This window comes from Brevibacillus sp. AY1 (assembly GCF_029870785.1).
Lineage (GTDB): Bacteria > Bacillota > Bacilli > Brevibacillales > Brevibacillaceae > Brevibacillus > Brevibacillus invocatus.
Genome location: NZ_JAFLPN010000003.1, coordinates 1 through 57,671 on the forward strand (window position 1 = coordinate 1; position 57,671 = coordinate 57,671).

At 50.2% G+C, this 57,671-nt stretch carries 54 protein-coding genes, 2 pseudogenes and 1 riboswitch (1 of these 57 running past the window's edge); of the genes and pseudogenes, 22 read left to right on the forward strand and 34 right to left on the reverse strand.

What is annotated here, in order from left to right; translation table 11 throughout:
* Window positions 1-295: 295 nt before the first annotated feature.
* Window positions 296-1,165, reverse strand: coding sequence for a hypothetical protein (locus JZI27_RS04690; RefSeq protein WP_280206929.1), 870 nt, complete (start codon window positions 1,163-1,165; stop codon window positions 296-298).
* A 122-nt stretch (window positions 1,166-1,287) separates the two neighbouring features.
* On the opposite strand from JZI27_RS04690, the gene JZI27_RS04695 reads away from it, so the two are divergent.
* Window positions 1,288-1,659, forward strand: coding sequence for a YgzB family protein (locus JZI27_RS04695; protein ID WP_122911240.1), 372 nt, complete (start codon window positions 1,288-1,290; stop codon window positions 1,657-1,659).
* Between the two features lie 77 nt (window positions 1,660-1,736).
* Here JZI27_RS04695 and JZI27_RS04700 read toward each other — a convergent pair whose 3' ends face one another.
* From JZI27_RS04700 to nth, 3 genes are all read right to left on the reverse strand, one after another.
* Entirely contained in the window at window positions 1,737-3,473 is a 1,737-nt protein-coding gene (locus JZI27_RS04700) for a glycosyl hydrolase family 18 protein (protein WP_280206930.1), read from the reverse strand.
* 252 nt (window positions 3,474-3,725) lie between these two features.
* Window positions 3,726-4,160, reverse strand: a complete 435-nt coding sequence (gene perR / locus JZI27_RS04705; RefSeq protein ID WP_122911242.1) for a peroxide-responsive transcriptional repressor PerR — start codon at window positions 4,158-4,160, stop codon at window positions 3,726-3,728.
* Between the two features lie 148 nt (window positions 4,161-4,308).
* The gene (gene nth / locus JZI27_RS04710; RefSeq protein ID WP_280206931.1) at window positions 4,309-4,995 is read right to left on the reverse strand and encodes an endonuclease III; all 687 of its coding nucleotides are present in this window, start codon (window positions 4,993-4,995) and stop codon (window positions 4,309-4,311) included.
* Between the two features lie 138 nt (window positions 4,996-5,133).
* On the opposite strand from nth, the gene JZI27_RS04715 reads away from it, so the two are divergent.
* Window positions 5,134-6,039, forward strand: coding sequence for a complex I NDUFA9 subunit family protein (locus JZI27_RS04715; protein ID WP_280207021.1), 906 nt, complete (start codon window positions 5,134-5,136; stop codon window positions 6,037-6,039).
* A 66-nt stretch (window positions 6,040-6,105) separates the two neighbouring features.
* Here JZI27_RS04715 and JZI27_RS04720 read toward each other — a convergent pair whose 3' ends face one another.
* The 5 genes from JZI27_RS04720 to bcp are packed head-to-tail and all read right to left on the reverse strand — an operon-like array spanning window position 6,106 to window position 9,844.
* Window positions 6,106-6,927 (reverse strand): GNAT family N-acetyltransferase, encoded by an 822-nt coding sequence (locus JZI27_RS04720; protein ID WP_280206932.1) that lies wholly within the window; start codon window positions 6,925-6,927, stop codon window positions 6,106-6,108.
* Window positions 6,920-7,468 (reverse strand): cob(I)yrinic acid a,c-diamide adenosyltransferase, encoded by a 549-nt coding sequence (locus tag JZI27_RS04725; RefSeq protein WP_280206933.1) that lies wholly within the window; start codon window positions 7,466-7,468, stop codon window positions 6,920-6,922. Before JZI27_RS04725 ends, JZI27_RS04720 begins: the two co-directional genes overlap by 8 nt.
* A gap of 44 nt (window positions 7,469-7,512) precedes the next feature.
* Window positions 7,513-8,274 (reverse strand): class I SAM-dependent methyltransferase, encoded by a 762-nt coding sequence (locus JZI27_RS04730; RefSeq protein WP_280206934.1) that lies wholly within the window; start codon window positions 8,272-8,274, stop codon window positions 7,513-7,515.
* 22 nt (window positions 8,275-8,296) lie between these two features.
* Window positions 8,297-9,346 carry a M42 family metallopeptidase gene (locus JZI27_RS04735; protein ID WP_280206935.1) on the reverse strand — a complete coding sequence of 350 codons (1,050 nt, stop codon included), beginning with the start codon at window positions 9,344-9,346 and terminating at the stop codon, window positions 8,297-8,299.
* Between the two features lie 33 nt (window positions 9,347-9,379).
* Complete coding sequence (gene bcp / locus JZI27_RS04740) at window positions 9,380-9,844, reverse strand: thioredoxin-dependent thiol peroxidase (RefSeq protein ID WP_122911248.1); 465 nt, start codon at window positions 9,842-9,844, stop codon at window positions 9,380-9,382.
* Window positions 9,845-10,026: 182 nt separating this feature from the next.
* On the opposite strand from bcp, the gene JZI27_RS04745 reads away from it, so the two are divergent.
* The 5 genes and pseudogenes from JZI27_RS04745 to JZI27_RS04765 all read left to right on the forward strand — a co-directional run bounded on the left by JZI27_RS04745 (window position 10,027) and on the right by JZI27_RS04765 (window position 13,794).
* Complete coding sequence (locus JZI27_RS04745) at window positions 10,027-10,644, forward strand: winged helix-turn-helix domain-containing protein (protein WP_122911271.1); 618 nt, start codon at window positions 10,027-10,029, stop codon at window positions 10,642-10,644.
* A 104-nt stretch (window positions 10,645-10,748) separates the two neighbouring features.
* Window positions 10,749-11,039, forward strand: a pseudogene (locus JZI27_RS04750) (HAD-IA family hydrolase); the annotation flags it as partial.
* Between the two features lie 12 nt (window positions 11,040-11,051).
* Entirely contained in the window at window positions 11,052-12,053 is a 1,002-nt protein-coding gene (locus JZI27_RS04755; RefSeq protein ID WP_280206937.1) for a cation diffusion facilitator family transporter, read from the forward strand.
* 107 nt (window positions 12,054-12,160) lie between these two features.
* A complete protein-coding gene (locus JZI27_RS04760) occupies window positions 12,161-12,724 on the forward strand; it encodes an RNA polymerase sigma factor (RefSeq protein WP_245997335.1) in 564 nt (187 codons plus the stop codon).
* On the forward strand, window positions 12,715-13,794 hold the full coding sequence (locus JZI27_RS04765) for a hypothetical protein (RefSeq protein ID WP_280206938.1): 1,080 nt from the start codon (window positions 12,715-12,717) through the stop codon (window positions 13,792-13,794). The genes JZI27_RS04760 and JZI27_RS04765 overlap by 10 nt, the downstream gene beginning before the upstream one ends.
* Window positions 13,795-13,852: 58 nt before the next feature.
* On the opposite strand, the gene proS is transcribed toward JZI27_RS04765, so the two are convergent.
* The 7 genes from proS to JZI27_RS04800 form a co-directional block, all read right to left on the reverse strand.
* Window positions 13,853-15,319, reverse strand: a complete 1,467-nt coding sequence (gene proS, locus JZI27_RS04770) for a proline--tRNA ligase (protein WP_251244343.1) — start codon at window positions 15,317-15,319, stop codon at window positions 13,853-13,855.
* Between the two features lie 311 nt (window positions 15,320-15,630).
* A complete protein-coding gene (locus JZI27_RS04775) occupies window positions 15,631-16,239 on the reverse strand; it encodes an ECF transporter S component (RefSeq protein WP_122911253.1) in 609 nt (202 codons plus the stop codon).
* A 252-nt stretch (window positions 16,240-16,491) separates the two neighbouring features.
* Window positions 16,492-16,646: riboswitch (FMN riboswitch) on the reverse strand.
* An 89-nt stretch (window positions 16,647-16,735) separates the two neighbouring features.
* Entirely contained in the window at window positions 16,736-18,778 is a 2,043-nt protein-coding gene (locus JZI27_RS04780) for a molybdopterin-containing oxidoreductase family protein (RefSeq protein WP_251244341.1), read from the reverse strand.
* A 138-nt stretch (window positions 18,779-18,916) separates the two neighbouring features.
* Window positions 18,917-19,723: an ABC transporter permease gene (locus JZI27_RS04785; protein WP_183185319.1), complete on the reverse strand. Its 807-nt coding sequence runs from the start codon at window positions 19,721-19,723 to the stop codon at window positions 18,917-18,919.
* 3 nt (window positions 19,724-19,726) lie between these two features.
* Window positions 19,727-20,521: an ABC transporter permease gene (locus JZI27_RS04790; RefSeq protein WP_122911255.1), complete on the reverse strand. Its 795-nt coding sequence runs from the start codon at window positions 20,519-20,521 to the stop codon at window positions 19,727-19,729.
* Entirely contained in the window at window positions 20,514-21,524 is a 1,011-nt protein-coding gene (locus JZI27_RS04795; RefSeq protein WP_280206939.1) for an ABC transporter ATP-binding protein, read from the reverse strand. The genes JZI27_RS04790 and JZI27_RS04795 overlap by 8 nt, the downstream gene beginning before the upstream one ends.
* Before the next feature lie 152 nt (window positions 21,525-21,676).
* Window positions 21,677-22,381, reverse strand: coding sequence for a protein phosphatase 2C domain-containing protein (locus tag JZI27_RS04800; protein WP_348521356.1), 705 nt, complete (start codon window positions 22,379-22,381; stop codon window positions 21,677-21,679).
* Window positions 22,382-22,447: 66 nt separating this feature from the next.
* Between JZI27_RS04800 and JZI27_RS04805 the strand changes: the two genes are divergently transcribed.
* From JZI27_RS04805 to JZI27_RS04830, 6 genes are all read left to right on the forward strand, one after another.
* Complete coding sequence (locus JZI27_RS04805; RefSeq protein WP_280206940.1) at window positions 22,448-23,737, forward strand: glutamate-1-semialdehyde 2,1-aminomutase; 1,290 nt, start codon at window positions 22,448-22,450, stop codon at window positions 23,735-23,737.
* Window positions 23,738-23,820: 83 nt separating this feature from the next.
* On the forward strand, window positions 23,821-23,961 hold the full coding sequence (locus tag JZI27_RS04810; RefSeq protein ID WP_280206941.1) for a hypothetical protein: 141 nt from the start codon (window positions 23,821-23,823) through the stop codon (window positions 23,959-23,961).
* Window positions 23,962-24,208: 247 nt separating this feature from the next.
* Window positions 24,209-28,744 carry a glutamate synthase-related protein gene (locus JZI27_RS04815; RefSeq protein WP_251244338.1) on the forward strand — a complete coding sequence of 1,512 codons (4,536 nt, stop codon included), beginning with the start codon at window positions 24,209-24,211 and terminating at the stop codon, window positions 28,742-28,744.
* 225 nt (window positions 28,745-28,969) lie between these two features.
* Complete coding sequence (locus JZI27_RS04820; protein ID WP_122911258.1) at window positions 28,970-29,650, forward strand: zinc metallopeptidase; 681 nt, start codon at window positions 28,970-28,972, stop codon at window positions 29,648-29,650.
* Between the two features lie 97 nt (window positions 29,651-29,747).
* Window positions 29,748-30,557: a pyrroline-5-carboxylate reductase dimerization domain-containing protein gene (locus tag JZI27_RS04825; protein WP_280206942.1), complete on the forward strand. Its 810-nt coding sequence runs from the start codon at window positions 29,748-29,750 to the stop codon at window positions 30,555-30,557.
* Window positions 30,558-30,586: 29 nt separating this feature from the next.
* Entirely contained in the window at window positions 30,587-31,444 is an 858-nt protein-coding gene (locus tag JZI27_RS04830; protein WP_280206943.1) for an NAD(P)-dependent oxidoreductase, read from the forward strand.
* A gap of 54 nt (window positions 31,445-31,498) precedes the next feature.
* Here JZI27_RS04830 and JZI27_RS04835 read toward each other — a convergent pair whose 3' ends face one another.
* Window positions 31,499-32,056, reverse strand: coding sequence for a helix-turn-helix domain-containing protein (locus JZI27_RS04835; protein WP_251244334.1), 558 nt, complete (start codon window positions 32,054-32,056; stop codon window positions 31,499-31,501).
* 124 nt (window positions 32,057-32,180) lie between these two features.
* Between JZI27_RS04835 and JZI27_RS04840 the strand changes: the two genes are divergently transcribed.
* The gene (locus JZI27_RS04840) at window positions 32,181-33,398 is read left to right on the forward strand and encodes an MFS transporter (RefSeq protein ID WP_280206944.1); all 1,218 of its coding nucleotides are present in this window, start codon (window positions 32,181-32,183) and stop codon (window positions 33,396-33,398) included.
* A gap of 163 nt (window positions 33,399-33,561) precedes the next feature.
* On the opposite strand, the gene JZI27_RS04845 is transcribed toward JZI27_RS04840, so the two are convergent.
* From JZI27_RS04845 to fabL, 7 genes are all read right to left on the reverse strand, one after another.
* The gene (locus tag JZI27_RS04845; protein ID WP_122911263.1) at window positions 33,562-34,104 is read right to left on the reverse strand and encodes a flavodoxin family protein; all 543 of its coding nucleotides are present in this window, start codon (window positions 34,102-34,104) and stop codon (window positions 33,562-33,564) included.
* A gap of 77 nt (window positions 34,105-34,181) precedes the next feature.
* Window positions 34,182-35,375, reverse strand: a complete 1,194-nt coding sequence (locus JZI27_RS04850; RefSeq protein WP_280206945.1) for an MFS transporter — start codon at window positions 35,373-35,375, stop codon at window positions 34,182-34,184.
* Between the two features lie 124 nt (window positions 35,376-35,499).
* Complete coding sequence (locus JZI27_RS04855) at window positions 35,500-36,717, reverse strand: MFS transporter (protein ID WP_122911265.1); 1,218 nt, start codon at window positions 36,715-36,717, stop codon at window positions 35,500-35,502.
* 85 nt (window positions 36,718-36,802) lie between these two features.
* Window positions 36,803-38,560 (reverse strand): ABC transporter ATP-binding protein, encoded by a 1,758-nt coding sequence (locus tag JZI27_RS04860; protein ID WP_280207022.1) that lies wholly within the window; start codon window positions 38,558-38,560, stop codon window positions 36,803-36,805.
* Window positions 38,561-38,636: 76 nt separating this feature from the next.
* Window positions 38,637-39,173 (reverse strand): DUF402 domain-containing protein, encoded by a 537-nt coding sequence (locus tag JZI27_RS04865; RefSeq protein ID WP_122911266.1) that lies wholly within the window; start codon window positions 39,171-39,173, stop codon window positions 38,637-38,639.
* Window positions 39,174-39,220: 47 nt separating this feature from the next.
* Window positions 39,221-39,634, reverse strand: a complete 414-nt coding sequence (locus JZI27_RS04870) for a GNAT family N-acetyltransferase (RefSeq protein WP_122911267.1) — start codon at window positions 39,632-39,634, stop codon at window positions 39,221-39,223.
* A 110-nt stretch (window positions 39,635-39,744) separates the two neighbouring features.
* Entirely contained in the window at window positions 39,745-40,503 is a 759-nt protein-coding gene (fabL, locus tag JZI27_RS04875) for an enoyl-[acyl-carrier-protein] reductase FabL (RefSeq protein ID WP_280206946.1), read from the reverse strand.
* Between the two features lie 199 nt (window positions 40,504-40,702).
* Between fabL and JZI27_RS04880 the strand changes: the two genes are divergently transcribed.
* The 3 genes from JZI27_RS04880 (at window position 40,703) to JZI27_RS04890 (ending at window position 41,938) form a co-directional block, all read left to right on the forward strand.
* Entirely contained in the window at window positions 40,703-40,927 is a 225-nt protein-coding gene (locus JZI27_RS04880) for a hypothetical protein (RefSeq protein WP_122911269.1), read from the forward strand.
* Window positions 40,928-41,486: 559 nt separating this feature from the next.
* Complete coding sequence (locus JZI27_RS04885; protein ID WP_183185021.1) at window positions 41,487-41,639, forward strand: hypothetical protein; 153 nt, start codon at window positions 41,487-41,489, stop codon at window positions 41,637-41,639.
* A 140-nt stretch (window positions 41,640-41,779) separates the two neighbouring features.
* Window positions 41,780-41,938, forward strand: a complete 159-nt coding sequence (locus JZI27_RS04890) for a YrzI family small protein (protein WP_122909253.1) — start codon at window positions 41,780-41,782, stop codon at window positions 41,936-41,938.
* Between the two features lie 63 nt (window positions 41,939-42,001).
* On the opposite strand, the gene mutY is transcribed toward JZI27_RS04890, so the two are convergent.
* Together mutY and JZI27_RS04900 are read right to left on the reverse strand one after the other, a co-directional pair.
* The gene (mutY, locus tag JZI27_RS04895; protein ID WP_251244328.1) at window positions 42,002-43,087 is read right to left on the reverse strand and encodes an A/G-specific adenine glycosylase; all 1,086 of its coding nucleotides are present in this window, start codon (window positions 43,085-43,087) and stop codon (window positions 42,002-42,004) included.
* A 16-nt stretch (window positions 43,088-43,103) separates the two neighbouring features.
* Complete coding sequence (locus JZI27_RS04900; RefSeq protein WP_122909280.1) at window positions 43,104-43,391, reverse strand: hypothetical protein; 288 nt, start codon at window positions 43,389-43,391, stop codon at window positions 43,104-43,106.
* A gap of 160 nt (window positions 43,392-43,551) precedes the next feature.
* Between JZI27_RS04900 and JZI27_RS04905 the strand changes: the two genes are divergently transcribed.
* Window positions 43,552-44,547 carry a metal-dependent hydrolase gene (locus JZI27_RS04905; RefSeq protein ID WP_251244327.1) on the forward strand — a complete coding sequence of 332 codons (996 nt, stop codon included), beginning with the start codon at window positions 43,552-43,554 and terminating at the stop codon, window positions 44,545-44,547.
* A 150-nt stretch (window positions 44,548-44,697) separates the two neighbouring features.
* Window positions 44,698-45,243 carry a pyridoxamine 5'-phosphate oxidase family protein gene (locus JZI27_RS04910; protein ID WP_122909250.1) on the forward strand — a complete coding sequence of 182 codons (546 nt, stop codon included), beginning with the start codon at window positions 44,698-44,700 and terminating at the stop codon, window positions 45,241-45,243.
* A gap of 81 nt (window positions 45,244-45,324) precedes the next feature.
* On the opposite strand, the gene JZI27_RS04915 is transcribed toward JZI27_RS04910, so the two are convergent.
* Both JZI27_RS04915 and JZI27_RS04920 read right to left on the reverse strand, forming a co-directional pair.
* Window positions 45,325-45,762, reverse strand: a complete 438-nt coding sequence (locus tag JZI27_RS04915) for a carboxymuconolactone decarboxylase family protein (protein ID WP_280207023.1) — start codon at window positions 45,760-45,762, stop codon at window positions 45,325-45,327.
* Window positions 45,763-45,790: 28 nt separating this feature from the next.
* Window positions 45,791-46,588, reverse strand: coding sequence for a dioxygenase family protein (locus tag JZI27_RS04920; RefSeq protein ID WP_251244324.1), 798 nt, complete (start codon window positions 46,586-46,588; stop codon window positions 45,791-45,793).
* Window positions 46,589-46,838: 250 nt separating this feature from the next.
* Between JZI27_RS04920 and JZI27_RS04925 the strand changes: the two are divergent.
* Together JZI27_RS04925 and JZI27_RS04930 are read left to right on the forward strand one after the other, a co-directional pair.
* Window positions 46,839-47,171 (forward strand): annotated as a pseudogene (locus JZI27_RS04925) (nucleotide disphospho-sugar-binding domain-containing protein); the annotation flags it as partial.
* On the forward strand, window positions 47,143-47,580 hold the full coding sequence (locus tag JZI27_RS04930) for a GNAT family N-acetyltransferase (protein ID WP_280206947.1): 438 nt from the start codon (window positions 47,143-47,145) through the stop codon (window positions 47,578-47,580). The pseudogene JZI27_RS04925 and the gene JZI27_RS04930, both read left to right, overlap by 29 nt.
* 32 nt (window positions 47,581-47,612) lie before the next feature.
* On the opposite strand, the gene JZI27_RS04935 is transcribed toward JZI27_RS04930, so the two are convergent.
* Complete coding sequence (locus JZI27_RS04935; protein WP_122909245.1) at window positions 47,613-48,221, reverse strand: superoxide dismutase; 609 nt, start codon at window positions 48,219-48,221, stop codon at window positions 47,613-47,615.
* Between the two features lie 195 nt (window positions 48,222-48,416).
* On the opposite strand from JZI27_RS04935, the gene JZI27_RS04940 reads away from it, so the two are divergent.
* The gene (locus JZI27_RS04940; protein WP_122909244.1) at window positions 48,417-49,184 is read left to right on the forward strand and encodes a TSUP family transporter; all 768 of its coding nucleotides are present in this window, start codon (window positions 48,417-48,419) and stop codon (window positions 49,182-49,184) included.
* 169 nt (window positions 49,185-49,353) lie between these two features.
* Here JZI27_RS04940 and JZI27_RS04945 read toward each other — a convergent pair whose 3' ends face one another.
* The 5 genes from JZI27_RS04945 to JZI27_RS04965 all read right to left on the reverse strand — a co-directional run.
* Window positions 49,354-51,375, reverse strand: a complete 2,022-nt coding sequence (locus tag JZI27_RS04945; RefSeq protein ID WP_280206948.1) for an ABC transporter ATP-binding protein — start codon at window positions 51,373-51,375, stop codon at window positions 49,354-49,356.
* On the reverse strand, window positions 51,372-53,129 hold the full coding sequence (locus JZI27_RS04950) for an ABC transporter ATP-binding protein (RefSeq protein WP_280206949.1): 1,758 nt from the start codon (window positions 53,127-53,129) through the stop codon (window positions 51,372-51,374). The genes JZI27_RS04945 and JZI27_RS04950 overlap by 4 nt, the downstream gene beginning before the upstream one ends.
* Before the next feature lie 461 nt (window positions 53,130-53,590).
* Window positions 53,591-55,486 carry a response regulator gene (locus JZI27_RS04955; RefSeq protein WP_348521355.1) on the reverse strand — a complete coding sequence of 632 codons (1,896 nt, stop codon included), beginning with the start codon at window positions 55,484-55,486 and terminating at the stop codon, window positions 53,591-53,593.
* Window positions 55,487-55,547: 61 nt separating this feature from the next.
* Window positions 55,548-56,390, reverse strand: coding sequence for a CheR family methyltransferase (locus JZI27_RS04960; RefSeq protein ID WP_280206951.1), 843 nt, complete (start codon window positions 56,388-56,390; stop codon window positions 55,548-55,550).
* Window positions 56,391-56,424: 34 nt separating this feature from the next.
* A protein-coding gene (locus JZI27_RS04965; protein ID WP_280206952.1) for an ATP-binding protein crosses the window boundary here: on the reverse strand, window positions 56,425-57,671 show its 3' portion. The gene runs 913 nt beyond the window's last position; 1,247 of the gene's 2,160 nt are visible here — the last part of the coding sequence; its start codon lies beyond the right edge, outside the window; its stop codon occupies window positions 56,425-56,427.

The following is a 57,671-nucleotide window of genomic DNA, read 5'->3' on the forward strand; positions in this document are numbered from 1 at the left end:
CACGCCGCCAGCGTTCGTCCTGAGCCAGGATCAAACTCTCCAATAAAGTTTGTATCTGGTTCAAAGCTGGCAAAACATTTCATGATAGACTCATCAACGCTTTCGCTGTTCAGTTTTCAAAGAGCATTTTGTTCTTCAATCGCCCAGAGGCGACTTTCTTAATTTATCATACATCCACTTGTGAAATCAAGTGTTTTTTTCATTTTCCTTGTTGCCATTTGTTTCAGGTGTTTAGCAGCAACGTTTGTAACTATAGCATGTTTCCTCAACAGAAGTCAACGGTATTTAAAAAAATTTACTCCGACAATATAAATCCGATCTCTTCGTTCCCATCTCCATCTAATGAAAGGGAAACTTCACGGAGCAAGGATCGCTGCACCATTTTCTCCAGTAACAAAGGAAGCTCGATATCAGCCCGCTTGATTTCATCATGCATCATCAACTCAGAAAAGCGCCACGGTCCAGTCTTCGTCTCCATAATCTCCATAACATAGCGCACAGATTCCTTCATTGAAGAAGATAGCCAGAATTCAATGGCAAGCTCCAAAAGTTCTATGCGCTTATCCAGAGCCTCTGCATTGATCGACAGCTCTTCGTACAGCTTGTATACAGAGGGATCAATCAGCTTTACCTGCGACCAAAGCCCACAGACTGGCTGCTCCCCCGCTTCATAGATAATACACCTGGCCCAAGCATGAAGGGACTGGATCACCGCATGATAAGCATCCAGATTCATCCCACGATTCAAACATTCCTTGGTTTGACAAAAAAAGCGGAGCAATCGGGAATACTCTCTGCAGATGTACATTTTTTGGAGTGGTTTCGGCATTTGATAAAGGCGTTGCTTCATCAGACTCATGTAGCCGTCTTTCTCCCAAACGACAACTGCTGTCTTCAAAATGGCCGAGAGCTGTTCATCCAGACCACGTACCGCAGCTTGCTCCAGCTGCCAAGTGCTCACTTGCTGCTCTACGATTGATTTTCCCTGAATCAGTATTCGCCTGGTCATACTCTCTGTCTGTGGCTGATTCACCACAATCAAATAGAAAGTCCCATCACGAAACGGAACAAGCATGTAAGGATCAGGCAACATCAAAACTGCTTCTACATCCAAACGCTTTCTCAAGGTTTGCAGGTACATTTCATTGCAGTCATCTGGTCCCATGCCATGCCCTCCTTTCAACTGATCCCAAGGTTGAATGTATGGATTCTACAAGCAGCTCAGGTTTCCTGCTTGTAAACAGATGAATCCTTTGTGTGCTATACTAGTGTGCAGGAGGAATGATGATGAAAAAAACTGAACGCCTGAGTAAAATAAAACGCATGCGCACATGGGGCAACTGGAGCATGGTTATTGGCCTTCTTCTTATGTATACAGGCTATGCGTTCTTTGCTGGATACTTGGACTTTATACCTTTGCTCGGACCTTTGCTCAAAGGCTCTCATATCTTTATGACGCTCCTGTTAATCATCGGCTTTTTGCTCACAATGGCGAGTACGGTACTCTTTATGATTTCCGGAATGGTATCGACTTCTGCCCCCCAGGTATCGTGCCCGTCTTGTCAGAAAGTGACCAAGATGCTCGGCAAGGACGACGCCTGTATGTTTTGTGGACAGCCTTTGCGACTAGAAGACGAGCAACCCCAAAACCAGACATAATCCTTAAACACATACAAGCCACCTGACTTGCCGATGTAACTCGACTAGCAGGTGGCTTTCTTCTATCTACTTGCGCATTATTTGTTTAAGCCTTCTTGAATCGCATCCCAAATCTCCGGCTCTTCAAAACCACGGCGCCACGCAGCTATGCCCGCCAGGTTGTACTTCTCCACCAGTTCGACCCGTTTTTTCATAGAGACAGTGTCCTCAATCCACATCTTGTACGTATTGCCATCCTTCGGGTCTTTGTACTCTACATAATTTTGTCCAGAAGCCTCGTCCAGCTTAGGCGTCAGCTTACGTTCCTCGATCCATTTCTTCGCGCCAGACATATACAGTGCCCTGGAGCTTACCTTTACTTTTCCGTCAGCCTGCTTTGCTTCTGTCCACAAGCGCGTGTAAAAAGGGACACCAAGCAGCAGCTTTTCGGCCGGTACTTCCTCCAGCACGCCTTTCAGACCGTTCTCTGTCCAAGGCAGAGAAGCAACAGACCCTGCTTTCGGACTCGCAGCCCAATGCTCGTCGTAAGTCATGACTGCTACATAGTCCACGATTTTTGCGAGTGCTGGCCGATCCAAAAACATTGACCACGTCTCAGCCGTTGATTTGATCGTCACATCGATGCTGACCGTAAGCCCTTGCTCATGCAGATACGGAGTCAATTCCCGCATGAATTGAACCAGTCGTTCCTTGTCCGCCAGATATACATTCTCAAAGTCAATGTTAATCCCGTCAAGATCGTATAAATGCGCATAATGGAGGAGCTGGGCAATCACTTTTTCACGCTTGTCAAAGCTGCTCAGCACGGAAGCGGTCCAATCCGGGTTGAATCCGTTCGTTACGAGTCCCCAGACCTTATAGCCCCGCTGATGCGCCCATTTTACATAGGCAGGGTCGGCTTTATTCGTCAAGTTCCCCTCTGAATCCTTCATTTCAAACCAGGTCGGGGATACGACATTGACGCCAGGCAAGGCGCCGATCTCAGCTGTATTGGGATTACGGTTCACGACATGCTCCCATACCAGATTAATCTTTTGTCCGAGTGGCTTCCAGGCAGCCTTTTTCTCAGTGGAAGCCGGACGTTCCAGCTGTACCTTGCGCACTTCAGTCAGCGTGACAGCCCCTTTGGGAAGAAAACCGCTTGTACCTTTTGGCGTCAATACCCGGTACCAGCCTTCCTTTTCACCCAATATATCGACTTTGTCTCCTGAAGAAAGCTCTGCAACGATCGGCTCGCGATGGGAAGCTCCGGTCCTCACCAGGCCCGCTTTTTCTTCGGCTACAATCTCAGCCTGCTGTACGGCATAGCCTTCCTTTTCTACCTGCAGCACACCGGGATCTTCAAGCTGCCGGAACGAGAACGAATACAGCTTTTCTACCGGTTCGAGCGGCACATAGCGTACTCCCTCCACGTCCTGAACAGGCACCTGCAGATTGAGAGGCTTTTTGTTCAGATAGGCCACCACCTGATCGCTCTGCATCCGGAGAACCTTGTCCTTGGTCGTGACAATCACGGATTTGGTCGGTTCATCCCAGAATAGATCCGGGTCGATGTGTTCTTTTATAAAATCAAAAGGGAGCAGCACCTGCTGCGCATCCAGCAGGTAAGGCGTGTCGATCTGCTCGCCCTGGAATACGATGACTTGCTTCTCTCCATTGTATGGTTCAACATGCTCCGTAGACGGACGCAGAAAAAAGTACCAATACATAGCGCTGAATATTGCGACGATACATAGCATGAGCATGAGAAAAAAGCTGGCCAGACGGCTTCGTTTACGTCTTGGGCGAGTAGTCACTCCTCTTTCCGCTCTCATGGTCTCGACCCCCTTGTTGACGAACCATCACCACGACATAATAGGATGATATTCCGCTAGACTTATTTCTACGATCATATAGTGAAATCAATTCGTTCACAACCTTTTGTCTATTGGCAAATCTTGAACAAACTCCTCCCAACCAAAGACGTTTCAACTGATAAAACGTTACACGAAACGACAGAAAAACACCTTCCTCATCAACAAAGAGCTCATTCGTTGAATCAGAAGGTGTTTGCAGACAAAGCTGTTTTAGTGAGTAGTCTTTTGACAGGCCGTACAGATGCCGTAGACTTCCATTCGATGACCAGTGACCTGAAATCCGACGTCTTTTGCGGCAGAAGTTTCAGCATCCTTCAGGTAAGGGAAGTGAAAATCACTGATGGAGCCGCAGTTCATACAGATTGCGTGGTAGTGATCTTCTTCTACATTGGCATCAAAACGGCTGGAAGCATCACCGTAAGTCAGCTCCCGCACCAGGCCCGCATCCTTGAATACCCGCAGATTGTTGTAGATCGTGGCCACACTCATATTCGGGAATTTTCCCTCAAGCGCCTTGTATATTTCATCAGCAGTTGGGTGGGTCATCGTATCAAGCAGATAAGTCAAGATGGCATGACGCTGAGGTGTCATTCGGACTCCGGTGTTTTTAAGGATCTCGACAGCTTTTTCTACTCGCTGTGTCATTTTGATACACCTCTCAGTCTTTCGCAAGACAACAGAACTTGTTTCTAGTGTCATTGATTAGAATTACTTTAAATAAGTGTACGTCTAGTCAACGAATACTGTCAATATGCATTACACTCATTTGGAGAAACTGGCAACAAAAAATTCTCTAGGAACTCTTCGTTGTGGTCTTCGGCTTCTTTTTCGATGCCGCTTTTTTGGCTTCCGTCTGAGCGAAACGGCACATCGACTGCAATGGACAAACCCCGCACTGCGGATTGCGAGCCGAACAGATTCTTCGACCGTGCCAGATCAGCCAGTGATGGGCATCCGACCACTTTTCCCGGGGAATTCTTTTCATCAGCTGGCGTTCCACTTCGTCTACGTTGTCGCTTTTGGCCAAGCCCAGCCGGTTGGCTACACGAAACACATGTGTATCGACTGCGATTGCGGGTATGCCATAGGCGTTGGACAAAACGACATTGGCCGTCTTTCTGCCTACACCCGGCAATTCCTCCAGCTGCGCGTGAGTCTGCGGAACTTCACCGTTGTACTTCTCAAACAGGATTCTACAGGTCTCCAGGATGTTCTTACTTTTATTCTTATACAGCCCAAGCCCCTTTATATGCTCTTCCATTTCCTCTTGTGTCAAATGAAGATAATGCTCGGGTTCGTTCAAGCTTTCAAACATAGGGGCGGTAATTTCATTCACTCGTTTATCTGTACACTGAGCTGACAGAATCGTCGCGATCAACAGCTCGAATGGAGATCTGTAGTTCAATTCACAATGCGCGTCTGGATAAAGCTGCTGCAGGGTATCCAGGATTTCGGTTACAGGTACTTTCCGCTGTGCCATTGGTATAACCCCCTTCTCCCTCCATTATACAGGGAGATGCCAACTCGACAATCATCTATCGCCGATTCGAATAGCATCCGGCAATGGAAGTAAGGTAGAATGGAGGATAAATGGATCAGATTGACAGGGGGGATCGAGATGAAAGTCTTCCTGACTGGCTCAACGGGTTTTGTGGGAAAAGGAATGATGGCCCGCTTGCAAAAAGAGGGGCATGAGATCGTCTGTCTCATCCGGCCGGGATCGCAGGGCAAGATCGGACAAAACGATGGTAGTGCCGCAAATATCTCGTGGGCGACAGGCGATTTAATGGATACACAGTCACTTGCATCTGCCATGCGGGATTGTGATGCGGTTATCCATCTTGTCGGCATTATACGGGAGAAGCCTGGCAAAGGTATCACGTTTTCCCGCATTCATGTAGAAGGCACCAAAAACGTGCTTTCCGCAGCCAAACAGGTCGGAATTAAACGCTTTGTCCACATGAGTGCATTGGGTGCCCGGGAAAATGCGACAAGCGCCTATCATCGAAGCAAATACGAAGCAGAACAGTTGGTGCAGAATAGCGGGATCCCGTATGTAATCTTCCGTCCATCCGTGATATTTGGCCCTGGTGATGAATTCGTCAACATGCTGGCCGATTTGGTCCGTCTGCCTGTCACACCTGTCATCGGCGATGGCTCCTATCCGTTGCAGCCCGTAGCTCGGGAAACCGTAGCAGATGTTTTTGTCCAAGCGCTCTCGCTGGAAGCATCCACCCAGCAAATCTATGAAACAGGTGGCCCATCATCCATCACGTATGGTCAAATCCTGGATGATATCGGAGCTGCTATTGGAAAGCATCGCGTGCGCAAATTCCATATCCCGCTCGGACTGATGAAGCCTGTCATTAACACGATGGAGGGTTTCTCCTTTTTTCCGATCACCAACACACAGCTGACGATGCTGCTGGAAGGAAACGACTGTAAAGACGCTCAGCGATTGTACGACACGTTTTCAACTGCCAAGATCCCTTTCCGTGAAGGGATTTCCACCTATTTGTCCTAACAGCGAAAAGCCCTGCTCGCGACCATGCAAGCAGGGCTTTATTTGCTTTCATACCATCGTATCAACTCAGCGAAGCTCCAAAATGCCTTTTCCACCTCGATAAGCATGCTGAAAATGGATTTTGTCCATCGTCACAAACCCGTAGCGGCTGTATACCTTTTCGACCTGCTCGTTGATCGGGCAGACCAAAAGCTGCGTTCCTCCCGACAAGAGAAACTGCTCCTGTGCATGTCGGATCAGATGACCGATCAAGCCTTGGCCGCGAAAAGCAGGAAGGGTAGCCACATTTTCTACTCGTATGATCGGTCCTGCGAGCAACAAGCACAAGGTCGAAGCTGGTTCCCCATTGACGCGAAGCAAAAAATGCTGGAAAGCCGGATGGGCGAACTCCTGTGCGAAAGCTTTTTCCCGGATCTCTCTTCCGCCAAGCTCCGGTACGGATTCGACCAGGAGACAATCCTCGTAGTTCTCTGTGGTTACAGGCTCAATTTCAATATCAGCCCGTGGCTTTGTCTCTGCCAATTGTCCCTGCCAGAGCTGAATCGGTGAAGGCAAGGACTCCGTCTTGAAGCCCTGCTTCTCCAATTCATCCAAAAGAGCCTGTTGCTTGGCTGGCTGATACAAATAAACACGTGGAAAGATTCCTTTGGGATCAAAGAAGTCGACCACTTCTGCTACAATGTGCTCTGCTTCCGACTGATCGCTAACCGCTTGGCTCAGATGTGCATGGTTGGCATCGTAATGAAGCGGATTTTCTTCATTTACAAACAGATATCCCCACGGTCGCTGCTCCATGCGGGAAAACACACGCTTGTACGCAATGTCTGATTCTTCCACGACAGATCGAATCGGTATATATCTGGTCCATCCGACCTTGGCTTTATTCATGCAAATTCAGCTCCAACGTCCCAGTCTGCAAATTGACATGACGAGCTACTACAAACAGGTAATCAGACAAACGATTCAAATATTTGACAACAGCAGGGTTCACCTTCTCCTGCTGCGCCACGTGCACCGCTTTTCGCTCTGCACGCCTGACGACCGTGCGCGCCACGTGGAAGGTCGAGGATGCCGGATGCCCGCCAGGCAAGATAAAGTTGGTCAAAGGCGGTTGATCCGCTGCCAGGTTGTCGATCTGCTCTTCCAGGTAGGTGACGTCTTCCTCCACGATCGGCCAGCCTACATTTTTTCCTTCTGGTGTAGCCAGCTCAGCACCGACGTGAAACAGCTTGGTCTGGATCACATGAAACACTGCACGCAGTTCTGCCCACTCATCTGTCTGGGGCAATAGCGACAAAGCGAGTCCGATCTGTGAATTGGCTTCATCACAAGTGCCGTAAGCCTCGACCCGATCTGCAAATTTGGGCACGCGCATGCCATGAACCAATGAGGTTTCCCCTTTATCCCCTGTCTTCGTGTAAATTCTCATCCCGATCCCTCCTACATAGCTATTATCAAACTAAAAAACAACCCCTACAGTGCTTCTGCTACCAGGATACATTCATTGCTACTGGCATCAAATGGCGTTTTCGCAAAGGTTCCATAGCGCTCCACGACTTTCAAGCCGTTGAGACGCAGCAGATGATGCAGCTCCGCCGGAAAAATGTAGCGCAACGTAAACGTTCCCTTCACGCGCTCTGTCACGACACCTGCCGGATTGCTGCGCTCGTAGATGCGTGTCACTTCCGACCATTGCTGGAAGTGATCATAACGGGTGTAATCCCACATCGCGAGCTCATCCCCGTCATCCATTCGATACGTTCCGCGCAGTGACATTTTCTCACTTTCTTCAGCAAAATGACTGATCTTGGGGACGAAGACGTTCATCACGAACTTGCCGCCCGGCGCCAGATGCTTTCGTATGCAAGTCAATGCTTTCATCTGCTCGTGAATGTGCATCAGGTGAAGAAAAGAGCGAAACGGAATCATGATCAGTGAAAACGACTGTTCGAGCTGAAATTTTCGCATATCCCCCTGCAGCAGCTTCAGGTTGTCGGCTACACCAGCTTCCAATGCTTTGGCTCGTGCCTTCTCCAACATGTCTGATGACAGATCGATCCCTGTCACCTTTACCCCTGCTTGAGCAATCGGAATACTGATTCGACCGGTTCCGCAGGCCAGATCTAAGACCGGGCCGCCTGCTTTTTTGGCCATTTCCAGATAAAACTCTACATCTCCTGCCACTCCGCGCTGCGTCAAATCATAATAATCCGCCCAGCGGTACATGTCACTCATGCTTGTCGTCTCTCCCTCTTCATTACGCTTGCAAGGCTTCAGACATCAAATAAGCCATGACCAGCTTGGCCGTGTTGTCCAGCGCTTCCTTGTGAGTCCGTTCATGTGAATGCGACGCATCAACCCCTGGTCCAATCAATCCATGTACGATGTCGTAGCCTGCTCGCAGGGCTGCACTAGCGTCAGAGCCGTAGTAAGGGTAGATGTCGACTTGATAATGGAGGCCATTTTTCTCTGCCAGCTCAGTCAAATGACGGCGTAATCCGTAGTGATATGGACCGGAGGAATCCTTGGCGCAGATCGAGACACAGTACTCGTCGGTCGTCTGCCCATCCCCGATCGCCCCCATATCCACAGCCAAATATTCGATGACTTTGGAGGGCACACTGGAGTTGCCGCCGTAGCCAATCTCTTCGTTATTGCTTACGAAAAAGTGAGTCGTATACGGAAGAATCTCGTTGGACTCTTTCAAATGCTTGATGACTCCCAGCAAAATCGCGACACTCGCCTTGTCATCGATGTGGCGGGACTTGATGAAGCCGCTCTCTGTGACGGTTACGCGGGGATCAAAGGATACGAAGTCTCCCACGCTTATTCCTAAGTCGATTACGTCCTGCTTGCTCTTTACTTTTTCGTCCAGACGAACTTCCATGTTCTCTTCGCTTCGCTCCATTTTTCCGGATTCCCGGTAAACGTGAACAGACGCCTTGGTAGAAAGAATCGTCCCTGTTACGATTCGGCCGCTGGAGGTTTCTATCGAGCAATGCTCTCCTTCCACAGCGTTAAACGTAAACCCGCCAATCAAGGTCAGCTTCAGACGCCCGCTTGCCTTGATTTCCTTTACCATTGCTCCCAACGTGTCGACGTGTGCGGTCAAGAGACGCTCCTTTTCCTGATTGCGTCCAGGCAAGGTGGCGATAATGGCCCCTTTGTTCGTGCGTTTGTGTTCGACGCCCAAAGAAGTCAGCTCTTGAGCGACCCACTCCATCACTTTGGCGGTATTACCTGATGGACTTGGAATATTGGCCAATTGGCAAAAAGAATCTACCATATAAGGGACAGAAACAGTCATGATCACATGCCTCCTCAACCGTATGTATTCGTTTTACAATTCTTCCTTGATAAATTGAAGGACTTCTTGCACGTGTCCTTTCACCTTCACTTTTTTCCATTCCTTCGCGATCTTCCCTTCCGGATCAATCACAAACGTCGACCGCTCAATGCCCATATACTCCCGGCCATACATTTTTTTCAATACCCATACGCCATACGCTTCTGCAACCTGATGATCGGGGTCTGCCAAAAGCGGGAATGGCAATTCATGTTTGGCGATAAACTTGTCATGGGATTTGACATCATCCGGACTGATTCCGAGGACCACCGTGTTCAATTCGGAAAACATCGGATGATAGTCGCGAAAATCGCAGGCTTCCGTCGTGCATCCGGGGGTCATGTCCTTCGGATAAAAATAAAGTACCACATGTTTTCCGTGATACTGGGATAGCGAGATGGTCTGGTTGTTGTTGGCTTGCAAGGTAAAATCAGGCGCTGCTTGACCGACAGTCGTCATGGATATCCCTTCTTTCTACTCAGTTCCATTCCTTGATAAATTCCATTTTATCACAAGCTGCCAGTCACTTCATCCAGTATACGCATTGCGCTTTTTGTCAGAAAACGCTAGAATTGATTGATAGTATTGAGAAAGAGGAATTATTAAAAATTGGCTTAGTCAGTTGGATGGTGAATGATGGCATGAAAGAGTTTTTTGAAGTAACCGACCCAGAAGCGCTAAAATCCCTTGCCATACCGGAACGCGTAAAGATTTTGGAACTCTTCGAAGACCTGGAGCCCCGAACTGCCAAACAAATCGCTACAGAACTGGGCGAAAACGCTGCCCGTCTTCACTACCACGTGAAAGAGCTGGTACGAGTTGGTTTGTTGGAACAGGTAGATACGCGAGTAAAAGGTTCTATCGTAGAAAAATACTACGAGCCTGTTGCCAAGGTGATTCAAGTAAAACTTCAGCTTATGATCGAGGAAAACGCACAGCAATTGAGTGACATCATGTTTACTCCTTTCCGTACGACAGAACAGGATTTACTGCGTACACTGAACCGTTTGGTTGCCAGCGATACAGATGTTCGCAAGGAGTACAAGAACACATTTGCTTTCAACTTGTCTGAATTTTACTTGAGTCAGGAAGAACGAAATCAGATGGTTGAAGAAATCAATGAGCTGATTCAGAAGTACAAAGCTTTCAAAAACGAGCCCGGCAGACGAAAATTGAAGTATTTTAACATTCTCTTTCCGCACACTCCTGCTGATCCTACGGATGATGTTGACGATGGATTCGAGGATACGCTGGATTAGAGATGTTCGTCGCTGCATAAGAATTGAAGATCAACACGAAAACCATCGGGCGAGGATGGTTTTCTTTTTTTATCCCTATTTAAGGATGGGAATCGTCACAGGAAAATGCGGATATTTCGTTGCGGGAATGGGGACTGGAACGCTTTTTCGAAGTGGTGATCACTGGTGTCGAGGTTTCCAATCCCAAGCCGCATCCTGAAGGGATTCTACTTGCAATGGAGCAGATGAAAGCTATTCCTGCCGAAACCATCTATGTAGGCGATAGCCATGCAGATGTCATCGCCGGAGGATCTGCCGGGTTAACCACTGCGAAACAAACATTCAAACATTTACTTGAATGTTTGTTTATAAGCCACTATAATCAGAGTAACATTAGGAAATATTATCCGATTTAAGGAGGGCTTACTATGGGGCTCCATCACGGACATTCCCATGATCATGGATACGCGCACGGAAAAGGTGCAAACAAAAAAGCACTGCTGATATCCCTATGTATTACGACTACTTTTCTCATCATTGAAGTCATCGGAGGGTTTCTCACCAACAGCCTTGCCCTACTGTCAGACGCAGGGCACATGCTGAGTGATTCCTCCGCGCTCTTTCTCAGCTTGATCGCGATGTATTTTGCCTCCAAACCACCTTCGCCTGCCAAAACCTATGGATTTTATCGTTTTGAAATTCTGGCAGCTCTTATAAACGGTGTGACTCTGGTACTGATCTCCCTCTACATCTTCTGGGAGGCAATCGAGAGACTGGCCGCTCCCCCTGAGGTATCCAGCCTGTCCATGATGGGGATCGCTTTCGTCGGTCTGCTCGCCAATATTGCCGCTGCTTTTGTGCTGATGCGCGGCGACTATAAAAACAATCTCAACATGCGAAGTGCTTTCCTACACGTACTCGGGGATATGTTGGGCTCTGTCGGTGCGATCGCGGCCGGATTCCTGATGTGGATGTTCGGCTGGTATATTGCCGATCCCATCATCAGTATCGTCGTCGGGGTCCTCATCATGATTAGTGCTTGGCGGGTAACCAAGGAGTCCGTGAATGTTTTGATGGAAGGAACACCATCTCGTATCGATACCAAAAAAGTATCCGAAACGTTAGAAATGATAGAGGGTGTTACACATGTACATGATCTACACATATGGACTGTTACTTCAGGCTTCGACTCACTCACCGTCCATTTGGAGGTGAAGGACGATCTTCCGAGCTATCCAGTCCTGCAGGAAGCTTTGCAAGTCCTTCGGGATCAATTCGGGATCACCCACGCTACCGTACAAATTGAAAACTCTGCCGTCCGGCATGATGAAATGATGTGCCAAATAGGACCAGGACTTGACGCTCATGATCATAGCCATGACCATGCGCACGACCATTCACATCCCGCACACAAACATGAGCACGATTAACACATCACGAAACCATCCTGGCTGTAGAAACTTCCCTATCTTTTTTTAAGAGCATCTGTAAGGTTTTCCCTCCAGATGTATCTAATAAGGGAAGGGAGGAACGAAGGTTGGAAGAAAAATCGATGTTGTCGCCACCGGTCACCCTGCTTGCACAAACAGACACCTACGCTTTTGAAGAATTGATGAATACGCATATGCCTGACGTATACCGACTTTGCTGTTGGCTGGTCAAGGACCCGGTGGCTGCCGAGGATCTGACTCAGGAGGTTTTTCTACAGGCGTATAAGCATATCGGTTCCTTTCGCGGAGAAAGCCAGTTGGGAACGTGGCTCTATCGGATTGCTGTAAACGAGTCGAAACGGTATCTGCGTTCCTGGAGCTTTCGCAAGCTGCTGTATTTCTCCCCATCCCACAATGCCTTTGAGTCTGTCACTGCCAGGCATGTGCCAGACAGAGAAGACGAGAGCATCCTGGTTCAACTGGAACAGCTCGTCCACGCCCTTCCCTTTCGCCACAAGCAGATCATCGTCCTGTACTACTATGAGGACTTGCCTGCTGAGTGCATTGCCGAAATTTTAAACATGAAGGTCGGGGCGGTGTACACCCGTCTGCATCGGGCGAGGGAAGCATTGAAGAAAAAGGCTGTGGAGGTGGGCAAGGAATGGATTTGAATCAACGATTGCATGATCTCGGAGCCGAAAGACGACACGAGGCTTTATCTGATCGTGAACAGCTGGAGCGAATGAAAAAGGCGGTCCAGAGTAAAATTCCGCCCCGCATGAATGTCAGGCGATGGATGCCGATGCCGGTGGTAATCAGTATGATGCTGGTTTGTTTTGGATCTTGGGTTCATTTTTCTGGCGAACCCGGGGAGCAGGAATCCCCCCCCTCAGCGTCCCATGTTCCTTCTCTCACGCCTGTTCCTCCTCCCACAGAACCTCTGCCTGGAGAAGCAATGAACACGACGGAAGCAAACACTCCCTATGTACGGGATGAACGCCTCTCATTTGCTTCTGATTTCCTTGATTTGGTAGAGCGGTATACTTCTTACGAGATCAAGCAGGTGACGGCTTCACCTTTTGCAGAGGTTTTTCAGGCGACAGATCAGGCGATCATGCTGGAGACGAACAAGGGCAAGGTACATATCGTCTTTTTCCCCAACCCCGGCGAAGCAGAGAAGGTGGAAATTGACGAGGATTTTACGGTACGCGGGCAAGTTACCTATACCTTTACAGGTGCGGAGCTAAATGAAGGTGCTGTCCCCATCCATGCGAATGGCCCTACGTTTCAGTACAGCTACGACAATCTGTTATTCCTGTCGAACAACAGTGAGTTTGTCTTAACATTCCGAAATGCATTTACGACCTTTGAAACGTATAAAAGCATCTTTGCCAATTTTGACCTTAACCTGGACGAATACGTGCACCTGAATGAGTTCAAGCAACAGAAAATTAAGGCTTCCCCTCAAGATATCGATCAAAATTCGGCGTTGGCCATTCACAGGCTCAACTCCTTGTGGTGGGCACATCCAAAGTTAAGAGGGGAAACGTACGTTCCAAAGGTAGGGGACCGCAAGCCCGGTGTGTTTGTCAAAAAGGGCACTACCGACGACGTCCTCAGCATATACGCCTCAGCAGACGGTACTCACCATTTGTTCCGCCTGAAATGGGACAGCGAAAACAAGCTCTGGACACCTGTCGATCATCAGCAAAAGCCTTGGAAATCCAAGCAAAGCTCCTGATAGCTGCAAAAAGACCACCTCATCCATGCATGAACAGGTGGTCTTGCTCGTTTTTCGATCAATAAGCCCTTCCAAACCAAGCCGTATGCTTCGCGTCCGTACCGCACGTGATGCACGTTTTCTTCTCCACAGGCGGCTCAAACGGAATATTGCGGGAGGTAAACTTCGTCTCTTCCTTCACCTTCGCCTCGCAAGCATCCTCACCGCACCAGCCTGCCAGTACCCATCCGCTCGGCTTGTTTTCGCTCTCACAATTGGCGATATGGGCGTGCAGCTGCTCCAGCGTTTCGATCTCCAGGTGGGAGTGCTCATCGCGGAAGGCGACGGCCTTCTCATACATGTTCTGCTGAATCTCCGCCAGCAGCTTGGTCACGGCTTCTGCAGCACCCTCAAGCGGCACCGTTACCTTTTCTCCCGTATCACGCCGTGCTAAAATCACCTGTCCGTTCTCCACATCGCGTGGACCAATCTCCAGTCGAATCGGCACGCCACGCATCTCCCACTCATTGAATTTCCAGCCTGGCGTTTCTTCGCGCAGGTCAGCTCGCACACGGATTCCCGCTGCTTTCAATGTATCAAAGAGCGGATCAAAGGCCGTCATCACCTGTTCACGCAGCTTCATCGGACCTACTGGGATCATCACTACCTGAGTCGGCGCCATGCGCGGCGGGAAGGCCAGTCCTCTGTCGTCTCCATGCACCATGATCATCGCCCCGATCAGACGGGTAGAACTGCCCCAGGACGTCGTGTGCACGTACTTGAATTGATTGTCGCGATCGAGGAACTTGATCTCGAAGCCTCGTGCGAAGTTTTCCCCCAAATAGTGCGAGGTTCCCGCCTGCACAGCCTTGCCGTCCTTCATCATCGCCTCGATGGAATACGTATCGACAGCACCTGCGAATCGCTCGCTCGGTGTTTTTTGCCCCTTCCAGACCGGGATCGCCAGCTCCTGCTCCACAACCTCGCGATAAATCTCCAGCATCTGCATGGTTTCTTCCCGCGCTTCCTCCTCCGTGGCGTGAGCGGTGTGTCCCTCCTGCCAGAGGAACTCGGAGGTGCGCAGGAATGGCATCGTCCGCTTTTCCCAGCGAAACACGTTGGCCCACTGGTTGATCAGCACTGGCAGATCGCGATAGCTCTGTATCCACTGGCTGTACATGTGCCCGATAATGGTTTCCGAAGTCGGACGCAGCGCCAGCTTTTCTTCCAGCGGCTCTCCACCCGCCTCTGTCACCCAAGGCAGCTCTGGATTGAAGCCTTCGATATGCTCCTTCTCTTTTTGGAAAAAAGACTCGGGGATCAGCATCGGGAAATAGGCGTTGCGATGGCCCGTCTCTTTAAATCGTTTATCCATCGCCGCCTGAATTCGCTCCCACAGCTCAAATCCATCAGGCTTGAACACGATACAGCCGCGAACCGGTGTGTAGTCCATCAGCTCCGCTTTTTTGATCGCATCAATATACCATCTGGAAAAATCCTCGGACTGCGGCGTAATTTCCTTCACAAACGCTTTTTCCTGCTTCATTCCATGTCACTCCTTTTCAGAATAAAAAGCAAAAATCCCCCATCCCAAAAGGGACGGAGGATTAACTTCCGCGGTACCACCCTGATTAACGATTGGCCATAAGCCCCTCGCTCACTCAACGAACCCGATAACGGCGGGTATCCGGCACAGTTCTTCACCAGCGGCTTCAGGATGGGGTGCAGGTATGCCTGTGTATCAGCCTTCCAGACGTGGGCCGACTCTCTGGGACATGGCGAATAGCTGCGAGTCCTTTCATTGCCTTTTCAATCAGTGTATTTAAGTAAACATCTTAGCAAGCTGATGACGCGTTGTCAATTAATGGTTCTCACTTGCAAGCGCAGCGCCAGCTTGACGTACACCGGATAAGCGACCAACGCAAGCATGGCTCCCTTAAAGATATTGAACGGAACGATACCGTACAGGATCAGCGACCAGACACTGTCAGCTCCAAAGCTGGCGAGCAGCTGCTCCATCGGCATTTGATAGAGTGCTGCATAGGCAGGCAGCAGGAACCAGGCGTTCATGAATGCCATCACGACTGTCATCAGCAAAGCTCCGAGTGCCAGACCGGTGAGGAAGCCTTGCTTCCCTTTTCCGATTCGCTGCATCAGCACAGCTGACACAACGAAAATCGATCCAGCCAGCACATTGGCGATTTCACCAATGATCAGACCGTCTGTATTTTTAAACAGCATGTGCAGTGTGTTTTTCATAACCTCAATAATAATTCCCGCGACCGGACCGTACATCAGCCCGCCGATCAGAGCTGGCAAGGTGCTGAAATCCAGCTTCAAAAACGAAGGCATCAGCGGAATCGGAAACTCCAGGTATTGCAGAATGAACGCAACTGCAGCCAGCATGGGGATTGTCACCAGCCGTTGGGTTGACGTTCGCGATGAGTGCATCGCTGTTTCTTTCATGTGTACCATCTCCTCATTTTTCCTACTCCTTCTTGAGGAATGGCAACAGCTGCCGTACTTCACGCCTTGATCACCAAGCAAACGAACGAAAAAGCCCTGAGGAACAAAAGTCCCCAGGGCGGTTTTGCAGGCGTCTGACAAAGCATGTACAAAAAAGGGTACAAGAAACCAAGAGGGCTATCCAAGACGAAGCTCCCCCTGTTGCTTCTCCCGTTTGCACAGGCAAACAAGCACGTGTCATACCGTACTGTCGTCATCCTTCTCCCATCCAGACTGTACTGTCGGCTCTGGAATCACACCAGATCCTGCACTCCGTCGCTTTTGACAGCTCGGGAGGCTCGCGGGCTTAACATGCACAAGGCACGATTACCGCCGGTCGGGAATTTCACCCTGCCCCGAAGGAATGTGTAGTTGTTTTACAAGGTTTATTATATAGCGATTGTTTTTCATTTGACAATAGCTGAATGTTACCTATTTCCGATCAAAGTGCATGGAATTAATCCCACTTCGCTACAGCCACGCGTCCTGAGAAGAAGGTCGCCCCGCCTCCCATATCTGCGACACGCCCCGGCGTGAGCGCGTTGACGAAGTGCTTTCCTCCCGGCACGTCCGCCCACAAGCCTTGGCTGACCACGACACCCGGCAGTACACTTTCCCCGACAGAGACCGTAAGCTCGCACTCCCCACGATCGTTCCAGACTCGCACCAGATCCCCGTCATGGATACCAGCAGACTGTGCATCCTCCTGGTTCATGTACAGGCGCGGAATCTTCTCCATGCGGACATGCTTTTCGTTATTGGAAAACGTGGAATTGAGGAAGTTGTGGTTCGGCCCTGGAACAAACAGGTATGGATAGTCGTTATCTTCTGGCAATGGAATATACGTCGGCAGCGGCGGATAGCCTGCTGCTTCCATCCGGCTCGAATACAGCTCGATTCGACCGCTCGGTGTCGGCAAATTTTCGATAAAGCCGCGCTCTACCCGTGCCTTCGCGAATTTCTTCTCGCTCAGCACTTCAAGGTCAATTCCGTGCAAATAAGGATTTTGCGGTACGTCGAGCGCCTGCCGGATCATGTCTTCCTCTGTATCGTCGAACATAGCATCCTCAAAGCCCATTCCTTTGGCGAGCAAGCGAAATACTTCCACGTTTGACTTACTCTCCCCGTACGGAGCAATAACCGGCTGTTGAAGCTGAATGTAGTGATGCCAGTACGACGTGTAAAAATCCGTATTTTCATAGGATGAGGTCGCTGGCAATACGATGTCTGCATACCGTGCGGTTTCCGTCAGAAATAGATCATGCACGACCGTGAACAAATCCTCACGTTCCAGCCCCTGCCTCACTTTATTGCCCTCAGGTGCTACGAGCGCCGGGTTGCAGCTGTAGACGTACAGGGAGCGTACCGGGGGATCCAGCTCCAATAGCGCTTGGCCGAGCAAATTCATGTTGATGCTGCGTGTCTGTTTGTTCAGCAGTACATCCGGTCGCTGCATAGCGGTCTTGTTGTGCTCCAGAAATCCTTTGTTTCCCTTGATTGCTCCGCCGCCTTTGACCAGCCATTGGCCCGTGAGCGCAGGGAGACAGGCAATCGTCCGAACACACATGCCACCATTATCGTGATGCTGCAAGCCATTGCCGATGCGGATGAATGCTGGCGACGTCTCCCCGTAGAGTCTTGCCAGCTTGTAAATATCGTCGACAGGAACCCCTGTAATCGCGGAAACGGTAACTGGATCGTAAGCACGAACATGCTCTCGCAATTCCTCGTGACCTACCGTGTGCTTGTCTAGAAAGCCCAGGTCCACCATGTTCTCTGCAAATAAAACGTGCATCATGCCGAGAGCCAAAGCGCTGTCAGTCCCGGGTAGAATCGGAATAAACCAGTCCGCCCACTGCCCTGTCCGATTTTTGTGTACGTCAATGACCACGATTTTTGCACCATTCTTGCGTGCCTTTTCCGCCAAAACCACCTGATGCATATTCGTGCTGATCGTGTTGATTCCCCACATGATGAACAGCTTTGCATGCACTGTATCTTCTGGATCCGTCCCGAAGGCATTCCCCATCGTATAGCTGTAGCCTACCCCACCAGCTGAATTGCAAATCGTACGCTCCAAGCGACTGGCGCCTAGCCGATGGAAAAAACGCAGGTCCATGGACTCGGCATTCAATCTGCCCATATTTCCATAGAAGCTGTACGGCAGTATACTTTCAGGCCCGAAATCGGAAATCAGTGCCTTCCACTTGGAGGTGATCGTCGCAATCGCTTCTCCCCAGCTGATCGGCTCAAACTGGCCGCTGCCTTTGGGTCCTGTGCGCTTGAGAGGCTGCTTAAGCCTTTTCGGGTCATAGATTCGTTCCGTCATATTGCGCACTTTGTTGCAAATATTTCCTTGTGTCACCGGATGATCCGGGTCTCCTTCTACCTTGACGACCTTTCCATCCTTCTTGTGCAGGAGTAGTCCGCATTGATCCGGGCAGTCCAGTGAACATACGGCCGGAAACACTCCATCAGGTTGATCTACGTACGATTTCATGACCGATCTCCCTCTCCTTTTTCGATGGCCACACCGCGTCATCGTATCTCGTATGGGCATCATGGGCCTCATCTTCGGAGGCTTTTTTTATACCAGTATATACCTCGCTATGTGTTTTTCCTACCAAAAAGAGCGGGATTAAGATCCCGCTCCTCGATACTTGCTGACTCCCCAGTTCCACACCACCACGCCAATCGTGAAAAAGATCACGCCCATGACAGGTGTCATCGCCGCGTAGGTATACCAGGTCTCCTTGCGCAAAAAGTATGCGGCAGGATAGACCCCCACGAAGGCAAACGGCAAAATGTAGGTCAAGACAAAACGAATTACTTTGTTGTAGACATCAACGGGATAGCGGCCGTACTGCTGAATGTTGTAAATCATCGGTGTAATCCCAGTGCGTGAGTCGGAGAAAAAGCTGATCGCCGAAATCGCCGTATACACTCCCCCGTAAATGAGAGCGCCGCTGATCGCCAAACCAACGAACAGAAACGGATCGTACCAGGTAAACGACAAATCCAGCTGGATCGCGGCATAGCCCATGATGATCAACCCGGAGATTACGCCAAAGATGCGATCAGGCGCAATGGACTCCAGGCAAACCTGTGCCAGATTGTGTATCGGCCGAGTCAGGATACGATCCATTTCTCCGCGAATGATGTATCGTTCATTAAAGTCCCAAAAGCCGAAAAACATCGAGAACAGTGCGTACGGAACCAGGAAAAAGCCGTAGATGAAAATGATCTCATCGCGCGTCCAGTCCTTCATCAGCGGCACATGCGTAAAGACGACTACAATGAAGACCAGATTGATCAGCTCGGAGACGAGATTGGAGATCAGATCACCGAGAAAGTCAGCCCGGTAGGCCAACCTGGTCTTGAAGTACTGACTCAGGTAGTCAGCAAAGATCTGGAAGATGTGTTTGGCGTTTTGTATGCTTTGCATGTTCTACCCTCCCTGCACGACCAGTCTGTGCCTAGCCTTTCTCCACAGAAACAAGATCGGAATCATAATAATCAGTACCCACGCGACCTGCAGCCCGATGAGCTCCCAAGCGCGTCCCGTGGAAATAGCTCCGGTAAAAATCAAGCTGGGGTAGTAGTTGACCGCCTGAAAGGGCAAAAAGCCCATCGCGGTCTGCGCCCAGCCCGGGAAAAAGCTGATCGGCAGCACCAGACCGGACAACAGATCGACAACCACACGCTTCGCCCGCATCATGCCGTCATTGCGTAACAGGAAGAAGGTGAGCAAGCCCGTCACCAGATTGATCTGGGTATTAATCAGGAAGGCAAACATGAGACTGATCAGGTACAGTCCCCAGTCCTCTCCGCTGGCAGGAAAACGAAACGGGATGACGAGACTGATCAAGAAAATACCCGGCCCTGCGAAAAAGAGAAAGCGGAAGATCCCTTCCCCAAAAGCCTGCGCCGTTTTGACGGAGAGGTAGTTGTAGGGGCGAATCATCTCGATCGCTACCTTGCCCTCCCGCACGTCCTGCGCGATTTCCATGTCGATGTTGTTGAAGTAAAAAGCGCGCGACATCCAGGCGATAGCCACGTACGAGGTCATCTGCTCGACCGTCAGCCCACCCAGCTGCTGCTGTCCGCCGTAAATCGCCGACCATAAAAAGAAATACGCCCCGATATTGATCCCGTAGATGATAATGCCGCTGTAGTAGTTGACCCGATAAGCCAGCATGGTCAGAAACCGCATGCGGATCAGTTCCATGTACAACTTACGCATGGCTGGCTACCTCGCTGTCCGTCGAGTAGATATTGCGTACGATATCCTCGGTGCTTGCCTCCAAAATTTTCACATCGCTTACTTCAAACGTGGACATGACCGTGGAGAGAACAAAGGGCAGCATTTCCTCGCTCCGTGCCACCTTCACACGCAGCGCATAGTCATTGATCTGATCGATCTCACAGGGAAGCTCGCCCAATGCCTGACGCAGCTCACCTGCTTGCGTGCGCTTTTTCATCTGGAACGAAATCTCCGTGCCATTGCCCCATCTTTCTTTCAGATCCGTCAACAGACCATCGAAGATCAGCTTTCCTTTGTCCATGACGAGCACGCGCTTGCACAATGCCTCAATATCTGTCACGTCGTGCGTGGTCAAGAGGATCGTCGTGTTCTCGGTCTCGTTGAGATTGAGCAAGAACTCCCGAATTTTTTGCTTCACCAGAACATCCAGACCCACCGTCGGTTCATCGAGGAACAAGAGTCTCGGCTTATGGATCAGGGACGCCGCAATCTCACAGCGCATCCGCTGCCCCAGACTCAGCTTGCGTACCGGCTGACTGACGAAGGAGGTGATGTCCAGCTCTTCGATCAACCGCTGCAGCCACTTCTCCCCCTCGACTTCATCCACCTTGTAGACACTCTTCAGCAGCCGAAATGATTCCATCGGGGACAAGTCCCACCACAGCTGCGAACGTTGACCAAAGACGACTCCGATCGAGCGAACATATTCCTCACGTTGTTTGAAAGGCACGAATCCGTTAATGCGGATATCTCCCTCACTCGGTGTCAGAATTCCGGTAAGCATCTTGATCGTCGTCGATTTACCTGCCCCATTTTCCCCGATCAGGGCGAACATCTCGCCTTCCTCAACGTGAAAGGAGAGGTCATCGACTGCCTTCACTACTTTGTATTCGCGACTGAACAGGTCACGAAAAGCACCACCAAGACCGGCTCTGGCCTGATGGATGCGAAATTCCTTTTGCAAATGTTTAACTTCAATCATGGAAAACCGTCCTTTTTGCTCTTCGTTGAATTCCATTTGTAAGTGTATATGAGGCCATCCATTTGTGCAAAAAGCAATGTGCTGGAAACTGCATTATGCCAGTTGGATGTAGATGCCTGTTTTGTCATCCGACTTTTTGAATCGCACGTATTTCATACATTCGGGATCACTGTTTTCCAATGCCATAAGCTCATCTGTATAATGTATGCACGAGGCATGAACAAGCCGTCTGTCAATAACACCATCGCTTTCAGATCGGTACGATTGATTTTTCCATACTCTATATACTGGCTACAGGCTGAATCGCCGTTGATCACGCCGTACCCTCCCTGAATATTCGCCTGATAGCGATTTTCTGCCAAAATGCTCCTGCAGCTCGCAATCAACGCTTCTCGCGTCGAGAGTCCCTGGCTGATCCCTTCTTCCCACTTGGCGAACGCGATTCTCTCCAGATGATGGACTTGCGGGTAGGTGAGCGGGCGCACAGCATCGTCTGCATACACGGCAAAAATCATGCAATCACCTGTCTGGGCGTAATCAATATGCTCATCCTGCACGCGAACGACAGCGGCAGCTGCTCCCCAAAGGTATTCTTTTTTCTGCAGATCCACTTCAGCCAAAAGCATTTCCTCACGCAGCGCATCATTGGCTTCCACTAGACAGGCTGTCAGCAACTCTTTGCCATCCACGGCTTCCAATTTGCGTTTCACCAGCTCGGCAGCACGTGCTCCGGAGGTTCGTGCTGCTTCTGACTCCTGCACGCCCGTACTCAGCGAAGAGACCCCGTCGATTACCGCAAACACACGCTGTTCCTGGTTGATCACATACGCATTCATCAACCAGATGCCAGCGTTCATATCCACGCTTCTTCCCCTTGTGGTAAGATAGGGATTGACTTTTGGGAACAGAAAAGAGGGAAAACGATGAAAAATCGTGAACGATCTGCACAACTTCACGAACAAGCGATGGATGTCATTCTCGGGGGTGTCAACAGCCCATCCCGCTCCTTCAAGGCTGTGGGCGGGGGCGCACCTGTCTCGATGGAACGCGCACAGGGTGCTTACTTCTGGGACGTAGACGGAAATCAATACATAGACTACCTGGCCGCGTATGGTCCGATCATCACGGGACATGCTCACCCGCATGTGACCAAGGCGATTACGGAGGCAGCAGCGAATGGAACTCTCTACGGTACACCTACGCCATGGGAAATTACCTTTGCAAACATGATTCGCAAGGCCATCCCTTCGATGGAGCGAATCCGCTTTAACAACTCCGGTACGGAAGCCGTCATGACGTGCATCCGTGTCGCTCGGGCGTACACCAATCGGATCAAGGTCATCAAATTCGCCGGCTGCTACCATGGACACTCGGATCTGGTGCTGGTGGCTGCTGGTTCAGGGCCATCCACCCTGGGCATTCCAGATAGCGCTGGCATCCCGCAAAGCATCGCCAACGAAGTCATCACTGTTCCGTTCAATGACAAGCAAGCCTTCGCGGATGCGATCGAAAAATGGGGCAGCGAAACAGCTTGCGTTCTCGTCGAACCGATCGTCGGCAACTTCGGAATCGTGGAGCCAGAGCCTGGCTTTCTCGAAGAGGTCAACCGCTTGACGCATGCTGCAGGCGCTTTGGTCGTCTACGATGAAGTCATCACCGCATTCCGCTTCTGCTATGGTGGTGCACAAAATCTGCTGGGCGTGGAACCGGATTTGACAGCTCTGGGCAAGATCATCGGTGGCGGATTGCCAATCGGTGCCTACGGTGGACGCAGAGAAATCATGGAGCAGGTAGCACCACTCGGGCCCGCCTACCAAGCCGGAACGATGGCTGGCAACCCAGCCTCCATTCGTGCCGGAATCGCCTGCCTGGAGGTCCTGTCACAGCCTGGTGTTTATGAGGAATTTGAGCGCCTGGGCGAGATGCTTGCAGCAGGTATTCGCGAAGCTGCACAAAAGCACGGCGTGAAGATTCAGCTCAACCGTGTCAAAGGCGCGATGGCCGTCTACTTTATAGATGAGCCCGTGTACGATTACGATACCGCTCAAAAGGCAGACAGTGAGGTATTCGCCCGATTCTTCCGCCTGCTTTTGGAAGAGGGCATTTGCATCGCTCCGTCCAAGTATGAGGCTTGGTTCATCACCACAGCCCACACGGAGCAAGATATTGTGAAGACCATCGCGGCTGTGGATCGCTGCTTTGCCGCGCTGTAGGTCAATTGGAAAAGATTACGTCTCCCTGTGCTGGATGACACGGGCATACTATCCATGTTCGTATCCAGCAAAGGGGGATCTTTATGTCTAAAGGCGGAAATATTTACCCGAAAGCACCTGAGAAAACCCTGGACTCTAAAATGAGTTCGAAAATGTTGGAGGTCGTTGGTTTCCAGAATCCACGAAAAACCGAACATCACAAAACACAAAATCACGATCGCTAGACCCCAAAAACGGACGTATCTGCCATTGGTAAATGGTGGTATACGTCCGTCTTTTTATCATAAAAAATGTGAGTTCTTATCAATAAACAAAATTTTATTAGAATTAAAACGCTTACATTCTCAGAAATGCTTTTCACCTTTATTGTGCTGATTCCCTGTTCGTGTTATTCTAAATTCCTACATTATTTTTAGAAGTTTCAGAATTGTTTAAAGGAGGTGGGTGGTCAGCCTAGACTGACCGGAAATCATGCTAAACAGAGACAAAAAAGAAACCATCGAAAGCTTTCAAAATTACCACCATATCGAACACGACAGCTGTGGGATCATCTGCATCGTCGAAAAATCAGGAACACCTACTCGCAAAAATCTCGAGGAGACCATCCGCTCTTTGATCCAAATGGAGCATCGCTCTGGCTTTATTGACGGCGAAGGGGACGGTTGTGGGGTCTTGACAGATATTCCGCGCGCCCTGTGGTCCAGCTATTTGGCAGAAGCTGGCCTGGACGGCAGTCTTTCCTCTGACTCCCGCTTTGCCGTAGCCCACTTGTTCGTGCCACGTACCGGACACGATGCCAAGGACGTTCAGCAACAGATTCGCACCCTGTTTACCGATGACGGACTCACCATTCTCTTGGAGCGTGAAAATTCCGTAAATTCCCAGGTACTTGGCAAAAACGGCAAGCGCGATGAGCCGATCTTCTGGCAGCTGGCTATTCTCGCTCCAGAAGGCTTGACTGATGCTGCTTATGCCAGTCGCCTGTTTGACATTCATGCCGCGATCGAAGCGGCACACCATGTACACGTCGCGTCACTCAGCCCGGTCACCAGTGCTTACAAGGTGATGGGGGCCGCCAATATTTTGCCTCTTTACTTCCATGACTTGGCAGATGAGCGCTTCCTCTCTTCTGTAACGATTGGTCACAACCGTTACTCCACCAATACGCTGTCCAATTTCTTCCGCGTTCAGCCGTTTTCTTTGCTCGGCCACAATGGTGAGATCAATACGATCAGCAAGCTGGAAGAAGAAGCCCACATGCTTGGAGTGCCTCTGGTAAATGGCGGCAGCGACTCGCAAAACGTCAACCGCACCATCGAAACGTTCATTCACCGCTACGGTTTGAGTCTTTTCGAGGCGATGGAAGTGGTTTTCCCGCCGATTCATCATGAAATGAAAAACCTCCCTGCCCATCTGCAGGATCTGTACGTTTACTTGCGTCAGGCATGGGGGCATTTTGCCCAAGGACCTGCCGGTATCGTCTCTCGCTATGCCAATGAATGTGTCTTCAGTGTCGATGCGCTCGGCCTGCGACCGCTCTGGATGGTAGAAAGTGCGACTTCCCTATACTTCTCGTCTGAACAGGGCGTCATCCTCGCGCAAGATATGGCAAGCGAGCCAAAATCACTGGCACCAGGAGAAAAAGTGGGTGTCGTGCTGCACAAGGACAAAGATGTCGAAATCATCGCACATCATCAGCTCCAGCAAGCCATTTTTGAGCGTTTTTCGCAAAAAATCAAACCGGAAGGCTCTAGCCAGCATCTACATTACGCCTATCAGTTGGAAACCTTGTCAGCTGAACCGGATGCGACAGCTCCTACTGCTCCTATCTACAGCGCATTCGGCTGGGATCGCGAGCAGGTGCAGCTGGTGGAGCAGATGGCTTCCAACGGCGCTGAACCGATTCGTTCCCTGGGGCACGACGGACCGCTTGGTGCTCTCTCCAAAGAGCGGCAAAATCTGGCTGACTACGTGAAAGAAAGCGTTGCGGTCGTAACCAACCCTGCGATTGACCGAGATCGTGAAATGGAGCATTTCTCCACCCGCGTGGTGCTTGGCTCCCGCGTGCCGCTCGCAGGCAAAGAAGGCAGCTATCCGCGCATGGAGCTTCCTTCTCCGATACTCATGGAGGGCAAATCCCTGCAGGATGAAGCGAAAAAACAGGGCACACATTCGCTTGAGCAGGTGATCCACTACTTCAACAATACACCGCATAGCATCGCGATCCTGTCGACGCATTTTACTGAACAGGACGGCCTCCAGGCTGGACTTGCACACTTGCAGGAATCCGCTCTGAAAGCAGTGAAAAACGGCGCTATTCTGCTCATTCTGGACGATACTGAAACGCATCAGCAGGAAAAATACTGGTTTGATCCTTTGCTCGCTGTCACCGCTGTGGACCAGGGCTTGAAAGCAGCCTTCGACGAACAAGGCATCAGCTTGCGCCGCAAAGCGAGCATCATCCTGCGCTCTGGCGCGATCCGTTCCTTGCACGATCTGGCACTCTCCATCGGCTCTGGCGCAGATGCCATCTCGCCATATCTGATGTTTGCGACTGCCTTTGCCAAGGACGCAGCAGCCTCCGCTGGCAATCTGTACAGCGCGTTGAACAAAGGACTGGAGAAGGTCACCTCCACCATCGGTATTCACGAACTGCGCGGCTACGGCAAGCTGTTCTCGTCCATCGGTCTTCGCCAAAATGTGGCCGAGGCGCTTGGCATCGTCAACTTCTGCGGCTCCGAACAGGCTGGTCTATCCTTTGATGAGCTGCAGGCAGACAGCTTGAAGCGCCATGCGGATTATTCCAACGAGGCTGCACGTGAGTCCAAGACCTTCCACATCTTCCCGCGTCTCTGGAAAGCGATCGGGCAGATGGCAGCAGGCGATATTCCTTACTCCGATTACGCTTTGAAACTGGATGAAAACGAACGGGAGAATCCGATCGCGATTCGCCATGTGGCCGATTTTGCCTTTGATCAGGCCGAGAAGAAAGTGGCTCCAGAGACCGTAGACATCAGTGTTGGTGATCATTCCCTGCCATTCCTGATTTCGTCCATGTCCTTCGGTTCGCAAAACGAGACCGCATTTCGCGCATATCCTGAAGCAGCCGATCAGCTCAACATGATCTGCATGAACGGGGAAGGCGGGGAGATCAAGGATATGCTGGGCCGCTATCGCCATACACGCGGTATCCAGGTCGCATCCGGTCGCTTTGGAATCAACGTAGAGCTGGCCAACGCAGCCTACATTCTGGAAATCAAGATCGGCCAAGGGGCAAAACCAGGCGAAGGCGGACACCTGCCAGGCTCCAAGGTGACTCCTAAAATTGCCGCGGCGCGTAATGCAACTGTCGGCTCTGACCTGATCTCGCCATCCAACAACCACGACATCTACTCGATTGAAGATCTGGCTCAGATGATCACCGAATTGAAAACCGCCAATGATAAAGCAAAAATCTGCGTCAAAGTGCCGATTGTTCCCAATATCGGAACGATTGCAGTCGGTGTAGCCAAGGCTGGAGCTGACTTCATCACGCTCTCCGGCTTTGATGGCGGGACAGGTGCAGCTCGTGTGCATGCTCTGCAGCACGTAGGCTTGCCAGCTGAGATCGGCGTCAAGGCTGCTCACAACGCCCTGCTGGAAGCTGGCCTGCGCGACAAGGTCGAGCTGTGGGCAGACGGCGGCGTGAAGAGCGCTGCAGACGTCGTGAAGCTGATGCTCCTGGGCGCCAACCGAATCGGTTTCGCTACCCTGGCAATGATCGCAGTCGGTTGTACAACTTGCCGTGGCTGCCACCTGGATACGTGCCACGTCGGGATTGCGACACAGATCGACTCGATGGAGGAAGCGCATGAAAAAGGCTTGCGCCGCTTCGTGCCTCGTCAGACCGATCTGGCTGTATCCGGTCTGAAAACATTCTTTACCGCGTTCGGCGATGAAGTACGTCGCATCACGGCAGAGCTGGGCTTTAGCCGTACCCAGGACCTGGTCGGACGCTCTGATCTGCTGGTACAAACTCGCTTGCAGGAAAAAATCGATTTGACTGCCCTCCTCGCTGTGCATCCGCTCTACAAAGCAGCAGCTGCATCGGCAGCAGTCGAAGAGGCAGAAGAGCGTGTGCTGGTAGCCGCAGGCTCGGTAGCTGTCGCGAGCGATTCCCGTTACTTCAGCGCTGACCGTCCGATCAAGGAGACGTTCACCAGCATCCTCTCCGGAGAGCGTGTGCTCGGCAGCCGCTGGGCAGGTGCTCGCGTGGAAAACCATCTGGATGGCAGCTACAGCTCCCTGCCTGAAGTATCGCTCGACTTCGTGGCTGGCAGCGTGCCTGGCAACGGTCTGGCTGCCTACAACGTAGCTGGAGTCAACATCCGAGTACAAGGCGGCGCACAGGATGGCGTCGGCAAAACCAGCTTTGGCGGTCGCGTCTCCATCTTGAAGGCAAAAGGATTACAAGGCGAGTACGTCAATGGCTCTGTCGGCAAAAGCTTCTGCTACGGTGCACAAAAAGGCTTGTTCATCGTGCAGGGCAATGCGGATTCCCGTGCCTGTATCCGCCTTTCCGGAGCAGACGTGGTCTTTGGCGGCGAAATCAAAGAGCCGATCAACGACCAGCTCGGCGGCATCGGCGCTCGCGCCAACCTGAAGGGCTTTGCCTTTGAATACATGACCAATGGCCGTGCAGTGGTACTGGGCGATCCAGGTCCTTGGATTTGTGCAGGGATGACCGGAGGGGTCGTCTACGCCAAGCTCAATCCGGAAATGGGCTTTGATCAGGCCGCACTGGAACGCCGGATCGCAAAAGGTGCCAAGGTATTCCTCTACAAGCTGGATGAACAGGGCAAGAACGATGTGGCTGAATTGCTCGGCGCCTACAAGGAAGAGCTGCTCGCCACCGAGCAATACGAAACAGCCAGCCGTGTCCAGCAATGGATCGATGACGCTGCTTCTCACTTTGTCATGATCACACCGAAGAAGGAGCAGGCTGACCCGTCTGTTTCCACCGAGTAATCAACGTGAACAACTTGTTTCGCACATGCGCGCTTCCCCCAGTCGGGAAGCGCGCATTTTTTCTTCAATATAAGCCTTCGTTTATATTGTCAAAGTTAGTCAGGGATTGTACAATAATAAATGAAACTGACAGCTGGTTATTTCGTAAACATAATACGTACACGCATTGCATGATAATAAAAAAAGCAAACATGAAGCTAAACATACATGAAGGAGTGATTTTGCGTGTTTTTTCACCCGATGGACTTTCTGATTCTCATCGCCTTTGGTCTTTCAATCTGGGCGCAATTCCGTGTCAAAGGGACCTTTAAAAAGTTTGCGGAAGTTCCAGCTTCCTCTGGCATGACCGGAGTCGAAGCCGCTCGCCGCATGCTGGATGCAAATGGATTGACCAATGTTCCGGTCGAGCACATCCCTGGTACGCTGACAGACCACTACGATCCAACTTCCCGCGTCGTGCGCCTGTCTGATCCCGTTTACTTCGGCAACTCGATTGCAGCGCTTTCCGTCGCTTGTCACGAGGTTGGCCACGCGATTCAGCACAAGGTTTCCTATCCGATGCTGGTCGCTCGTCACCGCATGTTCCCGGTCGTCAACCTGGTTTCCGGTTCTGCGCCATTCCTCTTGCTGGGAGGATTGCTGTTCCAAATGTCAGGACTTCTGCTCCTGGGGATCATCTTCTTCTCCGGTGCGGTCGCTTTCCAGCTGGTGACCCTGCCAGTCGAGTTCAACGCCAGCAGCCGTGCGAAGCAGCAGATGGTCAAAATGGGCTTCATCCGCAATACAGAGGAAGGCGGAGCCAACAAAGTTCTCGGTGCCGCAGCACTCACTTACGTAGCGGCTGCCCTGATCTCCGTTCTGGAGCTGATCAAGTACATCATGATCTTCCGCAGCTCGGACGAATAATTGGCTTCGTTTAAAACGCAAGGTACAGCCCTCCTTTTCATGGGGGACTGTACCTTTTTTTCATGGGCTGCGCTACAATAGGACAGGGGGTGTACCAATGAAAATCGGAATAATCGGATTAGGCAGTATGGGACAAATGCTGGTCAACGCTTTTTGCAAAAGCGGAGCCGTCCTGCCGAAAGATCTGATCATCTATAATCGATCCCGTGAAAAAGCGGAGAAACTGCAAAAACCATACAGCCTGGAGATTGCCTCCTCTGCCCAAGAGGTCTGTGAACGCTCAGAGCTTCTCTTTGTCTGCACTAAGCCTCTGGATATTCTCCCGCTACTCCGGGAGCTGACTATTCCTGAACCCGTACATGTCGTCTCTGTGGCTGCCGGTGTCCGTATAGAAGACCTCGAAGCTGTACATACAGGAGCTGTGAGCAAGGTTATTCCGACGGTGACGTCACAGGAATTGCGCGGTGTCTCTCTCTATACCTGCAGCAGCCGGCTTTCAAGTGCACAAAAACAGCAGCTGGTCGCCCTTTTATCGTCGATCGGCGTGGCAGAGGGTATCGGAGAGCAAGAGATCGAGACCGCGACGATTCTGACCAGCAGCGCACCAGGACTGCTCGCCGGAATCATGGAGTCCTTCGCTCAGGCTGCCGTCCGCAAAACACCTGGACTTTCGATTGATTCGGCCCGCGAGATGCTTGTAGAAACGATGTTAGGGACAGCGAAGCTGCTGCAAGCCGAGCAGCTCGGGTTTGATCAATTGATCGAGCGTGTTGCCACCAAAGGCGGGATTACGGAAGAAGGGCTGCGCGTACTGGACCAAAGACTGCCCGACGGATTCGACGAGCTTTTTGACATGACAGAATCCAAGCATGCGATGTTGAAAGAAATGGTAAAAAAACAGCTCTAGTAAATTTCATACAAAGGAGACATTTCGTCATGAAAATCGGTTGGATCGGCTTGGGGAATATGGGAGTACCGATGGCGAGCAATCTGCTTCAAGCAGGTTATGAGCTGTACGTGTGGAATCGAACGCCGGAAAGAACAGTGGCATTGCTCGAAAAAGGGGCTAAAAACACTGATTCTCTTGCACACCTGGTAGAAATCTGCGACGTACTCTTTACGATGGTCAGCGATGATGCAGCCGTGAAAGAGATCTATACCGGGTCTCAGGGCATCCTCTCCGCAGCCAGCGTGCAGGGCAAACTGGCGGTGGATATGAGCACAATCTCACCCGAGACCTCGCGCCTGATCGCCGAGCAATCGAAGCGAGTCGGCTTGCGCTTCCTCGACGCACCGGTGTCCGGCAGTGTGGGACCGGCCAAGGAAGCTACGCTGGTCATCATGGCAGGAGGGGAACAGCAAGACTTTGAGGAAGCAAAGCCATTGCTGGACAAGCTGGGCAAAATCGCTCTTCACCTGGGACCGAACGGGGCTGGCACATCCGCCAAGCTGGCGATCAACCTGCTACTGGGCATAACTGTCCAGGGTGTTTCAGAGACCATCCTCTTCGCTCGTTCCCTCGGGATCGGCACCGAACAAATGCTGCAAATCATCTCGGAGAGCGCAGTAGGGACACCACTCATTCGCGGAAAAGCACCGTCCATCCTCGCTGACGACTATCCTGCCGCTTTTGCTTTGAAGCATATGACCAAGGATTTGCGCCTGGCTCGGGAAGCCGGCGTCGCGACTCCCTTGGCTGAATCCGCTGAAGCCAGCTACCGCCATGCTTTGGAGAACGGCATGGGCGACCTCGATCTGATGGCGATTTTACGGTACTTGAGCAACCAAAAGTGAAGAAAAAGGAGAGCATCCAGAACAAGACGCGTTTGGATGAATCTCCTTTTATGTTTACGCATTTGTATAGGCAAGGGACAGCATGAGATACACCTTTTCATCCGTGCTGTTGATATACGTATGCTGCTCCTCACCCTGAAAGCGGATCACGTCCCACTTCTCCAAATGATAGGTCTTCGCCCCGACCATCAGCTCCAGCTGGCCGTTTAATACAAAGACGGTTTCCTCTGATCCTTCCAGGTGGAATTCACGGTGCCTAGTGTGAGGCTCGATACAGGCACGATACCATTCCATCGTCCCGTTCGTCTTGTATAAGGGCTCCACGAACCAATCATGATTGTGCCCCGCCAGCGAATGTCTGTCTGCGAATCGATACAGCGCAATGTCATCTTGAAACGACAGCAATGATGACAAGGGAATCTGTAACCCTCTCGCTATTTTCCACAAGATTTGAAGCGTCGGATTGGCTTCGCCTCTTTCGATTTTTCCCAAAGTCAATTTGCTCACATCACATAAGGTGGCCAGCTCCTCGAGACTGAGCTTTCTAGCTTTGCGAATATCTCTTAAATTGCTTCCGACCTGTCCCGTTACTTCCTGCTCTGCGTCTTTCACAATTTACCTCCATCAAAAAGTATACTATACTATACAAAATGATTAATTATATGTGTTTTCCATTCCCTATAGTATACCAGACAGATAACCCGCGACACATATAAAAAAAGAAGAGAGGCCTATCATGGTACAACCTAACAAACGCACAATCCTGTGGAGCATCTTCGCTTTGTTTGTGATTTCCATGAATTTGCGTGCGGCGATTACCTCCATTTCCCCGGTGTTGAAAGATATACAGTCCGACTTGCATATTTCTAGCATAACGGTTAGCCTGCTCACTTCTATCCCAGTTTTTTGCATGGGAATTTTTGCACCAGTCGCGGGAAAGCTTAGCGATCGTTGGGGAATCGAACGGACCATTGCTTTAGCCATTTTACTGATCGGGGCATCTACAGCTTTGCGCCTCGTGTCCACATTTTCATCCCTTTTATTGCTGACAGCCGTTTTGGCAGGGATCGGAATTGCGATAGCAGGTCCATTGATTTCCGGCTTTATCAAGGAACACTTTCCGCAACACTCTTCCGCCATGATCGGGGTATACTCTGCCGGAATGGGCATTGGCGCTTCCCTGAGTGCTGGATTGGTCGTGCCTGTCATGGAGCTTTTTCATCAGTCATGGAATATTGCTTTAGCCGTTTGGTCGGTATTTGCGGTCATGGGCATCCTCGTCTGGATTCCAATCATGAAAAAGTCAGCCCAGAAGAAAACAGAATCCGCCCTTTCTCCCCAGCCTAAAACCACACTGCCTTGGGGGAATCGATACGCATGGCGCCTGACGCTCATGTTTGGCCTTCAATCAGGTACCTACTATTCCTTCGCTACCTGGTTGGCACCGAAAGCCCTAGAGATGGGATACACCAGCTCGTATGCAGCAACGACCGCTACTGTTTTTTCCATCATTCAGATGGTAGGCAGCTTGATCATACCCCTTTTCCTGGATCGCAACGTAAATCGAAGGCCTTGGCTGATCCTCAGTGCGATGAGCTCGATGCTGGGTATCGTCTTACTGCTGACTGGAATGGCTTCACCTGTGCTTTGCGCGGTACTGATGGGAATAGGCGCCGGTGGACTGTTTCCCTTGACGATGATTCTGCCCCTAGATGAGACTTCTACACCAAAAGAAGCCAGTCAGTGGACGGCGATGATTCAATTCGGCGGCTATTTGATTAGCGGGATTGTGCCGATCGTCGTGGGAGCTGTGAAAGATATGACGAATACCTACAACTATGCCTTCATGGCCCTGCTCTTCGTTTTTGCAGCGGTGATTCTTCTATCGTTAAAGGTGCGAAAGAAAAGAGAAGCTCCCATCCCGCTCCAAGAAGAAAAAGCTGCCAGCCTGTAAAACGGGAAAAGCCAGTGGGAACACGAGAGAGTGTCACACTGGCTTGCTTTTTTCCTTAAAGATCCAATACGACCGCCATTTCTTTTCCAAACCGGTCACCGTGATCCACAAACCCCAGCTGAGCGTACAGCCGATGGGCAATCCCCTTTGGCTGTTCATGTATCTATGTAGCTAGCAAGCGATCACGCAGTCGCTCGGCATCTGCAACGGCTTTTTCATCCTCCATAATTTCGCCCGGCTTGTTTCCTTCCCCGATGATGTAGCCTGCAAATGGCATTCCCACGAAGGAAAAGATGTACTGAAACTGCTGGATGAGGGGCAGGCCTTTGATACGCGGCTCATCTCCGCCTGTCGTAATGACATACGCCTGCTTTTGTCCAAGTGCATCCTTGAAGGCATAGCGCTTGTCACGTAGGCTCTGAGACCAGCGATCCACGAAGTTTTTCATGTGACCGGACATCCCGTACCAGTAGATCGGCGTGGCAAATACGAGGGTATCGTGGGCAAGTACGGCTTCGATCACTTCATCATAATCATCTGCAACTGCTGCAAAGCCGTCCGGTTCATGTCTTTGGTCCAGAATCGGCAGGATCTTCTTTTCCCGTAGCCGAATCGTCGTGTGTGGAATCCCCTCTACGGCCAGGTTGGCCAGCAGCTCGGTGTTGCCATTTTCGCGGGAGCTTCCTTGCAGTACCAGAACTTTCATCATTCTTCACTCCTGTCCATGAATGGAGCAAAGATCCCCCTGACTGATCAGCCAGAGGGAATCTGAAGCTTTCTGTCTTATGCGCGCACAGATTCTACTGAACGGGCCTGATAGAGCCGTATGGCGATGACCACAGCTCCTCCCAGCATGACAGCAGATAAATAATAGACGGCTCGCGGTCCCTGCCATTCTGCAAAAGCTCCCATGAGCAGAGCAGACAGGCCGAACATGAGGGAGTCAATCGTATCTTTGGCAGACAGGACGTATGGCAGCCTAGACTCCGGTACCGCTTGCTGCAACACGGTTTGCTTGGCAATCAGCTGCATTTGAAATACAGGTCCGAGCATAAAGGAAAACAGCAAGGCAGCCAACGGTTCGCTGCTGCTGGCAAATAATACGGTAAGTACGCTTGCGCCAATCGTCCCTACGATGATCCAGCGATACAACTGCTGCTGCATTCGCTGTGCAGCCGCCAAAAGGGCGGTTACACCGACGATGGAGCCAAGCATGTAGCCTGCATTGATGTACCCCCACCACTCCTCGCCCTGCCCCAAGACTTTCAGGACAAAAGGCAGAATGATCGCAGCAATCCACACTCCTCCAGACAAAGCAACCAGCACATCCATCATGACGATGAGCCGCAGTCTGGGCTCTCTTCGAATCCATTGCCAGCCGGTCAACAGGCTTGTTTTTTCCGGCTGCTCCGCAAGCTCCGTCCTCTGTGTCGAACCGATGAACAGCATGGCCCATGCAGCCATCGCATAAGCAGCAACCGTTCCCCATAGCACATCCTCAGCGCCAAGCCAGACAACCGCTATACCACCTGCTGCCCAGCCTGCAAAGTACACGGTCTGATCCGAAGCCGCAAGCAGTCCGTTCGCCCGAAGCAGCCTATCACGAATGACCAACCGAGGAACCAGGGCATTTCGCGCAGGAGTAGCCCACCCGTCCAGATAAGCGATAGCTGCAATCAGGATGAACAGGAGCCATTCCCGCTCAATCGCTGCAATAGCCACGATGACGAGCAGTCCGGTCTTCAAGGTTTGCGAGATCAGAAGCAGGCGCTGCAAGGAAAATCGTTGAAAAAGCAAAGGAGCCGTCAAGCTGCCCAATGACCGCATGGATACGTTCACGACCGGCACCAGTGAAGTGAAAAAAATCGAGTCCGTCGCCGTGAAGATGATCGAAATGATCGCGACAATATAAAAAACATCCCCCAGATTGGCCAAAGATTGACCCGCCCAGAGGAATAGAAAACGTTGATTCCACATGACTTGCAACCCCCTGTCGGTTCGTAAACACGCTCATCGCTGCGTTTTAATTGGAAACCAGTTTCCCAACCGACATCTTCTTACAATGGAGTTGCACCTCATTTCCTTTTTCAAAGTAGCACCATTATATTCCAGCTTCTGGTTCCTGTACAGAGCGCTTTCTGAAAAAGCTGTAGTAGACCCAGCCGGCATTGATAAGCAAGAAGGCACTCGTCATCCAGAACACACCGCTAATGCTGATATAGCCAGCGACGAACCCACCAATCATCGGCCCGAGCATGCTTCCGATGCTGACAAAGCTGTTGTTGTAGCCATATACCCGACTGACCATATGGGTTGGAGTCGCTCGACGCAGAAGCGCATTGACGGAAGGCAGCAAGCCCCCTAGTGATAAGCCCAATAAGAATCGGAGCAGGATCAACTGCCACACGGCTCCCACAAATCCTTGCGGGATAAACAGCAAGCCAGCAACCACCAGCGAGCCCAACAGCACTTTTTGCGATCCGTATCTGTCGCCAAGCTGCCCGAGCCGCGGAGCCGCAAAGACATTGGCCACGCCCATCGCCGCCTGCACGATCCCTGCCCACAGCGCAACCTTGGTTCCCTCGTGTCCCAGCAGCTGCGAGATGTAAATGGGCAGCACAGGCATAATGCTTAACAAGGCGAACTGAATCATGACTGTGACAAAGAAAAGAGTAGGCAGTTCCTTCGAGGAAAATATGAGCTGAAAGTCTTCACGAAGACTGGAACGCTCCTGTTTTTCAGGTGGGGTAAACTTCTCATGCACCGTAAAGGTGATGACCAGCGTCGAAACGAACAGCAAGCTGCCCGTCACCACAAATATCATTCGAAAGCCGATATAGTCCGCCATGATCCCGCCAAACAACGGCCCCATGATCGTCCCCGCGGTAATAAACGATTGCAGCAAGCCTTGCGCCCATCCGATTTTTTCCTTCGGCACAGATGACGCTACAAGCGCCGTACTGGCAGGTATAATCCCGCCGACCAATCCATTGATCAAACGCAGGCCGAGCAGCTGCCACAAGCTTCCTGCAAAGCCTGTCAGCGCTACGGTAATGGACATGAAGTAGCCAGAGCGCAAAATCATGATCTTGCGCCCGTGCTTGTCAGCAAGGTTTCCCCAGATCGGTGAAACCAGTCCCGCTGTCAAAAAATTGGCTCCGAAAATAATACCTGCCCACATCGTGACCTCGTGGGGATCTTCGACGCCAAAATCCTGCTGAATAAAGAGTGGTAAAAACGGCATGACCATGCTCATGGCCAGCATGCAGAAAAAGAGGCATCCACATAAAACGTACAAGTTCCGACGCCATGTCTCCACCGGCATCTCCTCCAATCCTCTGCCCCCTCACAAGTGCTGCTCTCTCAAGCTGCGGGCAGATTCCTAGCTCAACCCGTTACGGCCTCTATTGTGGCTCGGTTGCATTTCCCAAATCCTGCACATGCCACAGTGTGTGGTAGACACCGTGCAGCTCCAGGAGTTCTTCATGTCTTCCCTGTTCTACGATTTGGCCGTCCTTCATGACCACGATTTTGTCGGCATGGGTAATTGTAGACAGTCGATGAGCGACGATGATCGTCGTTCTTCCCTTGGTGAGTCGAGACAAGGACTCTTGAATCATGTGCTCGGATTCCAAATCCAGCGCGGATGTGGCTTCATCCAAAATCAGAATGCCCGGATCACGCAGAAACACGCGCGCGATGGCAATTCGTTGCTTCTGCCCACCCGACAGCTTCACGCCGCGCTCTCCCAGTTCGGTCTCATACCCATCTGGCAGCTCCATGATAAAGTCGTGCGCATTGGCAGCCTGTGCAGCATGAACCACAGCTTCCTGGTCTGCCTCGGGATTGCCCATCAGAATATTTACCTTTGCTGATTCACTGAACAAAATGTTGTCCTGCAATACCATCCCAATATGATGGCGCAGGTTGCGCTGCTTCACGTCACGAATATCGATGCCATCGATGGTGATCCTGCCCTCGGATACATCCCAAAAACGCGGTACCAGACTGATCAGCGAGGATTTTCCTCCGCCTGACATTCCAACGATGGCTACTGTTTCCCCAGGTTCAATTGTCAAGTTGATCCGATCCAGAACCACGGGTCCCTCATCGCGGTAACGGAATGACACATTTTCAAAGCGAACTTCACCACGAATCCGTTTGGTTTCCGGATCGACAGGCATTTCCTTGGCATCTGGCTTGTCAGTTATATCATACGCTTCATCGAGGAACTCAAACATTCGGTCCATCGAAGCGATCGACTGTGTCAAGACTGTAGATGAATTGACCAGTCGGCGCAACGGCGTATAGAGACGATCCAGATACACGTAAAACGCAACCAGCGTACCTACACTTAATCCCCCGCCGACGACCTGGTAACCGGCATAGGCAATGACCAGCAGCGGTGCAATATCTGTCACAGTATTGATGACCGCGAACGTCCTTGCATTCCAGCGTGTATGGTCCAGCGCCTTTTGCAAGAAGTGATTGTTCTCCTTGGCAAAGTGCTTGCTCTCATGTTTTTCCAGAGCAAAGCTGCGGATCAAAGACATGCCTCCCACACGCTCATGCAAATGTCCCTGCAAATGGGCGAGTGCTGCCGATCGATCCTTGGTTACCTGACGCAATCGCTTGTAGAAATATTTGACTGCGATGCTGTACAGCGGAAATACAATGATCGCAACGATGGTCAACTCCACATCCATGTAAAACATGACGCCTAGAGTAAGAACGATGGTGATCAGATCGAGCCAGATGTTCATCAACCCGGTCTCGATAAAGCTTTTCGTCGATTCGACATCGTTGATGACGCGGGAAATCACTTCACCCGTCTTGTGATTGTTGTAATAGCGCATGGAGAGGCGTTGCAAGTGACCAAACAGCTGATTGCGAATATCAAATAAAATGCGACTGGATACCCACTGGGCGTAGTACTGACGGACGTACTCGACAGGCGCGCGCACCACTGTAAACAGCAGGAAAGCGCCCAGCATCAGCCAGAACAGCTGTCGGAGCTTTTCTTCCTGAGGCAAAGGACTGGGTAGAAGATCATCAATCACGTACTTGATTAAGAGCGGCAACAAGAGAGGAATTGCAAATTTGACGATGCCAATCAGAATCGTACCGGCGATCTGCTTCCAGTATGGCTTTACATAGCTCATATAACGCCGGATGCTGCTCAACCAAAAGTCCCTCCTTTGGAACAAGGAAATCCCTCCCCCGATTACGGGAAAGGGATTATTCCTCATCATCTCTTACCAGCTGATAACGATCATACCAACGCTGAACAAAGCCATTTTGAAACGGTCCGCGACGTGCACGCACCCATTCCACTACCTCGCGCAATGCAGACTGTACGCGCTCCACCACAAATGGAGGGTAATTCATCTGTTTGCTGTGCAAAAGGAATTCCTCTTCATCCAGGATGGAATACGTCATATCCGGATATACTTTCACGTCCAGATCATAGTCTATGTAGCTAAGCAGTTGACCTTTCATGCTGAATGGCGAACCGAGATTACAGTAGTAATAAATACCGTCGTCACGGATCATCGCAATGGTGTTGAACCACTGACCACGACCAAATGTACAAATGGCCGGCTCACGAGTACGCCACTCCCGTCCGTCTGCCTCTGTCACCTTGACCCGATCGTTACCCCCAATTACCACTGCATCACTGGTATGGATCAGCGTAGTTTTGTCCCAGATACGGTGCAACGAATGGTCATGTTTATAACTTTCAATGCGGAAATTGGAGCCTGGAGTTGGCGACATTGACTCTCCCCTTTCTTCTCTTCTCTATCTGATTGGGGACAAGCCTTTCAAGAAGAGAGTTTTTTGGAAAGTGTAACATATTTTTGTACTTCATAACCAAGCGAATGGTAAAAAGGAAGCACTCCCGGATTGTTCTGGTTTACCATGATCAGCACGCGATTCACGCCTCTTTGCTTGAAGCGCTTCTCGATTGCTTCTACCAGTTGGCGACCAATCCCGGTGCCTTGCATAGTGGGAAGTACAGCCAATCGATGAAAGTAGGCACGTGCTCCATCAATCGTGCCTACAACAACTCCGACAACCTTGCCATCCTGTTCTGCAACCATTACCAAATCGCTGTCCCAAGCCAGTTGCTGGGCCAAATCGTTTAACGACTCTGTTTCCGATTGGTCCAAACCGGTTTCCTGCCAAATACTTGTAATAGCCGAGTAATCACCGAGTCGAAACGGACGAATCAGCATATGCTGCCTCCTTCGTAGCCTTCTTCACCTATTGTACACCAGATGGACAACTTTGTCTTGTCTGTGAGCAATCCTATCTCTCCATATCGTGCCCAAATATCCAGCCGTACTTAGGTCAACAGGGAGATGCCGCCGTCAACAATCAGCGTTTGACCACGAACCATCCAAGCCTTGTCCGAGAGCAGGAACATGACTGCATTCGCCAAATCCTCTGGCTCGACGATCCGGCCAGCCGGTGTACGTGCTGCTGAGCTTCCCAGCAATTCTTCACGATTCGGGAAGTGACGCAGTGCATCCGTATCAACAGCACCGCCAGATACGGCATTCACCACGATATTATGCTGCGCAAGCTCGACAGCCAGATAACGAGTGATCGCTTCTACCGCTGCTTTGGAAACACCTACAGCTGTGTAATTTTCCAGTACGCGAATAGATCCCAGGCTGGATAGCGAAACGATCTTCCCGCCGTTTCCGCCCTTGATCATTAGTTTTGCCGCTTCTTGCGCACAAAACAACAACGCCTTGCTATTAATCTCCATGGTCCAATCCCAGTGACTTTCTTCCAGCTCCATCAGCGGGCGGAGAACACCGGACGCAGCATTGTTGACCAATACGTCCAAACGACCAAATTCCTGATCGATTTCAGCAAACAGCTCCTTGATCTTGGCTACATCCCCTACATTGGCTTTCACCAGATGCACACGAGCACCCCTTGCCTCCAGCTCGGCTGCTGTTTCTCTTGCCGCGCTTCGATTGCGCAGGTAGTTCAACACCAGATCATAACCCTGATCAGCCAATTGCAGCGCAATGGCTTTTCCGATTCCGCGCGTTCCACCTGTTACGAGTGCTACTTCTTTTCCTGTACTCAAATTGAAAGCCTCCTATCACACCAACTATTAGTATCTGGTACTAAATTCTGAAATCCCGTTATCATTATACAACTCTCTTCCCGCTTTTGCCACCAGATGCTCTCGTAACAAATGATTGCAAAGCTAATTCAAGAGCATACTAAGCATGATTCACCAAGCCACATTCGCTACAAAAGGAACGTGAAGGGGGAACAAAAGGATGTACATAGGACGGGAACTCGATGAGTTGACCATGACGTCAATCGACCGTTGGGAAACTACCGAACTGCTGTATTATCATCACATCTTTTCCCAGCTGGCACCCTATCTCAGTGCGGAGGGAGCATCCCTTCATGTAAAGGTGATCCGCGAGTTGGAATCCAGAGGCCCCGTCGGAGGGGACAGAGGCGGATGGGATCATTCCTCTTCCCCCATCTACGACTAGTTGATAAAGGAGGAGATCGACTTGAAGACAAAATCCACTTCCAGTCAGGTTGGAACGATAGTAGGTCTTGTCTTGTTCAGCATTCTCGCGATGATCGGCTTGATCTACATGTTTTGGTAGAATAAAAGGCGGGTTGCGGCCAAAAGGACGGCTGTAACCCGCTTTTGATGTTGAATATTATCTGAATTAACTTTCTTTTTTAAAACAGGCAAAAAATCCTTTACATCATGAAAAAATTGCCATATTCTATGTGTAGGATTCACACACTACAAAGAAGGAAAGGAGGCTACAACAAATGATGACCACATTCTTCCGTTTCACCGCAGATGTTCATATGGATCTGGCTCTTCAGCTTGTTGTTCAAACTTCATATAGCAGCGCCTCCTGGACCGACGAATTGTAGCCTAAGACACAATACGTGTCTTCATTATTCCTAACTCGTCAGATAACAGACCGCAGGCGTCGTGCTTGTGGTCTTTTCGTTTCCTTGTGCAATGAAAAGACCGCAGATTTCGCCAGCGGTTTTTTCGTTTCTATTTTTTGGAAGGAGGTGATAAGTATGGTACTCAACTTTCTGTATTTCTCCATCAAGATTGAGCGTAACCAGGAAAGCGTGGAACAACGCATCGCGAAGAAAGAACGCGAATTCTACCTGGAACAACGAGCTGAAGCACACGCTCTGGAAGCAGCGCAATGGAATTCACGCATCTAAGGAACTCATACTTTTTAATCCTAAGGAGGGGTTGTAAATGAATAACAAACAAAGACGTCAGATGATGAGATTTACAGGAGTCAAATCGATAGATGGCAGCTGACTGCACCGAATTCTTACGGAAGGGAGGCGTATATAACATGTACATTCCCATGATCTTTTTCTCGATTACGATCGAACGGCGGAAGCTAACACCTGAGCAAAAATGGGCAAGATATCAGCAAAAGAAAGCCATTGCTCAGTGGGAAGAGCAGAAACATCAGGTCTACTCGCAGTTTCCTGAATACTGTATTCGCTAAGGAAACGGCTTGTATCATCAATAGAAAGCAAAAAAAGGTGGATGATTTCCACCTTTTTGCTTTCTATTTCTTGTCCAACATCGGCCTAATTTTATGATGCGCCACCGGAAACGTGTAGTCATCCAGCTCCTCGACGGCTGCAAAGCGTGCTGTCGGCGGGAGCTCATCTCCCGAAATCCAGTCGCAGAGCCACACCTGCATATTCCATTGCAGATGAGAAAAAGTATGCTGAACCTCTCCGATCCTCTCCTGCACTTCCACCTCTACGCCAAAGCGCTCGTTCATCTGCTGGGTCACCAGTTCCCTCTTGGCTGCCTCGCTTTCCACATCGGTCTCTACCATCGGAAATTCCCACATGCCAGCCAAAAGCCCCTGCTCTGGCCGTTTGTTGATCATGACGGCTCCATCACGCACGATCAGGGCAACCTGTAAATGCACCGGTCGCGGTGGCTTCGCCTTGCCTTTGTTCGGCAGCTCTTCCTGGACGCCTTCTCTGCGTGCGATGCAGTAATCAAAGACCGGACACGTGAGGCATTGTGGTGAACGCGGGGAACAGACCATCGCTCCAAGCTCCATCAAAGCCTGGTTAAAATCCCCGGCTCTCCCCTCAGGAATCACCTGGCGTACCAGATGCTCGATTTTGATGCGCGTCGCTGGCTTGGCGATATCGTCAGTCAGGTAGAGAAGTCTGGAATAGACCCGCATCACATTGCCATCCACAGCGGGTTCTGGCTTTTCGTAGGCAATGCTCAGGATCGCACCTGCGGTATATGGCCCTACCCCTTTTAACGTCCGAATCTCTTCTGGTGTTTTTGGGACTACTCCCCCATAGCGCTCCTGCACTTCCCGAGCCGCTGCCTGCAAATTGCGTACACGCGAATAATAGCCAAGCCCCTCCCAGGCCTTCAGCACATCCTCCTCAGAGGCTTCGGCCAATGCCTGAACCGTCGGAAACTTTTCCATGAAATTCGCATAGTAGGGCTTTACGGTATCGACACGCGTTTGCTGGAGCATGATTTCCGACACCCATACGCGGTACGGATCGCGATTGATCCGCCACGGCAGGTCTCTTTTCTGGGCATCGTACCAATCGAGTAAATCTTTCGCAAAGCCAAAAACATGAAACTCTTCCGGTAATGTATAACGCATGCTTTTCTCCCTTTTTCTATCGCTTAACAGGGCAAAATGCCCAAATGTTCAGCTTGCTGCTTCCTCCTGCAATGCAGTCGCAAAACGCTTCATCCGACAAGCGATCCTGCTTGATTTGTTCGTATTGCTCTACATGGTCCACGTCAAAGGTTTCGACGAATAGATCAGGCTGATCATAGCCTTCGAAACAACGAAACTGGCTGGCCCCTTGCTCGGTCATGCGAGCTTCTATCTCCGCAATCAGGGCAAGTGCCTGTTTACGCTTCTCAGGAACCAGCTTATACTCGATAAAAACAGTCATCATCTGGTCATATCCTCCCTTGCGAGGCAACTTCTTTTCATCATACAATCCAGGTGAAAAGGGAACAAGCACACAATTTTTTTCATTTTCAAAGGAAAATACCTGCCCCGGAACGTTATAATAAGCAATAAGAACAGTCTGGAAGGAGGGAGACGAGAGGTTCATGGATACCGCTACACACTTTGCCATGGGATTTGGATTGGCGGGGTTAGCCCATCTCGATCCAGTCGTGGCAGCGACACCAGGCCTGATGGAAGCTGTCATGCTAGGTACTGTCATCGGCTCGCAGGCTCCTGACCTGGATGGCCTTGTCCGCATTCGCGGCAGCGCAGCTTATATTCGCAACCATCGAGGTATCTCCCACTCTGTACCTGCCGTCTTTCTATGGACAGGAGCGATTTTTGCCCTGATTCAACTCTTCATGCCACAAACGAATTGGTTTCACCTCCTCGGCTGGATCTTTCTGGCCGTGTGTCTCCACGTGTTCGTTGATTTGTTCAATGCGTATGGTACCAAGGGCTTGTATCCGTTTCGTGACAAGTGGATCGCGCTAAACACCATTTTCATTTTTGATCCGCTGATTTTTTCCGCTCATCTGCTGGGATTCATGTTATGGGCTTCGGGCTTTCACCCTGGAAAAGTCTTTCTCGGTATTTACCTGCTGATCGCGTGTTATTACTACTGGCGTTATCACGTGCAAAAACGCACGACTGAGCTGGTTCGCCAAAAGATTGGCCGCCCCGGTACCTATACCATCATTCCCACGTTGTCTTGGACACACTGGACCTTTGTCGCTCGTACAGACCAGCATTGGTATGTCGGAGAAGTCAATTCCGGTGACGTGATCGTGCTGGACACCTTCAAGGTCAAAACAGAGAATGAAATCATCGCCGCAGCCAAAGAGTCGTTTCGTGTGAAGTCTTTTCTCGCCTTCACGCATCACGTCCATGTCGAGACGAGAGAGCGTCCTTTCGGCTACGAAGTAAAATGGATCGACCTGCGTTATCGTTCCCGCTTTCAGGGTAAAAGTCACTACATGTTCGTGGCGGTCGTCTATCTCGATTACGAGCTGAACATTCGTGATTCATTCGTCGGCTGGATTCATCGCGGCGAAGAACAGCTGAACAAAAAGCTGGACCCGGATAAACAACTTAACTAATCTCGTACATCAACCCGCTTAAGGCGGGTTTTATTTTTTGACCTGCTTCAAATGATGAGAACTGCACCTTTCTAGCGAGTCAGGTAGACGTTACGATGGGTCTATCAGAATCATCTGAAACAAAAACAGGCTCAAAGGAGAATGGATGCCATGATTCCTATTCGTTATTCGAAGCGAGATATTACAGACAAAGCACAAATCGACCACTTTTTAGCTGTAGCCAAAACCGGGCACCTGGGCATGACAAATGGCATCGAGCCGTATATCATCCCCCTCAACTTCTGCTGGTGGCAGGGCAACCTCTACTTTCACGGCGCCGACTCCGGGCGTAAAATTGAGATGATTTCTGCCAACAATCGCGTCTGCTTCAGCGTCTGTGAAGAATACGGGACAGTGGCTGATCCCGTCCCTGCCCATGTCGATACGGCTTATATGAGTGTTTTTCTCTCTGGTACCATCGAGCGTGTGGAAGAAGCGGAAGAGATGCGGGGAGCCATGCAAGCGATGCTGGACAAATACGTGCCCGGCTATTTCTCAGAGCCACTTCCCTTGCAGCATGTGCTGAAGTACCGTTCCAGCATGGGCAGCACGACTGCTGTCTTTCGAATTACGCCTGATACCATCACCGCCAAGGGGAACCTGGCTGGCGAGGAGAAGAAGTTCTACCCGGGTCGGAAGGTAGAGATGGATGTGTAATCGTAATCGTAGTCGTACAGAACAGCAAAAGACACGCCTATTCCCGTGAATGGCGTGTCTTTTCTATGTTACCTGGAGACTCTACAATTGGGCTGGCGCTGTCATCCCTGTCGAAATGGCGAGTCGGTTCCAGCTATTGATCACGTTGATGGCCATGATCAGCGAGACAGTCTGCTTCTCGTCAAAATGCGCTCTCACTTGCGCGTACACGTCTTCGGGAACGCCGCGGTCTGCAATCAGCGTCACTGCTTCCGTCAGTGCGAGAATCGCTCTTTCCGCTTCCGAATAAACAGCCGCTTCACGCCACACATTCAGCAGATAGATTCGCTGTTCTGTTTCTCCGAGCTTTCTCGCATCTTTCGTATGCATATCCAGGCAAAAGGCACATCCGTTCAACTGTGAGGCGCGAATCTTGATCAGTTCGAGCCATTTGGGCTCAACCCCGCTCTCCTTTACATACTTCTCCATATGGAGCATGGCGTGAAATGCCTCAGGATTAGCCTCTCTAATGGCTTGTATTCGCGGTACACATCCTCCATCTGGATGCTCATTGTGCAGGCAACCCAAACTGCCAGATCGTATGGCTCAAGCTGTTGTAGCGAAAGCTGATATGAAGACGCTCAGCCGTTCGCACATCATCTGCGGCACCCATCGCGTAGATGAGCGGTACGAAGTGTTCACTTCCGTATACCGGAACGGCCTTTTCTGCATGCGGAGCCAAGGTACGGTATTGAGCGAGATCTGCTACATTCCACTTGGTCAGCGTATCCTTGAGCCACTCCTCGAATTCGACTGCCCACTCAAAGGCAGCTCCAGTCGTTTCCCGCATGTTGATATAGGAGAAATTGTGGATCGTGCTGCCACTTCCGATGATCAGCACATCTTTGGCACGAAGCACAGACAAGGCACGGCCGATGGCGTACTGCTGCTCCACGGAGAGCTGTGGGTTGACGGACAAGGAGACGACCGGCACGTCTGCATTCGGGTAGATCATGCGAAGCACCACCCAGTGTCCGTGATCCAATCCCCGATCTTCATTCGCTCTGACAGGAATTCCAGCAGCCTTTAGCAGCTCGTAGGTTTCCTCGGCAATTTCACGATCGCCTTTGGCAGGATACTGGATCTCATACAGCTCTTGAGGAAAACCGCCAAAATCATGAATGGTCGGGTAGACGTCCATCGAGCCCACTTCCTGGACAGGGGATTCCCAGTGAGCAGAGAATATGACGATCGCACGCGGGCGGCGTGGTAAAATTTGCGGAAGCTGATTGAGCGCCTGTGTATACATATTGTTTTCAATCGCGAGCAATGGTGCACCATGCGCGATAAACAGGGATGGCATCATGATCTAACACACTACTTTATTTTTTATACTAGGTTACTTTTAGTAAGTTATAAGTATTATACATGAACCATACGCATTTTTCTATCTGTTCGTTGAAAATAAACAATCAAACTGAAAAATAAAGTGTTAGCACGTAAAAATAATGGTTTAGACTGGGATTATAAACGTATTAAATCCATTGGCAACTGCGTGATCTTGCCGGGAGTAAGGAGCGGTAGATATGGCACGTGTATTATTTATGAATGCTGATGTTCCACAAATTGAAGTACTACAATATACAAAATTATTTATTACACATGGTGGAATGAACAGCACCAATGAAGGGCTCTATTACGGAGTTCCGCTCGTTGTCATTCCACTAAGCGCGGATCAGCCAATCATAGCCGGGCAAGTGGCCCGTTTCGGAGCAGGCATTACCTTACACATGCAAAGCTTGACTGCAGATCAACTCCGTGAATCCGTTGATCATGTTTTAAACCACCCATCTTTCAACCAAGCTGCTGCAACGATTAGAGAATCCTTTCGGCGAGCAGGTGGGTATCAGCAAGCTGTCGATGCGATTTTTGAATGTAAAAGTCAATAACCTATCTAAATATGCCAAAGCCAGTCATATCCTATATTTCGAGTTGACTGGCATTTTTAAGAATGGATTCGATTTATCTGTTAAAAAAAGGAGGTCAAAACATGGTACTGAGATTGGAAACAGGCTGGGTCATCCCTATTGGGGACAAGGATTTGCAACAGAAGCTGCCCAAAAAATGGTTCAATTTGGATTTGAAGATTTGGATTTAAACCGTATATTTGCCATAGCGATGACTAAAAATTCAGGTTCTTATAAGGGTATGGAAAAAATCGGGATGAAACACGAAGGCACTTTCCCCCAGCATGTACGAAAGTGGGGAAGCTTTGAAGACGTCGAGCAATATGGAATGATCAAATCTGATTATGTGAAAGGGTCGCAATCCACGAAAAAAAGCTTGTCGCCATGTTGAGCGACAAGCTTTTTCCCTAGCTTCTATTATGCTTATTTCGCAGCAGCGAAACGTTTGCTTACTTCATCCCAGTTTACAACGTTCCAGAAAGCAGCGATGTAGTCAGGGCGTTTGTTTTGGTAGTTCAGGTAGTAAGCATGCTCCCATACGTCCAGACCGAGGATAGGTGTTTTACCTTCCATGACAGGGCTGTCTTGGTTAGGAGTAGAAGTGATAGCTACTTTACCGCCATCTGCGATCAGCCAAGCCCAACCGGAACCAAAACGGCCAGTTGCTGCTTTCGCGAATTCAGCTTTGAAGTTGTCAAAGCTTCCGAAAGCTGCGTTGATTGCGTCAGCCAGTTCACCTGTTGGCGCACCGCCACCATTTGGAGAAAGAACTTCCCAGAACAGGGTGTGGTTCGCATGTCCGCCACCGTTGTTGCGAACGGCAGTGCGGATACCTTCAGGCAAAGCGTCGAGGTTGCTGATCAGCTCTTCTACGCTTTTGTCTTGCAGGTCAGCATGTGCTTCCAACGCTGCGTTGAGATTGTTCACGTAAGTCGCATGGTGACGTCCGTGGTGGATCTCCATAGTCAATTTGTCGATGTGCGGTTCCAACGCATCATGCGCGTATGGCAATGCAGGAAGTTGATGTGCCATTGTAACATTCCTCCTTAGAATATGTATGGGTCAAGCCACACCTTTATTATAGTGCAAGAGAGACACTTTTACAACAAATCGGTATGCTAAGTTTCGTAATCTATCACAATGTTGTCAATTCTCTATTGAAATCATGATAGAGAGTGCTAGACTTGGAGTATTACTTTTACTCCTTAGAAAACTAGGTGATTGTGTATGGAAATGGAATTATCCACCGTTCTCTTTCTCGCATTTTTTGGTTTTGTAGCCGCGTTCATCGACAGCACCGTAGGCGGTGGCGGCCTGATCTCACTGCCCGCCCTGCTTGGTCTGGGGATTCCTCCCTACCTCGCATTGGGCACGAACAAGCTAGCAGGTACGATCTCCTCAGCTACTAGCTCTATTACCTTCATTCGCAGTGGCAAGTTTGACAAGAAGCTGATGATCATCCTCTTCCCGGTCTCGCTGATCGGAGCCTATTTTGGAGCCAAGGTGGTACTCTTCGTTCCGCAAGAGCTGTTGAAGACTCTCGTCATCGTGATGATGGCCTTGATTTTTGTTTATACCCTGTTTAACAAGCGCTTTGGGCAGGATTCCAATTACAAAGGACTTACCCGCTTTTCACTCGGGTTGGGGATTCCCCTCACGTTTCTCATCGGCTTTTACGATGGCTTTTTCGGACCGGGAACTGGCTCCTTTTTCGTCTTTTTGATGGTGCTGTTGTTCGGCTATGACTTTGTCATCGCTGCCGGGAATGGGCGCATCCTGAATCTGGCGAGCAACATCGCCGCCCTGACTGTGTTTATGATAGAAGGAAAAGTGATCTTCCTGACCGGTCTGGTGATGGGGGTTGCCATGCTGCTAGGTGCCACCCTCGGTGCACGGATGGCAATCAAAACCGGTGTACGCTACGTTCGCCCGCTGTTTCTGATCGTCTCGATCGCATTGATTACCAAAATGATTTATGAATTGATCTTTACTTGATTTTAGAAAACTTGGCTACGCCAAGCTTTTGGCGGAGCCTTAGTTGCACTTATACTATCTTCCGCTAATCTTTTTAGCGCTTTAGCGCACTCAACACTTTCCGATAGTATAAAAAAGTCAGCCTCCACTCGTGCGAGGCTGACTTTTTCTATATGGTTGGGTGCTTTCTTCACCCTGCCGGGGCAACCGCCGAGCTACCTTGCTGCAATTGATACATGTGGTAGTACTTTCCACACAGCTCCATCAAGTCATCGTGCCGTCCTCGCTCTACAATTTCACCGCGGTCCAGGACGAGAATCTGATCCGCATTTTTAATCGTCGACAAGCGATGCGCGATCATGAAGGTCGTTCTTCCTTTTTTCAGCACCTCAAGCGCCTGCTGAATGATGCCTTCTGTCTCCGTATCAATGCTGGCAGTCGCTTCATCCAATACCAGAATGGCAGGATCAAAGGCAAGCGCTCTGACAAAAGAGATCAGCTGACGCTGTCCAGCAGAAAGTGTGCTTCCCTTTTCAATCACCGGTTCGTCTAACCCTTTGGGCAGCGTGCGCAGGAGCAGGTCTGCCCCTACGTCCTGCAAAGCCTTTTCCACTCTATCGCGGGAAATCGAGGGATCATTCAGGCTCACGTTGGACGCTATTGTCCCTGTGAACAGAAAGGGGTCTTGAAGCACGATCGCCATATGCTGGCGGACGAATTGCTTTGGCAGCTGCAGAATGTTTTGCCCATCGATTTGAATCTCTCCCCGGTTGATTTCGTAAAAGCGGAAGAGCAGATTGATGATGGAGCTTTTTCCCGATCCCGTATGCCCAACCAGAGCTACCGTCTCCCCTGGCGAAGCCTCAAATGAAATGTTTTTCAACACATATTGATCTTGCAAATACGCAAAAGAAACGTTCTGAAAGCTCACTTTTCCCTGGTATCGACCAATGCTCCCCTTCTCGACATCGATGCCCGGTTCGTCCATAAGCTCAAACAAGCGATGGGCTGCGACACGAGCCTGTTCAAAATTGGCAAGCTGATTCATGATCTGGGTGATGGGCTGGAACAATCGGTTCAAATAATCAACGAAGGCATACAGGACGCCCAGTGAGAACAGCGTACCCACACCAAGAGACGCCCCGCCAAAATACCAGATAAAAAGGATGAAGGCCACGTTGCGCAACAGCATGACCATGTTGAACGATACAGTAGCATTGAGCCGAAGCATCTTGTTTTGATAGGCGAAGAGGTCGTCATTGAGTTCATCAAATTCGCGCAGCGTTTCCTTTTGCCTGCGGAAGGCTTGAATGATCGGCATTCCTTGAATCGACTCATTGATCATCCCGTTGATATCGCTGATCCGTGTACGAATGACATGATTGAAGCGCGTAGCGAACCTGCGATAAAAGAGAATCCAGACCAGCATGATCGGCAGAATAATCAAAGAGACGAGCGCCAGACGCACATCCAGCAGAAACAAGGCAATAAAAATACCGATCAGATAAATGCCGCTGGTAAAAAAGGAGGCGAGTACATTGGCGAACATCTCACGAATCGCCTCTGTGTCATTGGTCACGCGGGCGACAATTTTCCCCGCAGGCAGATGGTCAAAATACGTGACGGGCAACCGCTGGACATGTGCAAACACATCTACCCGCAATTTTTTGATCACCAGATTGGCTGATTTTTGCAGCAGGAACTTCTGCCCGTAATGAAACACCGAGGCAATCACCAGCAGTCCGCCATAGAGTGCGGCCAATACGAGCAGGCCCATTGTTTCCGGGCGAAAGAAAGCGAACACTTCCTGACTGCTCAGCTTCTGTGCCGGATACACTGCCCGCTCATTTCCCTTGACGATCGTGAGCTCAGCATCGCCAAGAACGCGCTCTCCATCCAATGGAACCGGACGATCGACAAAGACGTAAAAGCGCCCCACCTGCAAAATGCGCACTTCCTTGCCACGCTGATCCGTCTCCGACAAATGATCTTCGCGCGTGTACCACTTGCCCTGATACGACACCGCGTAAGGCTGCTCGCTAGTCTCATACCAGGGCAGCTCGATTCCCATGATGTGTGTATCAATCATCTTTTTAGCCACAAACGGCCCTGTCAGTTCTGCTGCCACCGCTATGGAAAGCATCAGCAAGGCGAGCAGGATTGTTTTTTTGAACTGTACTGCTACGAGAAATAATCTCTTTCCTACAGTCATGGCTTCACCTGCTCTTTGTTCAGAATTTCTTCCAACTGCTGGCGCTCAACCTGCTCCTTGTACCACCCGCCTAGAGCGAGAAGCTGTTCATGCGTACCCTCTTCCGTGACCCTGCCTTCATCCAGGACGAGGATCCAATCGGCGTGCTGGACTGCAGACATGCGATGCGAGGTGATGATGGTGGTTTTGCCTGCTCTCTCCCGCCGTATGTTGGTGATCATCTCCGCTTCTGTCTTCCCGTCCACAGCAGACATGGCGTCATCCAAAATCAGAATCTCCGGATTGATCATCAGTGCGCGGGCGATGGAGACCCGCTGCTTTTGCCCTCCAGACAGGGCAACACCCTTTTCACCCACCATCGTCTCCAGGCCATTCGGAAGATGCTTCACGTCCCGGGCAAAGGAAGCCTGCTGCAAGATTTGCTGAAGCTCCTCATCCGTACCAGCTCGGCCAAAGCGCACATTTTCACGGACGGTTTTGGAAAACAAAATCTGCTCCTGTGGTACGTAGCCAATCCAACTCTTGATGTTGTCCAACGAGATTTTTTCCAATGGCAGATCGGAGACCGTAATCGTTCCTCTTCCCAGCGGATACTCGCGCAAGAGCTGGCGAATCAGCGTTGTCTTACCGCTTCCGGTACGCCCTACCACACCTAGCGTCTGCCCCCGATGCAGGGTAAAGGATACATCGCTGAGCTGATCGCCCTGCGCCGACGGATAGCGAAACGTCACCCGATCAAAGCGAATAACCCCTGGCACCTCCATAGGCACTGTCTCTTCCCCATCCGTCACGTCAGCCTGATACGCCAGCGTCTCATTGACCCGATCCAAGGATGCGCTGCCTCGCTGCATGATGTTGATTAACTCTCCAATGCCAAACATCGGCCAGATCAGCATGCCCAGGTAGACATTGAACGAGACAAGCTCACCCAGTGTGAGTTTTTGTTGAAAGACCAGGTACCCTCCGTACATGATCCCGATCATGTAGCTGATCCCTACCAGCAGTTTGACCGTAGGTTCTATCAAAGAGTCGATCCTCGCCACCGCTATATTTTTTTGAAAGACATCCTCCGTCATGTCGTGAAAACGCCTCTCGTCTGCCGTCTCCTGCACATACGCGCGGATGACCCGCACACCAGATACCGATTCCAGCACCTGATCATTCAAGGCTCCGAAGGCGTTCTGGGCTTTGGAAAAGCGTTCATGGATTCGCTTGCCGTATCTGCTGATCATGAATGCCATCACAGGCAACGGTAATATGGCGGCCAGGGTTAGCTCCCAATTGATAAAGAAAAACATCGTGAGCAGAATGACACCCGTATAGCTCACCGTTTCCACCACTGTCATAACGCCAAAGCCCGTGGTCATGGCGACCGCTTTCAGGTCATTGGTCGCCCGGGCCATCAGATCGCCAGTACGATTCCTCTGAAAAAATGTAGGGGTCATCCGCAGAAAGTGCTTCATCAGTTTGGCCCGCAGGGTTCTCTCAGACAGGTAGGCTCCCCCGAATAATTTGGATACCCAGATGTAAGTGAGCAGATAGATTCCCATGGCAAGCACAGCGTAGAAGAGCACAATATCCATCAGTCTGTCAGCCGTCAATGTTCCCAGATACATCTCATCGATGGCAATCCCTATGATCTTGGGAGGCAACACCTCCATAATGCTGCTCACGATCAAGAGCAGAATCGCCACTGTGTACCGCTTCCCATTTTCTTTGAAAAACCAGTCCAGCTTGGTAAACACGGAAAACACGGCTGTCATCTCCTTCGTTATTTCCTGGAATTTCCAAAATTAGGAACAAAAAAGACATACTGCGATACGCAATATGCCTTTTCTCGTGTGAATGATAGAAAAAGCGTAAGTTACGCAAAGAAGAGTAACCTACGCCATTGGAGTCGTTTCAAAAACTGGACGGACAGCGAATTTAACGGTGATGAAATGGAGTGGTTACGTCATCTATGTAGTTGTCTTCGCGAGTCAATAGGTTGATCATCATGACGCCTCACCCCTTTCCATTCAGGTAATTTTTTCCGTAAATACATTTTGAACTTTAACACTATACTGTAAATTTTGTCAACATTTGTTTTTCTGTACCGCTTCTAAGGATAAAGAAGACATACGAAACGCGAAGAAACTCTTGGCTTTCAAGGGTTTTTTCTCTTATCGCGTTTACATGAGGGAAGTCGTCCATCATATCGATGAAATGACGATGACTATCCGATTGCATCATGCTTGAAACGGACATAAAAAGAGGTGCCTAGGCTGCTGCTCTCTACATCAATCTTGGCATGATGGCGGTTGGCCACACTATAGCAAACGGCAAGTCCCAATCCCGTACCTTTTTCTTTTGTTGTGAAAAACGGAGTCCATATCTTTTCCAATAGTTCTTCCTGAATCCCTGGGCCTTCATCCGTTACCTCCAGGACGACCTCATCATCCTTTTGATACGTCTTGACGGTGAGAGTTTTGCCAGCCGGCATGGCTTCCAGTCCATTCAAGGCGAGATTTAAAAAGAGTTGACGAATTTCTTTTCCATCCAAATAGATTTCAGGACATTCTGACAGCTCAATATGTACGTTCTTCCCACTCAATACAGCTTCTGCTTCGATCAGAGGAAGCAGGGATTTCAGCGCTTCTGCCAGGTGCTGCTTCGTCATTTCATTAGTCTTGTTCTTAGCCAATGTCAAAAACTCGGTAATGATCACGTTGGCCCGGTCCAGCTCTGCCAGCATCAAATCAACAAACTCGAACGAAGAGCCATCCTTTGTTTTCTGCGCTAATTGCAAGAAGCCTCTAACCGTTGTCATTGGGTTGCGGATTTCATGGGCTATCCCTGCAGCCATCTCCCCAATCAAGTGCAGACGATCCAAGCGAGCCATTTCCTTTTCCAGGTAGACCTGCTCCGTAATATCGGTAATGACGCTGAGAATGCATCGCTTCCCTCGAATATTGATGATCTCGGTGGACAACAACCCCTCTCTGACCTCGTGCGTATGCGTTATGTATTGAATTTTTTCGTTGCGAATCGCTTCTTCCAGATCGAGGGAGCGGTTCTTACTATTCCGTTCATTGACCAGGATCAGCCTGTCCTCCGAGGAGTTTTTTATCTCGTCGTAGGAGTACTGCATATGGTCTAGCCAGCATTGGTTTACGTCTATGTATCTCCCATCATCACATGAGCGGATGGCTATCAAGCAAGGACTAGAGTGAAAGATTTTTTCAAATTGCTCCTGGGACACCACAAGCTCCTGTGTCCGCTCTTCTACCAGCAATTCAAGGTGCTCGTAGTGAATCTTGCGCTCGATTTCCAGTTGCTTGCGCTCGGTTATATCTCGAATCGAACAGGCGAATATATGGCGCTGCCCAATCATCGCTTTGCCGATCTGAATCTCTACCGGAAAGCTGGTCTGATCCTTGCGAATGGCGACGGACTCCATAATCTTGTCCAGTACATATTCGTTGGTTTGAAAAGGCAACGCGAGTAATCGATTGATTGGCTTGTGCATCACTTCATCCGGCTCGTAGCCAAACATGGTCCTCAATGCAGGGTTGATAGAAAGTATCAGTCGATTATCATCGAACGTTATGATCGTATCGACAGATGTCTCCGAAATCGTTCGTGAAAGCGCCTCACTCTTTTGCAATTCCAAGACCGTTCGATGATAGCGCTCATTGGCTTCCTCCAGTGCGCGTGTCCGGGATTGAAGCATCTTGCTTTGATACTCGATCTTTTGCTGATTCAGGTATAGCTGGACGAAGCCCTCTACCTTCATCGCCAATGTATCCGGGTGAAAGGGCTTGAAAATATAATCGATAGCCCCTGATTCATACCCCTCCAGCACGTGTTCTGTTGCTTTGCTGATCGCGGTTACAAAAATAATCGGGATGTTTTTCGATTTCTCCCGCTGCTTGATCAGCTTGGCGGTCTCGAAGCCGTTCAGACCAGTCATTTGCACATCGAGAAGGATCAGCGCAAACTCTTCCTTTAATACCCATCGGAGCGCCTCCTCCCCTGATTGTACAGAGATCAGGCGATAACATGGAGAGTCCAGTACAGCCTCCAAGGAAAGCAGGTTCTCCTTTCGATCATCCACCAGCAAGATGTTCACTCTTTTCTCCCACTTCTGCTCCTCATCTTCCTTTTGGAAAAAAACCGCGTCCATCACAGTATCATTTGATTTTTCTATAGAACTTTTCGGTTTCGTCCATTTCTTCATAGCAGCTAGCATGGGTAGTAAACACAACTCCTTCTTTATTACCGAGTCCTAAAAATCCGTTTGTACAAAGGCTCTCGTAGATTAGTCCATGCACATGATTTTGCAGGGGTTCATTGAAATAGATCATGACGTTTCGGCAAATGATAATTTGAAACTCATTGAAGGAACCGTCTTTCACCAAATTGTGTTGAGCAAAGACCATATTGTCCATTAAAAAAGGCTCGAACTGAACCATTCCGTTTTTGACCGTATAATATTCGGAAAAAGCTGTGGTTCCTCCGGCTTGCATGTAATTCTTTGTGTATAATTGCATCTTTTCAATCGGAAAGCTGCCCCGCTTCGCCTTCTTTAGCACCGATTCATTCATGTCCGTTCCGTATAGTCTGCTCTTGTGAAGCAGCCCTTCCTCATGAAGCAAAATCGCCATCGAAAAGACTTCCTGTCCTGTGGAGCAGCCCGCATGCCAGATTCGTATGATCGGCTCATTCCGCAAAAGTGGAATGATCTTTTTACGGAAGGTTAAGAAGAATCTTGGGTCTCGGAACATTTCCGTCACGTTGATGGAGAAGTCTGCAAACAGCTTCTCCATCATTTTGGGATCATGCAGGACCTTTTCCTGCAAGCCAGAGATGGTATTCAGCTTTTCAATTCGAATTCGGTGCCAGATTCTTCGCCGGATAGAGGAATAGGTATAGTTGCGGAAATCATAGCCGTATTGACGATAGATCCCCTCCAGCAACAGTTTGATCTCGATTCTCTCCAAGTCATGCTGCAAATCACCATCGAGTTCATCCACTTCTTCCTTGTATTCGATAATCTTGGTTCAACTCCTATCCGTACAGCCATACTCGCATGAGCGACATCAACTGCTCCATGTTGACTGGCTTGCTAATGTAATCGGAGGCACCTGCTTCCATACATTTCTCCCGATCGTATTTCATCGCTTTCGCTATCAGGGCGATAATCGGCAGCTGCTGCCAATCCGGATTGCTTCTGATTTTTTCAATGGCTTCATATCCATCCATTTCTGGCATCATAATGTCCATCAGCACAATGTCGACATCCGCATGCTCCTCCAATGCCTGGATGCCTTCGCGGCCGTTCTCAGCAAAGATGACCTGCATCTTTCTCTCTTCCAGCGCTGCGGTCAGAGCAAAAATATTGCGCATATCATCGTCGACAACCAATGCCTTTTTGCCTTTCAGACCCTCGTCTTCCTCAGTTACAGCCACGATCTCCGGACTTCCTGATGCAGTGGCTGCTACCTCCAGATGTGCAAAGGTTTGATCTACCGATTCTGCTACGTGTTCCAGCGGGAGATAGAGGGTAAAGGTACTGCCTACCCCTTCTTCACTATCTACATGAATATAGCCTCCCAACAGGTTGGCCATCTCCCTGCTGATGGAAAGGCCCAGACCCGTTCCGCCGAACTTGCGGCTAGTAGTACCATCCGCTTGCTGGAACGCATCAAAGATAATTTCCTGCTTCTCGGGTGAAATGCCGATTCCCGTATCTTTCACGGCAAATACGATACTTGCTGCCTCCAAATCGGTCTGCTTCATGGAAATGTCGACCTGTACACTTCCTTGTTTGGTGAACTTGCATGCATTAGACAACAGATTGGTCAGAATTTGCTGCAGGCGCTGTTCATCCGTCTCGATTTCCTCCGGTACTCCGTCACTCAATGTGACTTTAAAATCCAGTCCCTTTTGCAATGCAATGGGCTGAAAATGCTGCTTGGCATACGAAACCATGTCTCGAATGGCGACCTTGGAGATCACGATCTCCATTTTTCCGGATTCGATTTTGGAAAGATCGAGAATATCATTGATCAGATTGAGCAAATTATTGCCTGATTTCAGTATCGTGGTCGCGAACTCCACCTGTCGCGGCGTCAAGTTTTTATCCTTGTTCTCCGCGAGAATCTGCGCCAGGATCAAAAGACTGTTCAGTGGTGTGCGCAGCTCGTGGGACATGTTGGCCAGGAATTCCGACTTGTAGCGCGATGCCTGTTCGATCTGTACCGCATTACGCTCCAGCTCCCCTTTGGCCTTCTCCAGTTCCTTGGCTTTTGTTT

Coding starts and splice junctions, on each gene's coding strand:
- JZI27_RS04690 (WP_280206929.1), bottom strand. CDS start 1,165: ATGGGACCAGATGACTGCAATGAAATGTACCTGCAAACCTTGAGAAAG.
- JZI27_RS04695 (WP_122911240.1), top strand. CDS start 1,288: ATGAAAAAAACTGAACGCCTGAGTAAAATAAAACGCATGCGCACATGG.
- JZI27_RS04700 (WP_280206930.1), bottom strand. CDS start 3,473: ATGAGAGCGGAAAGAGGAGTGACTACTCGCCCAAGACGTAAACGAAGC.
- perR (WP_122911242.1), bottom strand. CDS start 4,160: ATGACACAGCGAGTAGAAAAAGCTGTCGAGATCCTTAAAAACACCGGA.
- nth (WP_280206931.1), bottom strand. CDS start 4,995: ATGGCACAGCGGAAAGTACCTGTAACCGAAATCCTGGATACCCTGCAG.
- JZI27_RS04715 (WP_280207021.1), top strand. CDS start 5,134: ATGAAAGTCTTCCTGACTGGCTCAACGGGTTTTGTGGGAAAAGGAATG.
- JZI27_RS04720 (WP_280206932.1), bottom strand. CDS start 6,927: ATGAATAAAGCCAAGGTCGGATGGACCAGATATATACCGATTCGATCT.
- JZI27_RS04725 (WP_280206933.1), bottom strand. CDS start 7,468: ATGAGAATTTACACGAAGACAGGGGATAAAGGGGAAACCTCATTGGTT.
- JZI27_RS04730 (WP_280206934.1), bottom strand. CDS start 8,274: ATGAGTGACATGTACCGCTGGGCGGATTATTATGATTTGACGCAGCGC.
- JZI27_RS04735 (WP_280206935.1), bottom strand. CDS start 9,346: ATGACTGTTTCTGTCCCTTATATGGTAGATTCTTTTTGCCAATTGGCC.
- bcp (WP_122911248.1), bottom strand. CDS start 9,844: ATGACGACTGTCGGTCAAGCAGCGCCTGATTTTACCTTGCAAGCCAAC.
- JZI27_RS04745 (WP_122911271.1), top strand. CDS start 10,027: ATGAAAGAGTTTTTTGAAGTAACCGACCCAGAAGCGCTAAAATCCCTT.
- JZI27_RS04755 (WP_280206937.1), top strand. CDS start 11,052: ATGGGGCTCCATCACGGACATTCCCATGATCATGGATACGCGCACGGA.
- JZI27_RS04765 (WP_280206938.1), top strand. CDS start 12,715: ATGGATTTGAATCAACGATTGCATGATCTCGGAGCCGAAAGACGACAC.
- proS (WP_251244343.1), bottom strand. CDS start 15,319: ATGAAGCAGGAAAAAGCGTTTGTGAAGGAAATTACGCCGCAGTCCGAG.
- JZI27_RS04775 (WP_122911253.1), bottom strand. CDS start 16,239: ATGAAAGAAACAGCGATGCACTCATCGCGAACGTCAACCCAACGGCTG.
- JZI27_RS04780 (WP_251244341.1), bottom strand. CDS start 18,778: ATGAAATCGTACGTAGATCAACCTGATGGAGTGTTTCCGGCCGTATGT.
- JZI27_RS04785 (WP_183185319.1), bottom strand. CDS start 19,723: ATGCAAAGCATACAAAACGCCAAACACATCTTCCAGATCTTTGCTGAC.
- JZI27_RS04790 (WP_122911255.1), bottom strand. CDS start 20,521: ATGCGTAAGTTGTACATGGAACTGATCCGCATGCGGTTTCTGACCATG.
- JZI27_RS04795 (WP_280206939.1), bottom strand. CDS start 21,524: ATGATTGAAGTTAAACATTTGCAAAAGGAATTTCGCATCCATCAGGCC.
- JZI27_RS04800 (WP_348521356.1), bottom strand. CDS start 22,381: ATGAACGCTGGCATCTGGTTGATGAATGCGTATGTGATCAACCAGGAA.
- JZI27_RS04805 (WP_280206940.1), top strand. CDS start 22,448: ATGAAAAATCGTGAACGATCTGCACAACTTCACGAACAAGCGATGGAT.
- JZI27_RS04810 (WP_280206941.1), top strand. CDS start 23,821: ATGTCTAAAGGCGGAAATATTTACCCGAAAGCACCTGAGAAAACCCTG.
- JZI27_RS04815 (WP_251244338.1), top strand. CDS start 24,209: ATGCTAAACAGAGACAAAAAAGAAACCATCGAAAGCTTTCAAAATTAC.
- JZI27_RS04825 (WP_280206942.1), top strand. CDS start 29,748: ATGAAAATCGGAATAATCGGATTAGGCAGTATGGGACAAATGCTGGTC.
- JZI27_RS04830 (WP_280206943.1), top strand. CDS start 30,587: ATGAAAATCGGTTGGATCGGCTTGGGGAATATGGGAGTACCGATGGCG.
- JZI27_RS04840 (WP_280206944.1), top strand. CDS start 32,181: ATGGTACAACCTAACAAACGCACAATCCTGTGGAGCATCTTCGCTTTG.
- JZI27_RS04845 (WP_122911263.1), bottom strand. CDS start 34,104: ATGAAAGTTCTGGTACTGCAAGGAAGCTCCCGCGAAAATGGCAACACC.
- JZI27_RS04850 (WP_280206945.1), bottom strand. CDS start 35,375: ATGTGGAATCAACGTTTTCTATTCCTCTGGGCGGGTCAATCTTTGGCC.
- JZI27_RS04860 (WP_280207022.1), bottom strand. CDS start 38,560: ATGAGCTATGTAAAGCCATACTGGAAGCAGATCGCCGGTACGATTCTG.
- JZI27_RS04865 (WP_122911266.1), bottom strand. CDS start 39,173: ATGTCGCCAACTCCAGGCTCCAATTTCCGCATTGAAAGTTATAAACAT.
- JZI27_RS04870 (WP_122911267.1), bottom strand. CDS start 39,634: ATGCTGATTCGTCCGTTTCGACTCGGTGATTACTCGGCTATTACAAGT.
- JZI27_RS04880 (WP_122911269.1), top strand. CDS start 40,703: ATGTACATAGGACGGGAACTCGATGAGTTGACCATGACGTCAATCGAC.
- JZI27_RS04885 (WP_183185021.1), top strand. CDS start 41,487: ATGGTACTCAACTTTCTGTATTTCTCCATCAAGATTGAGCGTAACCAG.
- JZI27_RS04890 (WP_122909253.1), top strand. CDS start 41,780: ATGTACATTCCCATGATCTTTTTCTCGATTACGATCGAACGGCGGAAG.
- mutY (WP_251244328.1), bottom strand. CDS start 43,087: ATGCGTTATACATTACCGGAAGAGTTTCATGTTTTTGGCTTTGCGAAA.
- JZI27_RS04900 (WP_122909280.1), bottom strand. CDS start 43,391: ATGATGACTGTTTTTATCGAGTATAAGCTGGTTCCTGAGAAGCGTAAA.
- JZI27_RS04905 (WP_251244327.1), top strand. CDS start 43,552: ATGGATACCGCTACACACTTTGCCATGGGATTTGGATTGGCGGGGTTA.
- JZI27_RS04910 (WP_122909250.1), top strand. CDS start 44,698: ATGATTCCTATTCGTTATTCGAAGCGAGATATTACAGACAAAGCACAA.
- JZI27_RS04920 (WP_251244324.1), bottom strand. CDS start 46,588: ATGATGCCATCCCTGTTTATCGCGCATGGTGCACCATTGCTCGCGATT.
- JZI27_RS04930 (WP_280206947.1), top strand. CDS start 47,143: ATGCGATTTTTGAATGTAAAAGTCAATAACCTATCTAAATATGCCAAA.
- JZI27_RS04935 (WP_122909245.1), bottom strand. CDS start 48,221: ATGGCACATCAACTTCCTGCATTGCCATACGCGCATGATGCGTTGGAA.
- JZI27_RS04940 (WP_122909244.1), top strand. CDS start 48,417: ATGGAAATGGAATTATCCACCGTTCTCTTTCTCGCATTTTTTGGTTTT.
- JZI27_RS04945 (WP_280206948.1), bottom strand. CDS start 51,375: ATGACTGTAGGAAAGAGATTATTTCTCGTAGCAGTACAGTTCAAAAAA.